The organism is Paraburkholderia sp. RL17-383-BIF-A (assembly GCF_046028015.1).
Classification (GTDB): domain Bacteria; phylum Pseudomonadota; class Gammaproteobacteria; order Burkholderiales; family Burkholderiaceae; genus Paraburkholderia.
This window is the reverse complement of record NZ_JARESR010000004.1, coordinates 1-56,725: the sequence shown is the minus strand read 5'-3', so window position 1 is coordinate 56,725 and position 56,725 is coordinate 1. Positions and strand designations below refer to the sequence as shown.

General features: G+C 63.6%; 50 protein-coding genes and 1 pseudogene. 25 read left to right on the top strand and 26 right to left on the bottom strand.

Annotated elements, in window-relative coordinates; all coding sequences use genetic code 11:
• Positions 1-17 precede the first annotated feature (17 nt).
• Positions 18-1,157: pseudogene (locus P0D71_RS05980) on the bottom strand (GTP-binding protein); the annotation flags it as partial.
• Between the two features lie 190 nt (positions 1,158-1,347).
• Positions 1,348-1,794 (bottom strand): lytic transglycosylase domain-containing protein, encoded by a 447-nt coding sequence (locus P0D71_RS05975; protein ID WP_091797757.1) that lies wholly within the window; start codon positions 1,792-1,794, stop codon positions 1,348-1,350.
• A 515-nt stretch (positions 1,795-2,309) separates the two neighbouring features.
• On the opposite strand from P0D71_RS05975, the gene gspD reads away from it, so the two are divergent.
• From gspD to gspF, 3 genes are read left to right on the top strand one after another with little or no spacing between them, the layout of a single operon-like run.
• Positions 2,310-4,691: a type II secretion system secretin GspD gene (gene gspD, locus P0D71_RS05970; protein WP_091797753.1), complete on the top strand. Its 2,382-nt coding sequence runs from the start codon at positions 2,310-2,312 to the stop codon at positions 4,689-4,691.
• A complete protein-coding gene (gspE, locus tag P0D71_RS05965; protein WP_091797750.1) occupies positions 4,688-6,244 on the top strand; it encodes a type II secretion system ATPase GspE in 1,557 nt (518 codons plus the stop codon). Before gspD ends, gspE begins: the two co-directional genes overlap by 4 nt.
• Positions 6,245-6,248: 4 nt before the next feature.
• Positions 6,249-7,466, top strand: coding sequence for a type II secretion system inner membrane protein GspF (gene gspF, locus P0D71_RS05960; RefSeq protein ID WP_091797747.1), 1,218 nt, complete (start codon positions 6,249-6,251; stop codon positions 7,464-7,466).
• A 97-nt stretch (positions 7,467-7,563) separates the two neighbouring features.
• On the opposite strand, the gene P0D71_RS05955 is transcribed toward gspF, so the two are convergent.
• On the bottom strand, positions 7,564-7,977 hold the full coding sequence (locus P0D71_RS05955) for a type II secretion system protein N (RefSeq protein ID WP_035518470.1): 414 nt from the start codon (positions 7,975-7,977) through the stop codon (positions 7,564-7,566).
• Between the two features lie 238 nt (positions 7,978-8,215).
• Between P0D71_RS05955 and gspG the strand changes: the two genes are divergently transcribed.
• From gspG to P0D71_RS05915, 8 genes are all read left to right on the top strand, one after another.
• On the top strand, positions 8,216-8,680 hold the full coding sequence (gene gspG, locus P0D71_RS05950; RefSeq protein ID WP_091797744.1) for a type II secretion system major pseudopilin GspG: 465 nt from the start codon (positions 8,216-8,218) through the stop codon (positions 8,678-8,680).
• A 78-nt stretch (positions 8,681-8,758) separates the two neighbouring features.
• Complete coding sequence (locus tag P0D71_RS05945; protein ID WP_408181774.1) at positions 8,759-9,340, top strand: GspH/FimT family pseudopilin; 582 nt, start codon at positions 8,759-8,761, stop codon at positions 9,338-9,340.
• A gap of 1 nt (position 9,341) precedes the next feature.
• Complete coding sequence (gene gspI, locus P0D71_RS05940) at positions 9,342-9,758, top strand: type II secretion system minor pseudopilin GspI (protein WP_091797741.1); 417 nt, start codon at positions 9,342-9,344, stop codon at positions 9,756-9,758.
• Positions 9,736-10,422: a PulJ/GspJ family protein gene (locus P0D71_RS05935; RefSeq protein WP_091797738.1), complete on the top strand. Its 687-nt coding sequence runs from the start codon at positions 9,736-9,738 to the stop codon at positions 10,420-10,422. The genes gspI and P0D71_RS05935 overlap by 23 nt, the downstream gene beginning before the upstream one ends.
• Positions 10,423-10,888: 466 nt before the next feature.
• Positions 10,889-12,172 (top strand): type II secretion system minor pseudopilin GspK, encoded by a 1,284-nt coding sequence (gene gspK, locus P0D71_RS05930; RefSeq protein ID WP_408479478.1) that lies wholly within the window; start codon positions 10,889-10,891, stop codon positions 12,170-12,172.
• Positions 12,173-12,200: 28 nt separating this feature from the next.
• A complete protein-coding gene (gene gspL / locus P0D71_RS05925) occupies positions 12,201-13,628 on the top strand; it encodes a type II secretion system protein GspL (protein WP_091797734.1) in 1,428 nt (475 codons plus the stop codon).
• Positions 13,625-14,128, top strand: coding sequence for a type II secretion system protein M (locus P0D71_RS05920; protein WP_408181784.1), 504 nt, complete (start codon positions 13,625-13,627; stop codon positions 14,126-14,128). The genes gspL and P0D71_RS05920 overlap by 4 nt, the downstream gene beginning before the upstream one ends.
• 34 nt (positions 14,129-14,162) lie before the next feature.
• The gene (locus tag P0D71_RS05915; RefSeq protein ID WP_408479477.1) at positions 14,163-14,942 is read left to right on the top strand and encodes a type II secretion system protein N; all 780 of its coding nucleotides are present in this window, start codon (positions 14,163-14,165) and stop codon (positions 14,940-14,942) included.
• 136 nt (positions 14,943-15,078) lie between these two features.
• On the opposite strand, the gene P0D71_RS05910 is transcribed toward P0D71_RS05915, so the two are convergent.
• Positions 15,079-16,644 (bottom strand): efflux transporter outer membrane subunit, encoded by a 1,566-nt coding sequence (locus P0D71_RS05910; RefSeq protein ID WP_408479476.1) that lies wholly within the window; start codon positions 16,642-16,644, stop codon positions 15,079-15,081.
• Positions 16,645-16,834: 190 nt separating this feature from the next.
• Positions 16,835-17,206 (bottom strand): hypothetical protein, encoded by a 372-nt coding sequence (locus P0D71_RS05905; protein ID WP_408479475.1) that lies wholly within the window; start codon positions 17,204-17,206, stop codon positions 16,835-16,837.
• Positions 17,207-17,456: 250 nt separating this feature from the next.
• Here P0D71_RS05905 and P0D71_RS05900 point away from each other — a divergent pair, with 250 nt between their 5' ends.
• Positions 17,457-17,999, top strand: coding sequence for a MarR family winged helix-turn-helix transcriptional regulator (locus P0D71_RS05900; protein WP_408181834.1), 543 nt, complete (start codon positions 17,457-17,459; stop codon positions 17,997-17,999).
• Between the two features lie 136 nt (positions 18,000-18,135).
• Positions 18,136-19,698 (top strand): DHA2 family efflux MFS transporter permease subunit, encoded by a 1,563-nt coding sequence (locus P0D71_RS05895; RefSeq protein ID WP_091797715.1) that lies wholly within the window; start codon positions 18,136-18,138, stop codon positions 19,696-19,698.
• A 108-nt stretch (positions 19,699-19,806) separates the two neighbouring features.
• Here P0D71_RS05895 and P0D71_RS05890 read toward each other — a convergent pair whose 3' ends face one another.
• The 4 genes from P0D71_RS05890 to ada all read right to left on the bottom strand — a co-directional run bounded on the left by P0D71_RS05890 (position 19,807) and on the right by ada (position 24,488).
• Positions 19,807-20,286 (bottom strand): hypothetical protein, encoded by a 480-nt coding sequence (locus P0D71_RS05890; RefSeq protein WP_408479474.1) that lies wholly within the window; start codon positions 20,284-20,286, stop codon positions 19,807-19,809.
• Between the two features lie 211 nt (positions 20,287-20,497).
• Positions 20,498-22,114, bottom strand: coding sequence for a glutamate--cysteine ligase (gshA, locus tag P0D71_RS05885; RefSeq protein ID WP_408479473.1), 1,617 nt, complete (start codon positions 22,112-22,114; stop codon positions 20,498-20,500).
• A 281-nt stretch (positions 22,115-22,395) separates the two neighbouring features.
• A complete protein-coding gene (locus P0D71_RS05880) occupies positions 22,396-23,313 on the bottom strand; it encodes a DNA-3-methyladenine glycosylase family protein (RefSeq protein WP_408479472.1) in 918 nt (305 codons plus the stop codon).
• On the bottom strand, positions 23,310-24,488 hold the full coding sequence (gene ada, locus P0D71_RS05875) for a bifunctional DNA-binding transcriptional regulator/O6-methylguanine-DNA methyltransferase Ada (RefSeq protein WP_408479471.1): 1,179 nt from the start codon (positions 24,486-24,488) through the stop codon (positions 23,310-23,312). Before ada ends, P0D71_RS05880 begins: the two co-directional genes overlap by 4 nt.
• A gap of 374 nt (positions 24,489-24,862) precedes the next feature.
• Between ada and P0D71_RS05870 the strand changes: the two genes are divergently transcribed.
• Entirely contained in the window at positions 24,863-25,288 is a 426-nt protein-coding gene (locus P0D71_RS05870; RefSeq protein ID WP_091797703.1) for a VOC family protein, read from the top strand.
• Between the two features lie 33 nt (positions 25,289-25,321).
• Here the strand turns inward: P0D71_RS05870 and P0D71_RS05865 are convergent, their stop codons facing one another.
• On the bottom strand, positions 25,322-25,876 hold the full coding sequence (locus tag P0D71_RS05865; protein ID WP_408181806.1) for a YaeQ family protein: 555 nt from the start codon (positions 25,874-25,876) through the stop codon (positions 25,322-25,324).
• A 143-nt stretch (positions 25,877-26,019) separates the two neighbouring features.
• The gene (locus P0D71_RS05860; protein WP_408479470.1) at positions 26,020-26,997 is read right to left on the bottom strand and encodes a LysR family transcriptional regulator; all 978 of its coding nucleotides are present in this window, start codon (positions 26,995-26,997) and stop codon (positions 26,020-26,022) included.
• Between the two features lie 190 nt (positions 26,998-27,187).
• On the opposite strand from P0D71_RS05860, the gene P0D71_RS05855 reads away from it, so the two are divergent.
• The 5 genes from P0D71_RS05855 to P0D71_RS05835 all read left to right on the top strand — a co-directional run bounded on the left by P0D71_RS05855 (position 27,188) and on the right by P0D71_RS05835 (position 34,265).
• Positions 27,188-28,639: an aldehyde dehydrogenase family protein gene (locus P0D71_RS05855; RefSeq protein ID WP_408479469.1), complete on the top strand. Its 1,452-nt coding sequence runs from the start codon at positions 27,188-27,190 to the stop codon at positions 28,637-28,639.
• A 126-nt stretch (positions 28,640-28,765) separates the two neighbouring features.
• Positions 28,766-29,770: an arabinose ABC transporter substrate-binding protein gene (locus P0D71_RS05850; protein ID WP_091797691.1), complete on the top strand. Its 1,005-nt coding sequence runs from the start codon at positions 28,766-28,768 to the stop codon at positions 29,768-29,770.
• An 87-nt stretch (positions 29,771-29,857) separates the two neighbouring features.
• Complete coding sequence (gene araG / locus P0D71_RS05845) at positions 29,858-31,417, top strand: L-arabinose ABC transporter ATP-binding protein AraG (RefSeq protein ID WP_408479468.1); 1,560 nt, start codon at positions 29,858-29,860, stop codon at positions 31,415-31,417.
• A 70-nt stretch (positions 31,418-31,487) separates the two neighbouring features.
• Positions 31,488-32,492: an L-arabinose ABC transporter permease AraH gene (gene araH / locus P0D71_RS05840; protein WP_408479467.1), complete on the top strand. Its 1,005-nt coding sequence runs from the start codon at positions 31,488-31,490 to the stop codon at positions 32,490-32,492.
• Between the two features lie 39 nt (positions 32,493-32,531).
• A complete protein-coding gene (locus P0D71_RS05835) occupies positions 32,532-34,265 on the top strand; it encodes an IlvD/Edd family dehydratase (RefSeq protein ID WP_408479466.1) in 1,734 nt (577 codons plus the stop codon).
• A 269-nt stretch (positions 34,266-34,534) separates the two neighbouring features.
• Here P0D71_RS05835 and sap1 read toward each other — a convergent pair whose 3' ends face one another.
• Both sap1 and speG read right to left on the bottom strand, forming a co-directional pair.
• A complete protein-coding gene (gene sap1, locus P0D71_RS05830) occupies positions 34,535-34,873 on the bottom strand; it encodes a surface attachment protein Sap1 (RefSeq protein WP_091797677.1) in 339 nt (112 codons plus the stop codon).
• A 453-nt stretch (positions 34,874-35,326) separates the two neighbouring features.
• Positions 35,327-35,869 carry a spermidine N1-acetyltransferase gene (gene speG / locus P0D71_RS05825; RefSeq protein ID WP_091800922.1) on the bottom strand — a complete coding sequence of 181 codons (543 nt, stop codon included), beginning with the start codon at positions 35,867-35,869 and terminating at the stop codon, positions 35,327-35,329.
• A gap of 38 nt (positions 35,870-35,907) precedes the next feature.
• Here speG and P0D71_RS05820 point away from each other — a divergent pair, with 38 nt between their 5' ends.
• On the top strand, positions 35,908-36,333 hold the full coding sequence (locus P0D71_RS05820) for a hypothetical protein (protein ID WP_408479465.1): 426 nt from the start codon (positions 35,908-35,910) through the stop codon (positions 36,331-36,333).
• A gap of 101 nt (positions 36,334-36,434) precedes the next feature.
• On the opposite strand, the gene P0D71_RS05815 is transcribed toward P0D71_RS05820, so the two are convergent.
• Both P0D71_RS05815 and P0D71_RS05810 read right to left on the bottom strand, forming a co-directional pair.
• Positions 36,435-36,860: an HIT family protein gene (locus P0D71_RS05815; RefSeq protein ID WP_408187317.1), complete on the bottom strand. Its 426-nt coding sequence runs from the start codon at positions 36,858-36,860 to the stop codon at positions 36,435-36,437.
• A gap of 68 nt (positions 36,861-36,928) precedes the next feature.
• Positions 36,929-37,864 (bottom strand): GlxA family transcriptional regulator, encoded by a 936-nt coding sequence (locus tag P0D71_RS05810; RefSeq protein ID WP_091797671.1) that lies wholly within the window; start codon positions 37,862-37,864, stop codon positions 36,929-36,931.
• 178 nt (positions 37,865-38,042) lie between these two features.
• Here P0D71_RS05810 and P0D71_RS05805 point away from each other — a divergent pair, with 178 nt between their 5' ends.
• Positions 38,043-38,855, top strand: a complete 813-nt coding sequence (locus P0D71_RS05805; RefSeq protein ID WP_408479464.1) for an SDR family NAD(P)-dependent oxidoreductase — start codon at positions 38,043-38,045, stop codon at positions 38,853-38,855.
• A gap of 77 nt (positions 38,856-38,932) precedes the next feature.
• On the opposite strand, the gene P0D71_RS05800 is transcribed toward P0D71_RS05805, so the two are convergent.
• Positions 38,933-39,460, bottom strand: coding sequence for an Lrp/AsnC family transcriptional regulator (locus P0D71_RS05800; RefSeq protein WP_408479463.1), 528 nt, complete (start codon positions 39,458-39,460; stop codon positions 38,933-38,935).
• A gap of 152 nt (positions 39,461-39,612) precedes the next feature.
• Between P0D71_RS05800 and mdeB the strand changes: the two genes are divergently transcribed.
• Positions 39,613-42,354, top strand: coding sequence for an alpha-ketoglutarate dehydrogenase (mdeB, locus tag P0D71_RS05795; RefSeq protein ID WP_408479462.1), 2,742 nt, complete (start codon positions 39,613-39,615; stop codon positions 42,352-42,354).
• A 19-nt stretch (positions 42,355-42,373) separates the two neighbouring features.
• Here the strand turns inward: mdeB and P0D71_RS05790 are convergent, their stop codons facing one another.
• The 7 genes from P0D71_RS05790 to P0D71_RS05760 all read right to left on the bottom strand — a co-directional run bounded on the left by P0D71_RS05790 (position 42,374) and on the right by P0D71_RS05760 (position 51,224).
• Entirely contained in the window at positions 42,374-43,486 is a 1,113-nt protein-coding gene (locus P0D71_RS05790) for a diguanylate cyclase (protein WP_408187320.1), read from the bottom strand.
• Positions 43,487-43,546: 60 nt separating this feature from the next.
• Positions 43,547-44,563, bottom strand: coding sequence for a chemotaxis response regulator protein-glutamate methylesterase (locus P0D71_RS05785; RefSeq protein ID WP_091797656.1), 1,017 nt, complete (start codon positions 44,561-44,563; stop codon positions 43,547-43,549).
• A gap of 17 nt (positions 44,564-44,580) precedes the next feature.
• On the bottom strand, positions 44,581-46,986 hold the full coding sequence (locus tag P0D71_RS05780; RefSeq protein ID WP_408479461.1) for a hybrid sensor histidine kinase/response regulator: 2,406 nt from the start codon (positions 46,984-46,986) through the stop codon (positions 44,581-44,583).
• Positions 46,983-47,663: a chemotaxis protein CheW gene (locus tag P0D71_RS05775; protein WP_091797650.1), complete on the bottom strand. Its 681-nt coding sequence runs from the start codon at positions 47,661-47,663 to the stop codon at positions 46,983-46,985. The genes P0D71_RS05780 and P0D71_RS05775 overlap by 4 nt, the downstream gene beginning before the upstream one ends.
• Complete coding sequence (locus P0D71_RS05770) at positions 47,656-49,074, bottom strand: CheR family methyltransferase (RefSeq protein WP_408479460.1); 1,419 nt, start codon at positions 49,072-49,074, stop codon at positions 47,656-47,658. Before P0D71_RS05770 ends, P0D71_RS05775 begins: the two co-directional genes overlap by 8 nt.
• A complete protein-coding gene (locus P0D71_RS05765) occupies positions 49,071-49,535 on the bottom strand; it encodes a chemotaxis protein CheW (RefSeq protein ID WP_408343930.1) in 465 nt (154 codons plus the stop codon). The genes P0D71_RS05770 and P0D71_RS05765 overlap by 4 nt, the downstream gene beginning before the upstream one ends.
• A gap of 63 nt (positions 49,536-49,598) precedes the next feature.
• Entirely contained in the window at positions 49,599-51,224 is a 1,626-nt protein-coding gene (locus P0D71_RS05760; RefSeq protein WP_408479459.1) for a methyl-accepting chemotaxis protein, read from the bottom strand.
• Positions 51,225-51,511: 287 nt separating this feature from the next.
• Between P0D71_RS05760 and P0D71_RS05755 the strand changes: the two genes are divergently transcribed.
• Positions 51,512-51,838 carry an ecotin precursor gene (locus P0D71_RS05755; RefSeq protein ID WP_091797641.1) on the top strand — a complete coding sequence of 109 codons (327 nt, stop codon included), beginning with the start codon at positions 51,512-51,514 and terminating at the stop codon, positions 51,836-51,838.
• A gap of 82 nt (positions 51,839-51,920) precedes the next feature.
• Here the strand turns inward: P0D71_RS05755 and P0D71_RS05750 are convergent, their stop codons facing one another.
• The 3 genes from P0D71_RS05750 to mnmE all read right to left on the bottom strand — a co-directional run bounded on the left by P0D71_RS05750 (position 51,921) and on the right by mnmE (position 55,111).
• Positions 51,921-52,082, bottom strand: coding sequence for a hypothetical protein (locus P0D71_RS05750; protein WP_177205047.1), 162 nt, complete (start codon positions 52,080-52,082; stop codon positions 51,921-51,923).
• A gap of 245 nt (positions 52,083-52,327) precedes the next feature.
• Complete coding sequence (locus tag P0D71_RS05745) at positions 52,328-53,542, bottom strand: tyrosine-type recombinase/integrase (RefSeq protein WP_408479458.1); 1,215 nt, start codon at positions 53,540-53,542, stop codon at positions 52,328-52,330.
• 174 nt (positions 53,543-53,716) lie between these two features.
• A complete protein-coding gene (gene mnmE / locus P0D71_RS05740) occupies positions 53,717-55,111 on the bottom strand; it encodes a tRNA uridine-5-carboxymethylaminomethyl(34) synthesis GTPase MnmE (RefSeq protein WP_408479457.1) in 1,395 nt (464 codons plus the stop codon).
• 368 nt (positions 55,112-55,479) lie between these two features.
• Here mnmE and P0D71_RS05735 point away from each other — a divergent pair, with 368 nt between their 5' ends.
• Together P0D71_RS05735 and P0D71_RS05730 are read left to right on the top strand one after the other, a co-directional pair.
• On the top strand, positions 55,480-55,896 hold the full coding sequence (locus P0D71_RS05735) for a helix-turn-helix domain-containing protein (protein ID WP_408479456.1): 417 nt from the start codon (positions 55,480-55,482) through the stop codon (positions 55,894-55,896).
• A gap of 401 nt (positions 55,897-56,297) precedes the next feature.
• Positions 56,298-56,705: a transcriptional regulator gene (locus P0D71_RS05730; RefSeq protein ID WP_091797629.1), complete on the top strand. Its 408-nt coding sequence runs from the start codon at positions 56,298-56,300 to the stop codon at positions 56,703-56,705.
• Positions 56,706-56,725: the final 20 nt, after the last annotated feature.

The following is a 56,725-nucleotide window of genomic DNA, read 5'->3' as shown; positions in this document are numbered from 1 at the left end:
GTCAGCAAACACGCGTCGAACTTCGCTTTCCAGCCAGCCGGATCGATGCCGACGCCGATCATGACCAGCTCCTGGCGACGGTCACCAATGCTCAGATCGTCCGGTTCGCCATACCAGTCCGCGGCGATTTCGGCAGCCAGCTCGTCGTCGCCGTCAGGCCATTCGCTGCGATCCTGAGCGGCCCACCACATGCCCGCTGGACCGTGCCGGCAAGCGCCGCCCGCCTGCGAAAGCGAGCCGGCGATATCGTTACGCGTAGCCAGCCAGAAGAAGCCTTTACTGCGCAGAACGCCCTTCCACTCCTGATGCAGCAGCGCCCACAGTCGTTCCGGGTGAAACGGCCGACGCGCGCGGTAAATGAAATTGCCGATGCCGAATTCGTCTGCCTCACCGTGATGCGCATGGCCGTGCTCATGCTCATGATTCAGCGACGTCAACCAGCCCGGCGCGCTCGACGCCTCGTCGAAATCGAAGCGGCCGGTGTTCAGCACTTGCGCGAGGGGCACGTCGCCGAAACGGGCAACGACCTGTACCGCGCGCGGGTTGATCCGGCCGAGAATGCGCTGCAGGCGCGTGAGTTCGTCCGCGCTGACCAGATCCGCCTTGTTTACCACCAACACGTCGCAGAATTCGATCTGCTCGATCAACAGCTCGACGAGTGTGCGGTCGTCCTCTTCGCTCGCAGCGATGCCACGCTCGGCGAGCGCGTCGGCCGAACCGTAGTCGCGCAGGAAGTTGAATGCATCGACCACGGTCACCATCGTGTCGAGCCGCGCGACGTCGGAGAGCGACGCGCCTTCGTCATCGACGAAGGTGAACGTTTCGGCGATCGGCATGGGTTCGGCCACGCCGGTCGATTCGATCAGGATCGCGTCGAAACGCTGTTCGGCCGCGAGGCGCTTGATCTCGACCCGCAGATCGTCGCGCAGCGTGCAGCAGATGCAGCCGTTCGACAACTCGACCAGTTGTTCCTCGACGTGAGACAGCGCGGCGGCATCGCGCACGAGCGTCGCATCGATATTGACGGCGGCCAGATCGTTGACGATCACGGCCACGCGCAAACCGGCGCGATTCGCGAGAATGTGATTCAGGAGCGTGGTCTTGCCGGCGCCCAGAAAACCGGAGAGCACGGTGACGGGCAATAGCGGCTGGTTCATCGCAGTACGGAAAAGCTAGAGGATTGGAAGGCGTGCCGGGCTCGGGGTCGCATGACGGCTCGACCTGAACGATGTTCGAGCCTCGACGGCAGCACGAAGCCGCATTGTGCATCAAAACGGGCGACGGCCGGGTAATAGGCCGGATTAGGCCGGATGGAGTCAGATCAGCCGGCCGGCTCACGAGACCGACTCAGCGCGTAGCCGGCATCAGATTCCACTTGCGCAGGATCGCGACGATCTGCTGCGAGTACTTGTCCCGCAATGCCGGCGTTTCCGAGTGGTATGCGCCGACAGCCTGCCATGTGTTGCCGTACTTGTTCATCTGGCGGCGCAGATGCCATGCCGCGATATAGACGTTCTTGCAAGGCTCCATCAACGTGCCTTGCGAGATACCGTACTGGGCGAGTGTGGGCAGATGAATCGAATTGATCTGCATGACGCCGTAATCGGTCGAGCCATTGGCGTTTTTATGCTGTGCGTCGGGCCTATTATGTGACTCTTGCCACGCGATTGCGCGCAGAATCAGAGGATTGACCTTTTGATACCTGGCCGCTTCGTCAAAGCAATCGGCGCGCGCCGACCCTGCTGCTATCAGCACGGCAAGTCCTGCAGCGACAGTGACGAGGGAGCGTTTCATCGGTCAAGACCACTAAATAAAGTGCAAGCGTAAGGGTGGGTTAGGGATCGCGTCGGCCATACTTCAGCCGCTGACAGCAGCCGAGCCGCGCCAGCCGGGCATTCACGGGACATCGGGGAAAACCCGCGCCAGCAACACGCAACAAGGGACTCGAACGGCTCGTATCATACCGGCAGGCGGACCTCCGTCAAGTTGGCTAACCGACATAAGCACGCAGAAAACGAAGCATTTTCGCGCTCATCACAGACCATCCTGTTAGCTTTCAATTGTTTGACAAAATAGGGCAATCTTTAGAGGAATCGCACAGCGCGGTCTGTTTTGTGACAAATCCGACATGAAAAACTGGTACTGTTCATTTTTTTCGGACATCGGGCGGCGGGTTGCGAGGGCGATGAACGCCCGCGAGGCCGGCCGGCAGATCGATAGGGCGGTGGCCTGCTCCCATGTCCGCACTGCATGACCGTCAACGGCTACGGCCGTCGGCATCAATACCCTATTCCATGAGAAGAAATCGTATGGCTTTGCGTCGCGTCGCAACGGCGCTGCTGGTGGCTGGTTTGATCACCGCGCAGACAGCACAGGCACAGGTGACACTCAACTTCGTCAACGCCGACATCGACCAGGTGGCCAAGGCGATCGGCGCGGCAACCGGCAAAACGATCATCGTCGACCCGCGTGTGAAGGGTCAGCTGAATCTCGTTTCGGAAAATGCGGTGCCTGAGGATCAGGCACTGAAGACCTTGCAGTCCGCGTTGCGGATGCAGGGCTTCGCGCTGGTGCAAGACCACGGCGTGCTGAAAGTGGTGCCCGAGGCGGACGCCAAGCTGCAAGGCGTGCCGACCTATGTGGGCAACGCGCCTGTTGCGCGCGGCGACCAGGTGGTCACGCAGGTATTCGTGCTGAAGAACGAATCGGCCAACAATCTGCTGCCGGTGCTGCGCCCGCTGATCTCGCCGAACAATACCGTGGCGGCCTACCCCGCCAACAACACGATTGTAGTGACCGACTACGCCGACAACGTGCGGCGCATCGCCCAGATCATTGCGGGTGTGGATACGGCGGCGGGCCAGTCGGTTTCGGTGGTGCAACTGAAGAACGCCAATGCGATCGACATTGCCACGCAGCTCTCCAAGATGCTCGACCCGGGCGCGATCGGCAGCACTGACGCGACGCTGAAGGTCTCGATCACCGCCGACCCGCGCACCAACTCGCTGCTGATCCGCGCGTCGAACGGTGCGCGTCTCGCGGCAGCGAAGCAACTGGCGAAGGAACTCGACACGCCGACCACGATGCCCGGCAACATTCACGTCGTGCCGCTGCGCAACGCGGACGCGACGCGGCTCGCCAAGACCTTGCGCGGCATGTTCGGCAAAGGCGGCGACACGGGCTCGTCGGCGAACTCGAACGATGCGAACTCGTTCAACCAGAACGGCGGCGGTGGGCTGGGCGGCAACAATTCGACGGGCACGTCGGGTACGCCGCCACTGCCCTCGGGCGGTCTCGGCAGCAGCTCGATGGCCTCGCCCATGGGCGGCAGCGGGGGCGGCGGCTACGGCGCGGGCGGCGGTTCCAATTCCGGCGGGCTGCTGGGTAACGAGAAGGAAAAGGGCGACGACAATCAGCCCGGCGGCATGATCCAGGCGGACGCCGCGACCAACTCGCTGATCATCACAGCAGCCGAGCCGGTGTACCGCAACTTGCGGGCGGTGATCGACCAGCTCGACGCACGGCGCGCTCAGGTTTATCTTGAAGCGTTGATCGTCGAGTTGAACTCGAACACGAGCGGCAATCTCGGCATTCAGTGGCAGGTCGCGAACAATTCGATCTTTGCCGGCACCAATCTGCAGACCGGCAGCAGCAATAGCATCATCAATCTGACGGCGGCGGCCGCGGCGACCGGCGCCACAGGTGGTCTAGCCGGGGCGCTCGCCGGCCAAAGTCTCCAGCAAGGCCTGAACGTCGGCTGGATACACAACATTTTCGGTGTGCAGGGACTCGGTGCGTTGCTGCAGGCGCTCTCGCAGACCGCCGATGCGAACGTGCTGTCCACGCCTAACCTCATCACGCTCGACAACGAGGAAGCCAAGATCGTCGTCGGCACCAACGTGCCGATCCAGACGGGTTCGTATTCGAACCTCACGAGTTCGACGGCGACTTCGGCGTTCAATACCTACGATCGCGTGGACGTTGGGCTGACGCTGCACGTCAAGCCGCAGATCACCGACGGCGGCATTCTCAGACTGCAGCTCTACACGGAAGACTCGGCGATCGTGACCGGCACGAACAACGCCGCGACCAACCCGGCCGGCCCCGAATTCACCAAGCGTTCGATCCAGTCGACGGTGCTCGCGGATAACGGCGAGATCATCGTGCTGGGCGGCTTGATGCAGGACAACTACCAGGTCAGCAACAGCAAGGTGCCGCTGCTCGGCGATATTCCGTGGATCGGCCAGCTGTTCCGTTCGGAGCAGAAAACCCGCAACAAGACCAACCTGATGGTGTTCCTGCGCCCCGTGATCATCAACGATCGCGGGACGGCTCAGGCCGTGACGTCGAATCGCTACGACTACATTCAGGGCGTTCAGGGCGCGTACAAGCAGGACAACAACCTGATGAAGGACAATGACGATCCTGTGGTGCCGCCCATGCCGATCGGTCCGAGTCAGGGCGGTTCGCCCGAGATGAACCTGTTCGATATCGACAAGATGCGCCGGCAGAAGCTCACGCCGCCGCCGGCCAACGGAGGCGCTGTTACGAATGGCGCCGCTGTCACCAACGGCGCGGCGGCCACGAATGGCGCCGCCGCGCAGAACAGTCCGGCCACCGTTGGGCCCGCCGTGCAGAGCAGTCCCGTCACCGTGACGCCCTCTACCGAGTCGCCGGGAGTGCGGCCGTGAGCACGCCGTCCACGCCGCCGTCAGCGGCCGCTACGCCGGCAGCAACGCGGGCTGGCGCAGCGGCGCTTCCGCCTGCGGGCGCGACAGAGCATGCCGGGCGCGAGGCGCCGTCCGCGATCGCCGCTCGGCTCGTGCCCTATGGGTTTGCGCGTGCCGGTCAGATTCTGGTTGCGCATCAGCATGCGGACAGTCTCGAAGTCTGGATCAGCGAACGCACGAGCGACGCCGCGCTTTCCGAAGTCGCGCGTAACTTCGGCGCGGTGTCGATCGTGCGCGTGCCCGCCGACGAACTCGCGCAGGCGATCAACCAGGCGTATGCGCGCCAGGACGGCAGCGCCGCGCAGGTGGTCGGCGAAGTGGAAGGCGAAGTCGATCTCTCGCGCCTCATGCAGGACATTCCCGAGGTGGAAGATCTGCTGGAGTCGGAAGACGACGCGCCGATCATCCGCATGATCAACGCGCTGCTCACGCAAGCGGCGCGCGAGCAGGCTTCGGATATTCATATCGAGCCGTTCGAGACTTCTTCCGTGGTGCGCTTTCGTGTCGACGGTACGTTGCGCGATGTGGTGCGCCCGAAGAAAGCGTTGCACGGCGCGCTGATCTCGCGGATCAAGATCATGGCGCAGCTCGACATCGCCGAAAAGCGCTTGCCGCAGGACGGCCGGATCACGCTGCGCGTAGGCGGCCGCCCGGTCGACGTGCGCGTCTCGACGCTGCCGACCGGCCACGGCGAACGCGCGGTGCTGCGTCTGCTGGAGAAAGACGCGTCGCGTCTGAATCTCGAAGCACTCGGCATGGCGCCCGACACGCTCGTCAAGTTCGACAAGCTGATCGGCAGACCGCACGGCATCGTGCTGGTTACGGGTCCGACGGGCTCGGGTAAAACGACCACGCTCTATGCGGCGATGTCGCGGCTCGAAACGGCGACCACCAACATCATGACGGTCGAAGACCCGATCGAATACGACCTCTCCGGCATCGGCCAGACGCAGGTCAACGAACGGATCGGAATGACTTTCGCGCGGGCGCTGCGCTCGATTCTGCGGCAGGATCCGGACGTCATCATGATCGGTGAAATCCGTGACCTGGAGACCGCGCAGATCGCGGTGCAGGCGTCGCTGACGGGCCACCTCGTGCTCGCCACGCTGCACACCAACGACGCGGCCTCCGCCGTGACACGTTTGACCGACATGGGCGTCGAGCCGTATCTGCTGGCGTCGTCGCTGCTCGGCGTGCTGGCGCAGCGGCTCGTGCGGCGCTTGTGCCCGGTGTGCCGCGAAGAGCGCGTGGAAGAAGACGGCAGCGTGCGCTGGCATCCGGTGGGTTGCGACCGGTGCGGCCACTCCGGTTATGCGGGACGTCGCGGCGTCTACGAACTGCTGCTGATCGACGACAACATTCGTACGCTGGTTCACCGCAACGCGGCGGATGCCGAGATTCTCGCGGCCGGCCGCGAGCAAGGCATGCGTACGCTGCGCGAGGATGCGGACCGCTGGCTCGCCTCCGGGCTGACATCGCTCGAAGAAGTGATCCGCGTCACGGGCGGAGCATAAGCGCATGCCGGCATTTCGTTTCGAAGCGATCGATGCGGCGGGCAAGGCGCAAAAAGGCGTACTCGACGCGGACAGCGCGCGCGGCGCGCGGACCAATCTGCGCTCGCAGGGACTGACGCCGCTCGTCGTCGAACCGGCCGCCACACGCACGCGTGGCGAGCGCAGTCAGCGGCTGTCGCTGGGGCGGCGTTTGTCGCAACGCGAGCAGGCAATCTTGACGCGCCAGCTCGCCAGTCTGCTGATTGCCGGCCTGCCGCTCGACGAAGCGCTCGCCGTGCTCACCGAGCAATCGGAACGCGACTACATTCGCGAACTGATGGCGTCGATCCGCGCGGAAGTGCTCGGCGGCCATTCGCTCGCCAATGCGCTGACGCAGCATCCGAAAGATTTCCCCGAGATTTACCGCGCGCTGGTCGCGGCCGGCGAACATACCGGCAAACTGGGTCTCGTGCTGTCGCGCCTCGCGGACTACATCGAGCAGCGCAACGCGCTGAAGCAGAAGATCGTGCTCGCGTTCACGTACCCGACCATCGTCACGATTATCGCTTTCGGCATCGTCACGTTTCTGTTGAGCTACGTGGTGCCGCAGGTGGTGAACGTGTTCGCCAGCACCAAGCAGCAACTGCCCTTCCTCACCATCATGATGATGGCGCTATCGGGGTTCGTGCGGAACTGGTGGTGGGCGATGCTGATCGGCGTGGCCGTGCTGTCGTATCTGGTGCGCTCCATTCTCAAGCAGCCCGGCCCGCGCCTCGCTTTCGACCGCTGGCTGCTGACCGCCCCGCTGCTCGGCAAACTCGTGCGCGGCTACAACACCGTGCGCTTTGCCAGCACGCTCGGCATTCTCACGGCGGCCGGCGTGCCGATTCTGCGGGCGCTGCAAGCAGCAGCCGAAACGCTCAGCAACAACGCCATGCGCGAGAACATCGACGATGCGATCGTGCGTGTTCGCGAGGGCACGTCGTTATCGCGCGCGCTCGGCAATACGAAGACCTTTCCGCCCGTGCTGGTTCACCTGATCCGCTCGGGCGAAGCGACCGGCGACGTGACCACGATGCTCGACCGCGCGGCTGATGGCGAAGCGCGCGAACTCGAGCGCCGCACGATGTTCCTGACGAGTCTGCTGGAGCCGTTGCTGATTCTGGCGATGGGTGGCGTGGTGCTGGTGATCGTGCTGGCGGTGATGCTGCCGATCATCGAGTTGAACAACCTGGTGCAGTAAGGCCGGGAGAGCGGCTGGATTGCGCGATGAGCGTGCCGGTTATCGGCGCGGTGACCGCGCAATCGGTGCAGCGTGGCGGTTTGTTCGGTGCGTGACTTTAGCGCACGTAGATCGTGGGACCTGCGGGGTTGGCCGGCAGGAACACTTCGGAGTGCGCGCCATTGCGGTCGATGATGATCGAGCGGGCACGGACTTCGGAGAGTTTGGCGCCTTGCATCAGCGCGCTGCCGAGCGACACCGCATGCGGCGGTTCGCCGCCGACGCTGACGATAGCCGCGGCGCCTTCCCGCAAGGCGAGGATGCCGAACAGTCGCACGTCCTGGTTGGCGCTGCGCGTGAGCTGGCCGCCGAACAGCGTGGCGGCCTGGTCGGTCGAGACCTGCGCATGCGCGGCCGCTGCGGGCAACGGCGCACCGGACATCGTGCTGAGCGTGATGACCCAATAGGTCAGCGTCGCGCAGAACACGGCGAACAGCGCGAGCGACAGAAGGCGGATTTGGATGGCGTTCATGCGCATCATTGTACGGACTATTGTGAAAATTGCGTTGGGTTGAAAGCGCCCTCTAACCAGGCGCTTTGCACGAGGCTCCGCGAGCGCGTGAGCGAACTTGCGGCGGCCCGGCGGTTTCTTACGACCCTTCAACTCCATGACATTAAAATGACCGGCCGGACGTGTTCAATGGCACCCTGTTCGCTGAACGATGAATTCCGCCCAGTCGAAAATTTCACCTGAAAAGAGGTAGCAAGCTATGCAACTGTCGACCACTCGCCGTCATGAAATCGCGGGTCCGCGCAGCCGACGTCAGCGCGGTTTTACGCTGATCGAAATCATGGTCGTGATCGCGATTCTGGGCATTCTGGCCGCGTTGATCGTGCCGAAAATCATGAGCCGTCCCGACGAGGCGCGGCGTGTGGCCGCCAAGCAGGACATCGGCACGGTCATGCAGGCGCTCAAGCTCTATCGTCTCGACAACGGCCGTTATCCGACGCAGGAGCAAGGTCTGCGCGCGCTGATCGAAAAGCCGAGCACGGACCCCGTGCCGAACAACTGGAAGGACGGCGGCTATCTCGAACGTCTGCCGAACGATCCGTGGGGCAATGCCTATCAATATCTGAATCCGGGTGTGCACGGCGAGATCGACGTGTTCAGCTATGGTGCGGACGGCAAGGCTGGCGGCGAAGGCAACGATGCCGACGTCGGCTCGTGGCAGTAGGCAGTTAAGGAGATGATTCTTACGCGCTCTTCGATGTGTTGTCGTTTGATTGTGAACTGATCGTTCGTGGCCGGCACTATGCGATTGTCCGCTTGCAAGTCCCGTGTGGACACTCCGTGTACGGCTTCGTTGCCGCGCGCGGCGTGTGCCGGCGCGCGCCTTCATCGCGTGTCGTGCTCACGTGACGCGCGCGCGCGCGCCGGCCGGCAACGCGCGGCGGGTTTCACGCTGCTGGAAATGCTGGTGGTGCTGGTGATTGCGGGCCTGCTGGTGTCCTTGACCGCGTTGACGATCACGCGCAATCCACGCACCGATCTGAACGAGGAAGCGCAGCGTCTCGCGCTGCTGTTCGAATCGGCCGGCGACGAAGCGCAGGTGCGCGCGCGGCCGATTGCCTGGCAACCGGTTGAAGGCGGCTTCCGTTTCGACCTGCGCACCGAAGACGGCTGGCGTCCGTTGCGTGACGATCTGCTTGGGCCGCGTCGCTGGGAAGGCGGCGTAACGGGCGTGAGCATCGACTATCCGGGTTCGGATACGCAGCCGAGCCGAATAGTGTTCGGTACCGAGGCGATCGACGTGCCCGTGCGGATCACGCTGTTTTCGGCGGCCGGGAGCGCGACGATCGTCGGCACCGGCAATGGCCGCTACGAGGTGCACTGAGATGCGTCGTTGCAGGAGCAGGGTGGCGCGCGAAAAGATCCATGTCGCGCAGCGCGGTTTTACGATGATCGAAGTGCTGGTCGCGCTGGCGATCATCGCGGTGGCGTTGGCGGCGTCGTTGCGCGCGGTGGGGAGTCTCGCGAGCGGCGAGGCCGATCTGCACCGCCGCTTGCTGGCGGGCTGGAGTGCTGACAATACGCTGGCGCAATTGCATCTGGCGCATGCGTGGCCGAACGTAGGCTCGACGAGCTTCGATTGTTCGCAAGGCAACTTGCAGTTGATCTGTACCGAGCATGTGACGGCAACGCCGAATCCGGTGTTTCGTCGTGTGGAAGTGATGGTGACGATGCCGGGCGGCTCCGGCAATCTGGCTCAGATGGTGACGGTGGTCGCGAATGAAAACAACCGTTCGCTCTGAGCGCCGCCGCCTGTCACGCGCGAGGGGCGCGCGCGGCTTCACGCTGATCGAATTGCTGGTGGCGATTGCGATCCTGGCGGTGATTGCCGTGCTGTCGTGGCGCGGGCTCGACCAGATCATTCGCGGCCGGCAGACCATTACGAACGCGATGGAAGACGAGCGCGTCTTCGCGCAATTGTTCGACCAGATGCGGATCGACGCGCGCCAGGCCGCGTCGGATGACGAGGCTGGGCAGCCGGCCGTGTCGGTGTCGGGCAGCGTGTTGCAGATCGTACGGCAGATGAATTTGCCCGGGGCGGCGCCGCGCTTGCAGGTGGTGCGGTATCGGGTGTCTGGTGGGCGTGTGATTCGGTATGCCTCGCCGCCCTTGGGCAATATGGGCGAGTTGCGGCGGGCGCTGCGCGGTAGCGAAGGTGACGGATGGAGTGGTGTGCCCTTGATGGGCGGTGTCGGTTCGATTTCCGCGCAGGTTTATGTGCCGAAAGTGGGTTGGACTACGCAGATGGGCGATGTGCAGAGTGCCATTACGGAGGCGGACAATAATCTGAAAGTGCCCCAGTTGGGGAGTGCGCCGCTGCCGCGGTCGGTGACGGGGTTGCAGGTCAGTGTCGGAGCGACGTCTTTGGCTCGGCCGGTGACTCGGGTTTTTCTCGTCGGAGAGTGAGATGAAGGGTTTTGTTTTTTCTCCGCGGGACGTGTTGCGCTGTGCTCTTTGGGGTGTTGGCCTTTCCTTGATTTCACGGTGGTCTATTGGCGTTGCCCCTGTGCGGGGCGGCACTCACTTTCTTTGCCGCCGCAAAGAAAGTAAGCAAAGAAAGCGGCTTCACACCGCTAACGTACAAGCGGAGCCCTCGCGCAGCCACGGTAGTGGCGCGATTGACGAACGATCCCTCGCACAGCAAACGACAGTGACCAAGCCGTCATCCGTTCCGGCGGCGCTGCGCGCGCCGAGCGGTTCATCACAAAACCAACGGCCCTTTGCAACTCGTCGCCGTATCTCAAACCATCTTCGGTCCGCTTCCGCTTCCGCTCCCAGCCGAGGCGAAGCCGACGGCACCCGCGAGGGCGAGCTTAACCGATGGTGTTCCCTGCCTGCCGTTCCGGCGAGCACGCAGTGTGAGGCGGGAGGTATGACTGCCTTGTCACGGGCGGGGAGTGTGCGGGATGACGGATTCCAGATGGGCCGCTACCGTGACTGTGCGGGGGACCCGCTTAGCATTGGCGGTGTAAAGCGGCTTTCTTTGCCTACTTTCTTTGCCGCGGCAAAGAAAGTAGGTGCCGCCCCGCACAGGGGCAACGCCAATAGACCACTAAGAAAGCAAGGAAAGGCCAACAACAAAAACCAAACCCAACCAACCCAGAAAGGCGTAGCAATCATCAGCGCCCTACTGGTAGTAGCCCTATCCGCCATATTGGTCTCCGGCATGCTCTGGCGCCAACAAGTCCAAATCCGCCGAATAGAAAACCAGCGCCTCCTATCCCAGGCCCAATGGGTAGCCCGCGGCGCGCTGGACTGGACGCGCCTGATCCTCCGCTCGGAGGGCGACACCTCAGCCGGCATCACCTACCTGGGCGGCCTATGGGGCGTCCCCATCGCCAAAACCCGGCTATCCGATTTCCTCGGCCAGATCGGCGAAGTGCGCGCGCAACAAGGCGCGGATACCTATTTATCTGGCTCAATCGAAGACGCCCAGGCCAAATTCAACCTCCGGAATCTGGTCGAGAGCCCCGCCCCCGGCGTCATGCAACTGGACATGAACCAGATCGGCGCCTATCAGCGCCTGCTGGCGTCGCTCGGCCTGAACAGCCAGTTGGCCAAAACCACCGCGGTCCAGGTCCGCGCAAGCCTTGCGCAATCGGCCACCCGCTTTCAAACGGTCACGTCCGTGAACGGCACGACAGCGACCCCGCAGGTTCAAGGCGGCGCCACCGGCGGCAGCTTCACCGACAAACCCGGTATCGAAGACAGCAACGACAGCTCGGCCAACGCGCCGCTGCAAATGACCAGCGTCGACTCGCTACTCGATATTCCAGGCTATACGCCCGAGATGGTCGCGCGCTTGCGCCCTTTCGTTACCGTGTTGCCGACCGTTTCGGCCGTCAACGTGAACACGGCCTCCGCCGAAGTGATCGCGGCGGTCGTACAGGGAATGAGCGTGTCGACGGCGCAAGCCTTCGTCGCGCGTCGGCAGACGGTGTTTTTCCGTAACGCCGGCGACGTACAGCTCGCGTTGCGCGGCGCCGGCGTGCAATCGGTTTCGATCGATCCGAACGAACTCGACGTCAACTCGAATTACTTCCTGATCCACGGCCGCGTGCAGCACGAACGCGCCGAGGTGGACCGCACGACACTCGTCTATCGCGACGCATTGACTCACACTACGCGTATCGTGCGAGTAGAAGACCAACTATGAATAACGCCTTTCCCAGAGAGAGTGGCCTTTGAGCACGCTGATCGTTCTATTGCCGCCGCGTGATCCGGCGGTGCCGTCGCAGGAATGGCAACTGCCGGAGTTGCCGTTCGTGCTGCTCGACAAGTCGGGGCGCACCCAGCGTGCCGGCCGTTCGGCGCTCGCGCTGCTGCCGCGCGCCACCACGACGGTGCTGATGGTCGCCGCGCGCGACCTGCTGATGATGCCCGCCACGCTGCCGCCGCTGCGCGGCCCGCGGCTGCGTCAGGCGTTGCCGAATATCGTCGAGGATCAACTGATCCAGGACCCGCAGACCTGTCACATCGCCGTCGATCCGAAACCGCTCGCGGGCGGCCGGCAGTTGCTGGCGATCATCGACCGCGGCTGGTTCCGGTTTGTCTGCGAATCGTTCGCCAACGCCGGTCACCGCAGCTTGCGCGCGGTGCCGGTCACACGCTGCCTGCCGCAGGCCGCCGCGCTCGATCTCAATGCGCCCGCCGAAGTCGCGGAAATGGTGAACGCCGGTGAGCCCGCCATGGCAGGCTCCGCCAGCGTGGCGACTTCGCTGCCGGGCGTCGCGCCGGTGGTGGCGCCCGGCGTGGCGTCCGTGGTGCCGATGGTGGCTGCCGTGCTCGGCGCCGTGGTGCAGACCGCGCCCGCCCTGCTGCTCGAAGGCGCGGTGGAAAGCGCCGCGAGCAACAGTGTGCCGCGTGTCGAACTGGCGATCGCGCGGGGCGTGCAAGGTGAAGGGCTGGCCGTGCCGGCCAACGCCGTGAACGCGACACTCGGCGCGCTCGCCGGCGCGGCACCGGTCTCGTTGTACATGCTCACCGAATTGCCGGGCAATGAGCCGAGCCTCGCCACGAACAGCCCGGCGCGGCTGGCTGCGTATATCCACGGGGCGAGCCCGTTGCCGTTCGAGCAACTCGCGCGGCGAGCGCTGGAGTGCCGCTTCGACCTGTGCCAGTTCGAGTTCGCTTCGCAGCCGTGGCGGCTCGACCGCGCAACGCTGCGGCGTTTGCGCCTGCCGGTGTTGCTCGCGGTCGGCGCGCTGGTGATCGCGATTGTCGGCGCGAACGTGCAGTGGCTGATGCTGGCGCGTCAACGCGACGCGATCAACACGCAAATGACCGAACTGCTGCTCACTACCTTCCCCAAAACGACTGTCGTGCTCGATGCGCCCGACCAGATGGCGCGTCAGTTGCAGCAGTTGCGTATCGCCGCGGGTGAGCTGTCGCCGGACGACTTCCTGGTGCTGGCCGACGGCCTCGCGCGTTCGCTGGCGCCGGTGCCGGTCAACGGCATTGCCGCGCTCGACTATCACGACCGCCGGCTCGACGTGACCTTCAAGCCGGAGGTCAAGCTCGATCCCGACTTTGCGAAGCGCCTCGGCCGTAACGGCCTGAGCGGCGCGATCGACAGCAATACCGGCAAGTGGACCATCAGGAACGGACAATGAAAGCTGAACTCGCACAAACCTGGGCCGGATTCTGGGAGCAGCGCACCGAGCGCGAAAAAAACCTGCTGGTGTGGGGCGGTGGCTTGCTCGCCATTGTGATCGCGTGGTCGGTGCTGTGGGCGCCCGCGCAGGAAGGGCGCACGCATCTGCGTGAATCGTTGCCCACCTTGCAGCGGCAATTGGCGCAGATGACCGCGCAAGCGAACGAAGCACGGCAGTTGTCGGCGGCGGCTCAGGGCGTCGCGCCCACCGGCGCCGCGCTGAAGGACGCCCTCACCGCTTCGCTCAACGATCATGGCCTCGCGGCGACACAGATTCAGGTGATCGGCAACGCGGTCCAGATCCAGTTGAAGAACGCGTCGTTCCCGGCGTGGACGAACTGGGTCGACGACGTGCGCAAGCAGTTCAAGGTGCAGGTTTCGGAGGCGCACGCCACGGCGCTCAAGGAAGACGGTCAGGTGGATCTGACGGCGTCGCTGCAGCCGTCCACCGCGAAATGAATATGCCCGTACCCGTGCCGTCACAGGATCTCGCATGACCTACTGGATGCGGCGCCTGCGCGTCGCGCTTCCCTGGCTGGTGATCGCGGTGCTGTCCGCCGCCGTCGTGATGCTGGCGATGCTGCCGGCCGCCTGGATCACGCCGCAGTTCGCCAAACAGACGCGCGGCCACGTGAATCTCGTCAATCCGGCCGGTTCGCTGTGGCACGGCTCGGCCACGCTGATGCTGGCCGCGGGCTCCGACATGAGCGCGGCGACCCTGTTGCCTGGGCGGATCGAATGGCACACCGCGTTCTGGCCGCTCTTTACCGGCCGGGTGCGCATGACCATGCGGCACAGCGAAGCGATGCCGGAGCCGATCACGGTCGACGCCACACCGCGCACCGCGACCGTCACGCCGGGCACGATCGCCGTGCCGGCTTCACTGCTGAGCGGCCTCGGCGCGCCCTTCAATACACTCGATCTGCAGGGCAATGTGCAACTGTCGTGGTCCGATTGGCGCAGCTTCAACCGCGAAGCGTTCGGGCAGCTGACCGTCACGCTGACCGACGTCAGTTCGCGTGTTTCGCTGGTCAAGCCGCTTGGCTCGTACCGGGTGCTGTTTCAGGCACAAGGCGAATCGTCCACGCTCGATCTGACGACCACCAAGGGCCCGTTGATGCTGACCGGCAACGGCACGGTCTCGGCTGCGGCCACGTCGTTTCATGGGACGGCCAGCGCCGCGCCGGAGGCACGCGACAATCTCGCGGGATTGCTGAATCTGCTGGGGCGGCCGAACGGCCCGGACACGGTGACGTTGACGTTCGTGCACTGAGGCGCGCTGAGCGGCGCGGCGGCGCAGCCTGGTCGAAGGGCGGCATCGATGTCGCTGCATGGGGCGCCGGTGCCGCGCGAGGCGTGCGATACCTCGTGGGCTGCTGAGCCTGTCGGGACCTGCGGGCGTCGGCGCGCTACTCGTTGTGCATCTGCGCCGGCGCTGCCGACCCGCTTTGCGCGACCGGCGTGGCCGATGATGCAGGCGCCGGCGCCGCCACATCGCCGGTTTCGCGATTCATTTGCGACACGTCCCAGCCGCCGCCCAGCGCCTTCACCAGACCCACGGACGACACCATCCGCTGCCCGGCGATGCTCTCCAGTTTCTGCTCGGCCGTGAAGGCGGTGGTTTGCGCCGTCAGCACGTTGACGTAGCCGACCGTACCCGCCTTGTACTCGTTCGTGACGATGGCGAGCGCCTGACGCGCCGAGTCCACCGCTTGCTGCTGCACGACGATTTCCTGTTCGAGGATGCGCTGCGACGCGAGATTGTCCTCGACGTCCTGGAACGCGGCCAGCACCGTTTGACGGTAGCTCGCGACATCGCCGTCGTACGCGGCGCGAGCGGCGTCGGTCTTGGCCTGGCGCAAACCGGCGTCGAACAGCGTCGCGGCGAGTTGCGGGCCGAGCGTCCAGAAGCGCGACGGCGCGGTCAGCAATTGCGAGAACACCGAGTTTTCAAAGCCGCCGGAGGCCGACAACGTCAGCGAGGGGAAGAACGCGGCGATGGCGACGCCGATCTGTTCGTTTGCCGCCGCAGCCTTGCGTTCCGCTGAGGCGATGTCCGGCCGCCGTTCGAGCAGCGCGGACGGCATCTGCGCCGGCACGGCAGGGGGCGTGGCGGTGAGCGGCATCGGCGGAATCGAGAAGGTGGACGCCGGTTCGCCGACCAGGACGGCAATCGCGTGTTCGTCCTGGGCGCGCTGGACGCCGTTGTCGATCGCGGCCGCCTGTGCCGACTGCAATTGCGTTTGCGCCTGAATCACGTCGGAGCGCGCGGCGACCCCGGCCGCGTACTGGTTCTGCGTGAGTTGCAGCGAGCGCTGGTAAGCCGCGACGGTGTCGTCGAGCAATTTTTGAGTCGAGTCGAGCGAGCGCAGCGAGAAATACGTCTGCGCGAGCGTGGCCTGGGCAGACAGCCGCGCGTTGGCCAGGTCCGCCGCAGCGCCTTGCTGGCCGGCTTTCTGCGAGTTGACCGAGCGCGTGACCGACCCCCACAGATCCGGCTCCCAGCTTGCGTCGAGCTGCACGTTGAAACTATTGCCGATGCCGGAGCGGCTTGTCGCGGTTGTCGAGTTGCCGCCGGACGATGACCCATTGCCCGAACGCGTAGCGCCCGCCGACGCGCTGATGGTCGGGAAATACGCTGCACGCGCCTCGCCAACCAGCGCGCGCGCCTGCCGGTAGGCGGCGGCGTATTGAGCCACGGTCTGGTTCGCGGTGTTCAGCCGGTCTTCGAGTGCGTTGAGTTGCGGGTCCTGGTAAATGGTCCACCAGTCGCCGCGATCGTGCTGATCGGCCGGTTCGGCGACTTTCCAGCCTGGAGCCGCTTCCTTGTACGACGCTGGAATGTCGGCGGCGGGCCGGCGGTAATCGGGGCCGACCACACAAGCGGACAGCAGGCCGGCGAGCGCCGCAGCCACGGCAATAGTCAGGGCGCGAGGCGCAAGCGTCCGCGCGCGCGAGATTCGATCAGACTGCATGCAATGAATTCCTTCTGGACGCCGCGGTGCGGCCTATCGCGGCACCGCCCGCCGGGCGAGATCTTGGTCTGCCGGAATGTTAGCGTATGAGCCCGCTGGGTCGCGGGAAACTGAAAGGGTAATGCGAGGAGGGAGGCAGGTGTGTTACTGAGGGTGTCGCGATGGTTACGCGCCGTTACCGGCCTGGCCGTTAAACCCGCGATTCTGTCGACTTGACTTGCCGGAGCAGCTTGCCGGCCGCGGCCCGGCACGGCGCGTCGCCGCGCGCCTGGCAGGCGCCGCCCGGACCCGCGTGCTTTTCTGCAGCGGTGGCCGCCACGGCACTGTTCGACGTGAGACGCGACGCCGCCGCCGGTTCGACCTTCGCCCCTGTGACGCCCTTCTGTCCCCGCCGATGTTCGACCCATGCCAGCACCGCCACGCCTACCGATCCCCCGGGCAGCACGAACAGCAGAGCGAGTAACGCGAGTTTCCACCAGCGGTGCGGCCCTTGAAACGTGTTCAGTGCGGAATCGGTCAGGGAGCGGCTCAGGCCGCCAAGCGTGTTTTTGAGGTACAGCATCGGGAAAATCCTTTTCGCACGTCGCTCGCGGCGTGCCGTCAATCGGTCAGAACATGGTCTCGGGTGGCGCGGGTCGCGCGTAACTCGTTGCCTGTAATAATATTGACTATGCAATTAAATTTCAAGATACTTTGATGCGCAAGCATCGGTCGTGTTGTTTTTCCGCCGTTCGCGCTACGCGAAATCCAGTTTGACTTGTCTGCTTAGGCAGCTAAAATCCGTTTTGCTCGATGATGTTCCCGGATACACGATGACTGACGGTCCCTACAAGGCAGACGAGATTCACCTCGAATCGAGTCTTGGTTACTACCTGACGAAAGCTCGAAACGTGCTGGTCGAGCGGACCGACCGTGCGGTCAAACCGTTGGGGCTGACCACGCAGCAGATCGGCGTCATCCTCATGCTGTCGTCGCGGCGCGCGAGCACGCCGTTCGAGCTGTCGCGCGCCATGTCTTACGACAGCGGATCGATGACCCGTCTGCTCGATCGCCTTGAAAAGAAAGGTTTTATCGTGCGCACGCGTAGTGAAACTGATCGCCGGATGGTGGAGCTGGAGTTGACGCCGCAAGGCCATGAAGCCGCGCGGCAACTGCCAGGCTTGGGCGCGGCGGTGCTGAACGAGCAATTGCGTGGATTTTCCGCCGCCGACCATGCCACCCTGATCGACCTGCTCGGCCGTTTCATTGCGAACGGCATCGACGCGGGGAGCAGTGTGGGATGCGGCTTGGGGCCCCACCAGGAATCGCAGGACGAATCACCCGAAGAGTCGCCGCCGGAACACGGCGAACGCTAACCAAGACACGCTTTTCACGAGCGTCACTGTATGAAGATGTCTGTCTGGGCAGAGAATGATCCGGCATGTAAGCGCACTGTATGCACCGCGCAATAAAGATGCCGTGACAATCTTTCCCAGCTGAGGAGAAGATTTTATGGACGCTACGGCTTCCGCCGCTGCCCTACCCGCCGCCGAACCCGCCCCGCTCAAAGGCGGCGCTTTGGCCCTGCTTACAGTCGGCCTCGCGCTCGGCACGTTCATGGAGGTGCTCGACACGTCGATTGCGAACGTGGCGGTGCCGACTATTTCCGGCAGCCTCGGCGTGGCGACCAGTCAGGGCACCTGGGTGATCTCGTCGTATTCCGTCGCCTCGGCGATCGCAGTGCCGCTCACAGGCTGGCTTGCGCGCCGGGTCGGCGAAGTGAAGCTTTTCACGCTGTCCGTGCTGCTTTTCACGATTGCCTCGGCGCTGTGCGGCTTCGCGCAAAATTTCGAATCGCTGATCGCATTCCGGCTGGTGCAGGGGCTCGTCTCCGGACCGATGGTTCCGCTTTCGCAGACCATTCTGATGCGCTCGTATCCGCCGGAAAAGCGCGGACTCGCGCTGGGTCTCTGGGCGATGACGGTGATTTGCGCGCCCATCTTCGGGCCCGTGATGGGCGGCTATATCACCGACAACTACACGTGGCCGTGGATCTTCTACATCAACGTGCCGATCGGGTTGTTCTCGGCGGTGTGCGCGTTTCTGTTGTTGCGCGGCCGTGAAACGAAGACCACGAAACAGCGCATCGACGCGGTCGGCCTCGCGCTGCTCGTGATCGGCGTGTCGTGCCTGCAGATGATGCTCGACCTCGGCAAAGATCGCGACTGGTTCAATTCGACATTTATCGTCGCTCTGGCGGTGGTCGCGGTGGTGTCTCTTGCCTTCATGCTGGTCTGGGAGATGACGGAGAAAGAACCCGTCGTGGATCTTTCGCTGTTCCGGGATCGCAACTTCGCGCTCGGCGTGCTGATCATCTCGTTCGGGTTCATGGCCTTCTTCGGCTCGGTGGTGATTTTCCCACTCTGGCTGCAGACCGTGATGGGTTATACCGCCGGGCTGGCGGGTCTGGCGACCGCGCCGGTCGGTCTGCTCGCGCTGTTTTTGTCGCCGATGATCGGCAAGAACATGCACCGGTTGAACCTGCGCGTGGTGGCGAGTTTTGCGTTCATCGTGTTCGCGTTCGTCTCGTTCTGGAATTCCACGTTCACGCTCGACGTCCCGTTCAATCACGTGATCTGGCCACGCCTCGTGCAAGGGATCGGCGTTGCCTGCTTCTTCGTGCCGATGACCACCATCACGCTTTCCAGCGTGCCGGATGAGCGGCTCGCGAGTGCATCCGGCCTGTCCAATTTTTTCCGGACCTTGTCGGGCGCGATTGGCACGGCGATCAGTACGACGTACTGGGAGAACGACACGATCTACCATCACGCCATGCTGACCGATTCCGTCAACGTGTATGCCGCGAACACCAATGCTTATACCAATGCACTGGCCGGCATTGGCCTGTCTGGTGACAGCATCACCGCGCAGTTGAATCAGGTGGTGACCGCGCAGGCTTACATGATGGCCACCAATGATTTTTTCCGTATTTCGTGCGCGGCTTTTCTCGTGCTCGCGGTGCTGGTCTGGATCACCAAGCCGCGCAAGGGCGTTGGGCCTTCAATGGGACATTGAGGCTGGGACATTGGGCTGGGACATTGAATCTCGACGATGATCCGTTGAGCGGACGCGCGCCGAAGCGAGACTTTTCTTGGGCCACTCTGCGCGCGCTTTTAGCACTTTCTATTGCGTGACGGCTTCGCCGTTCGTTGCCGGGTTCGATTGGCCCTGCAAAGCATCCGGATGCAGCGTTGAAGGCTCCAGGGGTTTGGCGCCATCTGCGACTCCTCGCACGTATTGCTTGAAGTCGGCGCCGGCTTCCCACGGGTTCGGCTTGCAACCCATCGAGCCATCGCAGTGCGCGGCAAAGCCGATCGTCGCAGTGCCGTCTGGGTTCGCCGCGCGCGTGATCTGATACGCCAACGCGCGCTTGCCGCCATCGGGTCCGGCGGTCTGAATCAACGTGTCGGTGGAGGACTCGATCTTGTACTTCGAATGGCTCGCCACCCACGCTTGCGCGCGCTGCCACCAGACATCGCATTGCGCTTTGTTCGAACACGTCAACGGCGTTGTCGCGATCTGCATGACGTCCGGATCGACCTGCCCCTGCGTCGAACATCCCGCCGCCGCTACGCACAGCATGGCCAACAGACTTTTTTTCATCGCGTTGCATCCTCCCTCTGTGGTGCGCGTCATGTCAGTTTGGACCACCGGGTCGGTACGGTGTTTCATCTGGATCAGAGAATCGTCACAACGCGCGGAGAAATTGCCGATGGCTTTCTACGCGGCATGGCGCATTGCGTAGACGTTACCTGCGCAGAAAAAAAGCGGTCATTGCTGACCGCTTTTTTGTCACCTCACCAGCACGCGTTGTTCAGACGCTGAACCGGTTCAACGTGTACGCCCGATAAGCCGCGACGAACGCGTCGAACGAACCGACTTCTTCCTGTTCGAGTTTGGCCTGCTCAGCCAGCGACTTCGCAGCGAGATCGGTGAATGCCCTGGTTTGCTCCGCATCCAGCGGACGCGAGCGGAAATACGCGGCGTGTGCTTCGCTTTGCGCGAGGCCGAAGGCGAGGAAGCTCTGCTGCTTCTCGCGCATGGTTTGCAGCACGCGCGCCGAGGGCGTTAGCGAGACATCCGCCAGCTTCGCGCGTTGAACCGCGACGGCGCGCGCATGCGCGGCGCCGCCATGCAACGCGTCGAGCGTGGCCGCCGCGGCGTCGATCTTGATGAGGAGTTCGTTCGCCCAATCCGTCATCGCGATCGGGCGGCCGTCGCGAGTCAACTCGAGGCCGGGCTTGCGACCTTCCATCGTCACGCGGCCGAAATTCTGGTTGGCTTCGGCATAGGCGTCAGGCGGCAACAGCGCGCTGTCGTCGAGTGCGCAGACCAGCAGGTACGCATCGAGAAAGCGCGACGTCTCCAGCGAAATGCCGGTCGGCTCGAACGGATCGATGTCCATGCAACGGACTTCCACGTACTGCACGCCGCGTGCGGCCAGCGCGTGCAGCGGACGTTCGCCCGGATACGTGATGCGCTTTGGACGGATTGTCGAGTAAAACTCGTTTTCGATCTGCAGCACGTTCGTGTTGATCTGCACCCATTCGCCATCGCGCTGTGTACCGATCGCTTCGTACGCCGGATACGGCTGGCTCACAGCCTTCGCAAGCGCGTCGAGGTAGCCCGGCAGCGTGTCGTAATCCGCGTGCAGCGCGGCTTGCGCCGTGGTGTTCGAATAGCCGAGGTCGCTCATGCGCAGGCTGGTCGCGTACGGACGATAGAGCGTGTCGGCGTCGAGCGTGTCGAGCGTATGTTGGCGATCGCGCAGGAAACGGCGATCCAGTGCCGGCGAAGCGCCGAACAGATACATCAGCAGCCAGTTGGTGCGGCGGAAATTGCGGATCAGCGCGAGATAGCGGTCGGACTGGAAGTCGACGGCGTTCGCGGTGGATTGCTGATCGGCATGCAGCAGCCGCCACACTTCTTCGTTCAGCGAATAGTTGTAGTGGATGCCCGCAATGCACTGCATCGTGCGGCCGTAACGCAGCGCGAGACCGATCCGGTACACGTACTTCAGTTTGCCGATATTCGAACTGCCGTAGTGCGCGATCGGAATGCCTTCGTCGGTGTCGGGCAGCAGACCCGGCATGGAGTTGTTCCACAAGATCTCGTCGCCGAGTTCCGCGTAGACAAAACGATGCAGCGTGTCGAGCTTCTCCAGCGTGATCGCGACGTCGCGCTCAGCCGGCGTGATCAGTTCGAGCAGCGCTTCGGAATAGTCTGTAGTGAGCGAAGGATGCGTGAGCGCCGAACCGAGCGCCGGTGGATGCGGCGTCAAGGCGAGCTTGCCCTCGTGCGTCACGCGCAGGCTTTCCTTTTCGATGCCGCGCAGGCCGCTTGTCAGCGCGTCGCGCTGCGGGCCTGAGGTCAGCACGGACAGGCGGTGCGAGAGCGCGTCGGTCGTGCGGGAAGGTGTCGTGTTTGGCATTGATGCGAGTCGGGCGTTGTCGGCCGCCATGTGCCGCAGCACTGCGCGGTGGACAACGTTCGGCGGAATTTTCAGTAGCGGGCACTTTAACATCTCGCCACAACGGCTGCTTGAGGCCGCTCCGGCAGGGCATCCGGGCGCGCCGGGCAACCTCTTTTCCGGGCCAATCCGCCTGCCTTTTCGGCCAGTTCGTCGGCCGTGCGCCACACTACTTTACCCGCCACGCGCGTTGCGCGCGATCCGCTTTTCTCCGCGCTTTTCTTCCCGCCTGACGCCAGGCTTCAGCCACCACGCGCAGCGCCGGCGCGGTCCGCCACTTCATTCCATAAATGCATCGCCGCGTACGCGCGCCACGGCCGCCACATGTCGGTGCGCGAGCGTTGCTGCGTGGGCCGCACGAGCGACGGATCGCGCGCGCAGATCGCCTGCATCAGCACGAGGTCCCATGCGGGCCATGCGTCGGCGTCACGCCATGCGCGCATCGCGACATACTCGACGGTCCACGGGCCGATGCCGGGCAGCGCAAGCAGCGCGGCGCGCAGGGCGTCGGCGTCGGCTGTCTTGCTGTCGAGCGGCACGTCGCCGGTCGCGACCGCGTGCGCGAAACCTTGCAACGCCGCCACGCGTTTCCCCGGCATGCCGATCTGCGCGAGGTCCACGGCGGCCAGCGCGGCGGGCGTCGGAAAGCGCCAGGCGGTGTTCTCGTGCGGATGACCCTCGATGCGCTCGCCGGCACGCTGCACCAGTCTTCCGATGATGGTGGTCGCCGCCTTCACGCTGACCTGCTGTCCGACGATCGCACGCACCACCAGTTCGAAGCCCGACCATGCGCCCGGCACACGCAGTCCGGGCACGGCTTCGACGAGCGGCGCGAGCCAAGGGTCGGCGGCGAGCCCGGCGCCGATCTTTTTCGGATCGGCATGCAGATCGAACATCTTCGCAATCGGCGCGGCGAGCGCGTCGGCGTGACGGCTCACGGGCCCTTCGATGCTGGCGACGAGGCAACGCTTGCGCGGATGCAGGCGCACACTGAGCGTGCCGCTGTCGTCGGCCCAATCGATCGCGCGACGGTACGCGCCGTCTTCCACCGCTTCGACGCCCGGCGTCGCGCGTCCGCCGAAGAAACGCAGCAGGCGCGGCCAATCGAAGGGTGGTTTGAACGGCAATTCGAGGGTAGCGACTTCGTCAAGCGTGCTCACGCGGCGTGATCCAGTTTGGTGGTGGTTTCGTTGTCGATTTCGGCGTCTGCAAGTACGCGCTCGTCATGCCTTGTCTGGCCGCGCGAAAAATCACCGGCATGCTGGGCCTCGTTGTCGAGCAGCGCAGCCTTGCGCGGCAAACCCCAGCGATATCCCGCCAGCGCTCCGCCCTTTGCCACCACGCGATGACAAGGAATCGCCAGTGCCACCGGGTTCGTCGCGCAGGCGCTGGCGACGGCGCGCACGGCACGCGGCGCGCCGACCGTTTCGGCGATCTCCGAATAGCTGCGCGTCTCGCCGTATGGAATGCGCCGCAAGGCATCCCAGACACGCTGCCGGAATGCCGTCGCGGCGATGTCGAGCGGCAGATCGAAGTCCTGGCGCGTACCCCGCAAATAGGCGTCGATCTGCGCGATGAACGGCGCAAGGTGCTCGCTATCTTCCAACAGATCGGCGTTGGCGAGTTCGCTGCGAAGGTCGTTGGCGAGCATGGCGGCGTCGTCGCCGAAACCGATCTTGCAGATGCCCTTCTCCGTGGCCGCCACGAGCACGAAGCCGAGCGCCGTGGAAGCGCTGGCATAGCGCACGGTGAGTCCGGCGCCCTTGCGGCGATACGCGGACGGCGCCATGCCGAGTTCGGCCGAGGCGCTGTCGTACATCCGCGAGGGCGAGCCGAAGCCCGCGTCGAGCGTGGCGCGAGTGACGTCCGAGCCGCGCCGGAGCGCGTCGCGCAACGCGGCGCCCCGTTGGGCGGCCTGATATTGCCGCGGCGACACGCCGACCACGCGTTTGAACAGGCGCTGAAGGTGAAACGGGCTGACGTGCACGGCGGCGCTCAACTGCGCGAGCGTGAGGCGTTGCTGCGGATCGGCGTTCAGCGCGGCACAGGCGCGGTTCACGATTTCCAGCTCGCGCGGCAGACCGCCGGGCTGGCAGCGTTTGCAATCGCGAAATCCTGCGTTGCGCGCGGCGGCGGCATCGACGAAGAACGCGACGTTCTCGCGGCGCGGCTGGCGCGACGCGCACGACGGGCGGCAGAACACGCCGGTGGTTTTGACGGCGTAGAAGAACGCGCCGTCGGCCAGCGGCTCACGGCGTGTGACGGCTTCCCAGCGCTCGTCGTCGGAAGTCCAGCTGGCGGCGCTGGAGGGGGTGTCGGTAGGCGTGCGGTTCATGTTGGTCCCGGATCAGCGGTGTCGATGTTCACCAATGTAGGCCGCATGCCGACACAGTACGCCCCGGTTCTTGCTCTGTTATTGCGCTTCTTGTAGCGCCCAAAGCCACGCCAGGCGCTCCTTTTGCCGCAAACTGCGACAAATTCGCACGATATCGGGTTTTCCCTTAAAAAGTTATTGCGTCGCACCAACCCCATGTGTATATTAGTACTTGTCTCCTCCATGTCTCCTCCTGATATGGATTCAGCCCGCTCCACATAGAGCGGGCTTTTTTTCGCCCATACCTGTCTGATCCGGCCCTCACTCGCGGCGCCGCCCTTTCTCCTACACTGGCTATTCACCCGTTCTTCGAACCGGCTAAAGGGGCGTTCGACATGAAAATCCATATTCGCGAGATCGATCACGTCGTCATTCGGGCGACGAACGTCGAGGCCATGGCGCGATTTTATTGCGACGTGCTGGGTTGCACCGTGGAGAAGGAGCAGCGCGATCTGGGCCTGACACAATTGCGTGCGGGGCGCTCGTTGATCGACCTGTTGCAGGTCGGCGCCAAGCTCGACCATGCCGAAAACGGCGTGCCAGGAGCCGGGCGGAATATGGACCACCTGTGTTTGCGCATCGAGCCGTTCGACGCCGAAGCGCTCAAGGCGCATCTGACCGGACACGGCGCGCGGCTGGGCGAACTGGGGCAGCGCTACGGCGCGGACGGCTTTGGACAGTCGCTGTATCTGTTCGACCCGGAGGGCAACATGGTCGAACTCAAGGGTCCGCCGGACGCGGCCCGCGTGACGTCGCTTTAAGTGCCACGCGCCTCGGCCGCGTTTGTCTTAGCGTCAGGCGTTGGCGGGCGCCTTCAACACCGTCCATTCGATTTTCACCGCATCGGCTTCGGCGCTGCCGAGCCATGCTTCGCCGTCCTGCACCGTGCATTGCAGCCGCATGGTCCGTTCGGCTAGCGAGCCGAGCGCCGTGGCGACGCCTTCGCCGAGCGTCCACACCGTCACGTTGCGCATACGTTCCACCTTGTTGCGCACGCCCTGCCACCAGATGTCCGACGCGCGGCCACCGTAGGCGATCACGATCACCTGATTCGAGCGGCCGCTTGCCTTGGCGATACGCCGTTCGTCCGGCTGACCCACTTCGATCCAGGTCTCGATCGCGCCCGTGAGATCTTTTTCCCACAGATCTGGTTCGTCCACGTCCGACAGACCTTTGCAGAATTCGAGGCGTTCCTGCGCGAACAGCGCGAACGCGGCGACGCGGACCATCATCCGTTCGTCGGTTTCCGAGGGATGGCGGGCGATCGTCAGCGAATGGTCGGCGTAATAATGCCGGTCCATGTTGGCGATCTGCAGTTCCGCCTTGTAAATCGTCGATTTGAGAGCCATGCCGTTGCTAAACCAGGCGCTCGCTCCACCGGAGCGAACTGAAAAAGAATCGTCGACGGCGCGTTGCCGTTTTCCGTGTTTGTGGTACATCTTTCGGTCCCTCCCGCGCCGTCAGCCGGCTGCTATTACCACGGGAGAAGCATTTATCGCGCCACTGCCGGCTCGAAAGCGGTGCCGTACACCTCGCCCGCGGCTTCCCGCAGGGCTTCCAGCACGACCGAGGCTGCCGGTGAAAGCAGGTGCGACTGGCGCGTGATGATACCGAATGTATCCATCCTGCACGGTAAATCGATCGGCACTCGTTTCAAAACGCCGTACTGTTGGTATTGACGCGCCACTTCGTCGGGCAGAACCGCCAACATGTCGCTTTGGAGCAGCAGGCTCGAAATTGCCAGAAAATTGTTCGTATTGACCACGTTTTGCGGCGAATTCAGCCCGATTTGAGAAAACATCAGATCGAAACGATGGCGCAAGACGCTGCCTGGCGGATGCAAAACCCAGCTCGCGTTGACGATTCCACGTAGCGTCAAACCTGTCTCATTTTCGAGATGATGGCCGGGCCGCGCGACCACGCAAAGCGGTTCATCGGCGAGCGGTTCATAGCGGACTTCGGCGTTGAACTGGTTTTGCCGCTCCAGAACGCGGCCGATCATGATGTCCAGTTCGCCTTCCGCCAGCCGCGGCAGCATCACGTCCGAGGTTTCCACCTCTACCCAGATCTGCAATTGCGGATAGCGTTCTTTCACCTCGGCAATCGCGCGCGGCACCATGGTTGCCGCGGCCGCCGCGATCACGCCGATCCGCACCTGGCCCGCCAGGCCCGCGCGCAACGCCGATATTTCGTCGTGTGCGTGGCTCAGATTCGACAGCACCATGCGCGCATGGCGGATCATGACCTCGCCGTACAGCGTGGCGTGCATGCCGTGCGGCGTGCGGTCGAACAGGCTCACCTCCAGCATGTCCTCCAGCTCTTTGAGCAGACGCGAGGCGGCGGGCTGGGTCATGCCGAGCACGTCGGCGGCCCGGCGGACGTTGCCCTCCTCGTCCATCGCCGCGAGCAGCAGTAACTGCCGCGTCTTGAGCCGCGCCCGCACGAACCAGTTCGAGTAGCTACGCGTCATGGTCTCTCTCCAACCTGTTTTCTGATAAGCGGCTCGAAGCCGACCGCTGCGCGGTTTGTGCGGGGCGGTGCTCCATCATGCCATATCGAAATTGATATCGGGACGGCTTGAAAAGGGATTGGAAAGTTATTGGGACGGCTCATACCATTCGTGGACTTTCCGAGCTTCCTCACGTGGTGCCTTTCCCTCGATGAACCGCGATCCCGTCCCACTCGCTGCAAGTCCGTTGCGCCACTACATCAATGGCGGATGGGAGACCGGCGCGACCACGGGCGTCTCGCTCAACCCGTCGGACCTGGACGAACCGGTCGGCGAATATGTGCGGGCCGATGTGCGGCAAACGGATACGGCCATCGAAGCGGCGCACCTGGCTTTCCGCGAGTGGTCGCTGGCGTCGGCTCAACGCCGCGCGGACGTGCTCGATGCGATCGGCAGCGAGGTGCTCGCGCGCCGCGACGAACTTGCCCAACTGCTGGCACGTGAAGTCGGCAAGACGCTGCCCGAGGCCATGATCGAGACGACGCGGGCCGGCCAGATCTTCAAGCTGTTGGCGGCCGAAGCCTTGCGTGCCGTCACCGAGTCCGGCGCGAGCACGAGCGCGCGCGCCGGACTCGAAGTGGACGTGACGCACGAACCGCTCGGCGTGATCGGCATCATCGCGCCGTGGAGCGCACCGCTCGCGATCGCCGCGGCGAAGATCGGCGCCGCGCTCGCGCACGGCAATTGCGTCGTTTTCAAGCCGGCCGAATCGACGCCGGCTTGCGCGGCGGCGCTGGCGTCGATCATCAGCCGCGCCGGTCTGCCGGCGGGCGTGTTCAACCTCGTGATGGGCAGCGGCCGGCAGGTCGGCGCGCGGATCGCCGCGCATCTGCTGACCTCGGCGATCAGCTTCACCGGCTCGGCGGAAACCGGCACGCGCGTGCTGCAAGCCGCCGCCGCCCGCCAGGCGCGTGTGCAACTCGAGATGGGCGGCAAGAATCCGTTCGTGGTGCTGGCCGATGCCGATCTCGACGGCGCCGTCGATGCCGCCTTGCACGGCGCCTATGGCTCGACCGGTCAATGTAGCACCGCAGCGGCGCGGCTGATCGTCGAGCGCGCGGTGTTCGACCCGTTCGTGGACGCCTTGCGGGCAAAACTCGCGAGCCTCACGATCGATCACGCCCTGAAGCACGGCACCGACATGGGACCCGTGGCGAACGCCGCGCAGTTGCAGCGCAATCTCGACTACGTGCGCATCGGTCTGCAGGAAGGCGCGCACCTGCTGCACGGCGGCCGCCACCTGGAACGCGCAACGCGCGGCTATTTCTTCGAACCCGCGTTATTCATCGGCGAATCCGAACACCGTATCGCGCAGGAGGAAATCTTCGGCCCGCTCGCCGTCGTGTTGCGCGCGGATGACTACGACCACGCGCTGCATCTCGCGAACGACACCACATATGGTCTATGCGCCGGCATCTGCACGCGCTCGCTCAGCCGCGCGCGGCATTTCCGCCGTCATGTGCATAGCGGTCTCGTCACGATCAATCTGCCGACCACGGCCGTCGAGCATCACGCGCCCGGCGGCGGCCGCAAGGCGTCGGCCTATGGCGCTACCGGCGCGGGTTTCTGGACGGCCGTGAAAACGGCCTACGTAGCGGACTGATGCTCATGAGATCCCTTCACGCCGTGGCGTCCCATCACGTTCATCCACGTCCCGGCTAACGCCGCCGTGCATCACCCGCTGCAAATAAACGAAATCAATGCAGCTTTTCAACCTCAGGAGACAGACATGACCAGCAAGCTTCGCCGTTTGACGCTATCCGCTGTAGCGGCCGCCGCCCTCGCCGCGCCCTTTGCCGCGCAGCTTTCCGCGCACGCGGATCAGCCGCTCAAGGTCGGCTTCCTCGTGAAGATGCCGGAACAGGCGTGGTTCATCAACGAACAGAAGGCCGCGAGCGCGCTCGGCCAGAAGGACGGCTTTTCGGTAGTCAACATCGGTACGCCGGACGGTGAAAAAGTGCTGGCCGCGATCGACAACCTCGGCGCGCAAGGCGCCAAAGGCTTCGTGATCTGCGCGCCCGACGTGCGCCTCGGACCGGCGATCCAGGCTCGGGCGAAGCGCTACAACATGAAGTTCGTCACCGTCGACGATCAACTGGTCGACTCCACCGGCAAGCCGCTGCCGAACGTGCCGCATCTGGGCATGTCCGCGTTCAAGATCGGCAATCAGGTCGGCACCGCGATCTCCGAAGAAATGAAGCGCCGCGGCTGGAAGCCGGAAGAAGTCGGCGCGCTGCGCATCACGAACTACGAATTGCCGACCGCGAAACTGCGTACCGATGGCGCGACACAATCGCTCCTCGCCGGCGGCTTCAAGAAGGAAAACATTTTCGACGCTCCGCAAAAGACAACCGACGACGAAGGCGGCTTCAACGCATCGTCGCCGGTCCTCGCGCAGCATCCGAACATCAAGAAGTGGGTGATCTTCGCGCTCAACGAGGAAAGCGTGCTGGGCGGCGTACGCGCGACCGAGCAGTTGCATATTCCGGCGGCGGACGTGATCGGCGTCGGCATCAACGGCGCGGGCGAGGCATTCGCCGAATTCCAGAAGAAAGAGCCGACGGGCTTCTACGGCACGATTGCCGTGAGTTCGACGATGCATGGCAAGGAAAGCACGGAGAACCTCGTCGAGTGGATCAAGGACGGCAAGCAGCCGCCCGCCGATACACAGACCACCGGCAAGCTGATGGTGCGCGGCAACTGGCAGGACGTGCGTAAAGAACTCGGCATTTAAGCGGTATTCGAGTCTGCACGCCGCGGGCCGTCCCTCGCTCAAGCGAGAGCGGTCCGCTCTGGTTGTTCTTCCGCTTGAGGTTTTTCGATGACGTCTTTACACACCGAGTCCCACGCCGGCGAACCGGCGCCCTCGCCTGCGCCCTTGCCTGCGCTCGCATCGGCCGAGCCGTATCTGCGACTCGACGGCATCACCGTGCGCTTCCCGGGCGTGCTTGCGCTCGACCAGGTGTCGCTCGAAGTGCGGCGCGGCGAAGTGCATGGCTTGATGGGGGAAAACGGCGCGGGCAAATCGACGTTGCTGAAGGTGTTGTCCGGCGTGAATCAACCCGCGGCGGGCACCTTGTCGCTCGATGGCGTTGAACAGCAGTTCGTCACGACGAAGGCGGCGATTGCCGCGGGCGTGGCGATCATCTATCAGGAACTGCATCTGGTCCCCGAACTGACGGTTGCGGAAAACCTGATGCTCGGCGCCCTGCCCAATCGTTTCGGTATGCTGGACGAAAAAGCGCTGGTGGCGCGCGCCATGCGCGAACTGGAGCGGCTCGGCGAAAAGATCGACCCATCGCAGCAGGTGAAGAATCTTTCGATCGGCCAGCGGCAAATGATCGAAATCGGCAAGGCGCTAATGCGCGACGCGCGCGTGATCGCGTTCGACGAACCGACCAGTTCTCTGTCGTCGCGCGAAACGACGCAACTATTCCGGATCATTCGTGCGCTGAAGGCCGAAGGCCGCGCGATCATCTACGTCACGCACCGGATGGATGAAGTGTACGAACTGTGCGACCGCGTGACGGTGTTTCGCGACGGCCGCCGCATCGATACGTTCGACGCGGGTGAAGGACTCGATCGTGATCGCCTGATCAGCTGCATGGTGGGCCGCTCGATCGCCGATGTGTACGGCTATCGCTCGCGCGAACTCGGCGACGTGCAACTCGATGTCAAGAACCTGATGGGACGCGGTCTGCGCGAACCGGCTTCTTTCACGGCGCGCAAAGGTGAAATTGTCGGCTTCTTCGGGCTCGTCGGCGCGGGGCGTTCCGAGTTGATGAAGCTCATCTATGGCGCGGTCAAACCGGCGGGCGGCGAGATCACGCTCAAAGGCAAGCGCGTGCGCTTTGCCACACCGCGCGACGCGGTGCGCGCAGGCGTGGCGCTGTGTCCCGAAGATCGCAAGCAGGAAGGCATCGTTTCGATCGCCTCGGTCTCGGACAACCTCAATATCAGTTGCCGCCGCCATTTCAGCCGCTTCAGCGTGCTCAACGGCCGCAAGGAGGCGCAGACCGCGAGGGAGTTCATCGGCAAGCTCGCGATCAAGACGCGTAATGGCGACACGCCGATCGGCACGCTCTCGGGCGGCAATCAACAGAAGGTGATTTTGTCGCGCTGGCTTGCCGAAGACATCGACGTGTTTCTGATGGACGAACCCACGCGCGGCATCGACGTCGGCGCGCGCAGCGAGATTTACGGGCTGCTGTATGGGCTCGCCGAGGCGGGCCGCACGGTGATCGTCGTGTCGAGCGACCTCGCCGAAGTGATCGGCGTGGCGGATCGTGTGATCGTGATGAAGGAAGGCCGTATTGTCGGCGATCTGCCCAAGGCGCAGGCCACGCCGGATGCGCTGATCAAGCTCGCCCTGCCCCGCTGACGCCGTCTTGCATCCTCGACACAACGAAGGCAACTGAATCGAATTGCGCTATTGAAACGGAATACACGCCATGCACACACCTTCAACCGATTCATCGACCCCAGCCGTCGCCTCAGCGGGATTGAGCGCGCGCGCCGCGCGCACCTGGGACATGATCAACAAGTCCGGCATCGTCATGGTGTTCGTGATTCTGTTCGCGGTCCTGTCGTTTACCGTGCCCGACTTTCTGAGCTCGCGGAATATTCAGGGCTTGCTGCTTTCCGTCACGCTGATCGGTTCGATCTCCGTCACGATGATGTTTGTGCTCGCGCTCGGCGAAGTGGATCTCTCGGTGGCGTCGATCGTCGCGTTCGCGGGCGTGGTGGCGTCCACGCTGATCACCGCGACGCATAGCGTGATGCTCGGCGTCGCGGCCGGCGTGCTCGCGGGAGGTGCGGTCGGACTCGTGAACGGCGTGCTGGTGGCGCGCTACAAGATCAACTCGCTGATCGTCACACTCGCCATGATGGAGGTCGTGCGCGGCCTCGCGTATATCACCTCAAACGGCGACGCCGTGATGATCTCCGAAGAACGTTTCTTCGACCTCGGCGGCGGCTCGTTCCTCGGTATTTCGTATCCGATCTGGAGCAACATTGTCGGCTTCGTGCTGTTCGGTTTTCTGCTGAAGAAAACCGTGTTCGGCAAGAACGTGCTGGCCGTCGGCGGCAATAGCGAGGCGGCCTTGCTGGCGGGCTTGCCGGTCACGCGCATCAAGATCACAGTGTTCGTATTGCAAGGCCTCGTGACCGGCTTCGCGGGCGTGATGCTGGCGTCGCGCATGAGTCTGGGCGACCCGAAAACTTCAGTCGGCCTCGAGCTCGGCGTGATTTCGGCATGCGTGCTTGGCGGCGTCTCTCTCACTGGCGGCGTCGCGACGATTTCCGGTGTGCTGGTCGGCGTGCTCATCATGGGTTCCGTGCAGGACGCCATGAGCCTCCTGAACGTGCCGACCTTTTATCAATACCTGATTCGCGGCGGGATTCTGCTGCTCGCGGTGCTGTTCGACCAGTTCCGGCGCAGCAAGCGCGTGCACTGATGCGCGCCCCGCTCTACATGTTTGCCAACAGGAGATTTCATGGCTGATTCGAACCAGACTAAAAAGCCGCTGCGCAGCCAGGCGTGGTTCGGCCTCAAGGACCGCGACGGCTTTCTGCATCGCTCGTGGATGAAAAACCAGGGCATTCCGCACGACGAATTCGACGGACGTCCGGTCATCGGCATCTGTAATACGTGGTCCGAACTGACGCCTTGCAATGCGCATTTCCGCGAGCTGGCGGAGTACGTAAAAAAGGGCGTGCATGAAGCCGGCGGCCTGCCGCTCGAGTTTCCGGTGATGTCGCTCGGTGAGACCAACTTGCGGCCCACCGCAATGCTGTTTCGCAACCTCGCTTCCATGGATGTCGAGGAGTCGATTCGCGGCAATCCGATGGACGGCGTGATCCTCCTGGTCGGCTGCGACAAGACCACGCCGGCGCTGTTGATGGGCGCGGCCTCGTGCAATCTGCCGGCACTGGCGGTCTCCGGCGGACCGATGTTGAACGGCCGCTTTCGCGGCAAGAACATCGGCTCAGGCACGGGCGTATGGCAGATGTCCGAGGAAGTACGCGCCGGTACGATGACGCAGGAAGAATTCACCGAGGCCGAGTCGTGCATGAACCGCTCGCGCGGCCACTGCATGACGATGGGCACGGCGTCGACCATGGCCTCGATGGTCGAATCGCTCGGCATGGGACTGCCGCACAACGCGGCGATTCCCGCCGTCGATGCGCGCCGTCAGGTGCTCGCGCATCTCGCGGGCCGGCGCATTGTCGACATGGTTCGCGAGGATCTGACGATGGACAAGATCCTCACGCGCCAGGCCTTTGAAAACGCGATCCGCACGAACGCCGCGATCGGCGGCTCGACCAATGCAGTCGTTCACCTTATCGCGCTCGCGAAGCGCATTGGCGTGGCGTTGTCGCTGGAGGATTGGGAGCTCGGTTCGAACGTGCCGTGTCTCGTGAATCTGCAACCGTCTGGCGAGTATCTGATGGAGGACTTTTACTACGCGGGTGGCTTGCCGGCCGTGCTGAAGCAACTCGGCGAACAGGGACTGCTGCATAAAGAAGCGCTGACGGTGAACGGCAAGACGCTCTGGGACAACGTGCGCAACGCGCCGAATCACGACGAGAAGGTCATCACGACGTTCGCCGAGCCGTTCAAGCCGAAGGCCGGCATCGCGGTGCTCAAGGGCAACCTGGCGCCGAACGGCGCCGTGATCAAGCCGTCGGCGGCGACCGCAGCGTTGCTCAAACATCGTGGCCGCGCGGTCGTGTTCGAGAACATCGAGGAACTGCACGCGAAGGTCGACGACGATTCGCTCGATATCGACGAGCATTGCATCATGGTGCTCAAGGGCGCGGGGCCGAAGGGTTATCCAGGCTTTGCGGAAGTCGGCAACATGCCGCTGCCGAAAAAGGTGCTGCAAAAAGGCATTACGGACATGGTGCGCATTTCGGATGGCCGCATGAGCGGCACGGCTTACGGCGCGGTGGTGCTGCACGTGTCGCCCGAAGCGGCCGCGGGCGGCCCGCTCGCGTTCGTGCAAACCGGCGACATGATCGAGCTGGACGTCGAAGCACGCCGCCTGCATCTGGACGTCACCGACGAAGAACTCGCGCGCCGGCGCGCCGCATGGCAGGCGCCGGAAGCGCCCAAACGCGGCTACTACAAACTCTACGTCGAACACGTGCTGCAAGCCGACCAGGGCGCGGATCTGGACTTCCTGGTGGGATCGAGCGGTGCGCCGGTGCCGCGCGACTCGCACTGATATCGACACGGCTCCTCGCACGACGAGCCAACGGTTGTTCCTGCGCTTTGCGAGAAGGCGTACTGCCGATGCGGATCGACATAATCCGCATCGGCTTTTTTCTGTCCGTTTCCCAAGCGAAGTGGACGCGCACAAATAAAATCGGCCAGGCATTTGATGCCCAGCCGATTTTTAACTCACAGGTTCACCGTCTCCGGCTTTTTAAAAGTCAGAGAATCGACGCACGCAAAATCACATTCCGGCATTCCGCCGGAATGACGGCGCTTAGCTTATTGCTTGATGAATCGATCGTTTGCCCAAAGTCCTTGCGTGTCGCTATTACCCGAATTCACGAATTCGACGTCGTGACCAACCACGCGCACGACGCGGAAACTCGAATTTTCCGGTGTGGAGACACACTGATATCCAGAGAAAAATTCCTGCATCTTTTGCTGTTCACCGGCTTGCGCATGCTGGTCGGCGGCGTCGAGTTTATCCTTCGACAGGCAGCCATATGCGTTGGCCTTGAACTGGATGGTTTGCTGCGGCTTGATCATGACGTCTTGCGCCTGAACAGTCGCGGCAGCCAATCCCGCAATGGCGAAAACAAGGGCGATTCGCATTTTCATATTTTCCTCCGGTGCGGGTGGATACTCAGGTTAGCTATGTATTTAACTTTAACGTTGAACCCGCACCTTGCACTTTAGGAGAACGCGAGAGAACGACAAGCACATCTTGTGTGCGGTCGCAACAGTGGCGAATTGTCGCACCATGCTTTGCGGCTGCTTAATCGCTGGGCAACGGTTTAAGTGGGTGTGATTGCCGTGGATAACCAGGAGACGGGCAGGGTGCGCCGCTTTAACTAGTAACGCTTTGCGCCGCGTATTCGCGTAAACGAGCAGCCTCAATTAAGCGATTTACTACATTAAATTTCGCGAGTTGGTGCGTTGCACACAAAGTCATTCAACTGACCAAATTAAAATCACGAAATAACGGTGTATTTGCAGAAGATAAAGAGTGCCAGGTACGACAAGCTGTGTCGGCAGAGTTCGCTGGGATGGCAGCGCTGTGCCGGTCGCACTTCATCGAACCTGCTGGTTCATCTTGAAGAACTCGTCCTGAAACATGCACATGCGCAGGGCGTTGTGATAGCTGCCGTTGCCGAAAAATTCCTCGATCAACTCGGCCTCGTGCCTGAACCCGCACTTCTCGTAAACGTGGATGGCCGACGTATTCGACTTGTCGACGATCAGATAAACCTTGCGCAAGTTCAGCACTGAAAACGCATAGTCGGTAGCGAGTTGGGTTGCCAGAGTCGCATAGCCGCGGCCTTGCGCATGGGGCGCGATGATGATCTGAAACTCGCCACGCCGGTGGATATAGTCGAGCTCGATCAACTCGACGACTCCGACCGTTTGCCCTTCGTTGTCGATCGCCACGAAGCGGCGCTCGCGCAGGTCGTGCACGTGCTGGTCGTAAAGCTGCGTCAGTTCCGAGAAGGTTTCGTACGGCTCCTCGAACCAGTAACGCATGATTTTCGCGTTGTTGTTCACTTCGTGGACGAAGCGAAGATCGGTACGTTCGAGCGGGCGCAACGTGAGTTCGCTGCTACGTTCGGTAGTCATTGGATTCCCCTTGAGAACTTGTTGGTCTGAGTGCGCGCGTGCCATATCGGATCGAGCGCCTTTCAGTTAGTCAGGTCTTGATGCGGGGAGTTCTTGCAACCTCTGGCACTCCTGTGCCACCTTTTTGCAACGCGCGAGGCGGCATGCGGGTTTGGCGAGGTGAGGGCGTCGCATTGCCGCAGGCTCGCAAATGGGCGCGCTCGCGCAATTGTGAGCGGCGCGGCACGGTATGGGTACGCGCGGTGCTCTACAATGAAATCATGCTCCCGCGATCGGAGGCCACCGTGATCGAGCACTTGATATTGGGCGTCTTTCTGGTCATTCCGCTGCTCATCGTCGCGTTTCTTTTCTCCGACGAATTGTGGCAGGAACACCGGCATCTGCACGAGATGCGACCCGCGCACCTGAAACCGCGCCGCATCGACTGGCGGCATCCGCTGCGCCGTTCGCGGCATCGGCTTTAACGCGCCGCGTTGGCTCGCCAATTGAGCCGCCTGCGATTGAATACCGCGAATTTTCGCAGCCGTTTCGGCGCGCGGGAGCGCGCGCGTCACTCAATCACCCCTTAGTCGGCACGCCAATGCGCGCGAATGCGTTTAGCAAGCGCTTCGAGCGTTTCCGCATCGGCGACGTCGCGCGCGTGCATGCGCAGCGGCTGGCCTTCCCAGCGCGGAATCACGTGAAAATGCACATGCGCCACCGTTTGTCCCGCGGCGGCGCCGTTGAATTGCCCAATGAACACACCATCCGGCCGCAAGGCCGCGCGCACCGCGATCGCGAGCTTCTGCGTCATGCGTATGCATGCCACCGTCGAAGCATCCGACAACTCGAAAATCTCCGCCACGGCTTCCTTGGGCACCACCAGCAGATGGCCGTCGGCTTGCGGCATCAGGTCCATGAAGGCGAGGGCGGCATCGGTTTCGGCCACTTTGATGCAGGGTAGTTCGCCGCGCAGAATCCTCGCGAAGGGATTGCTGTTGTCGTAGGTCATCGCGTTCCTCTCATGGTGGAAGGTCATATCGGTGTTGCTGCGGTTGGCGATATTGTCCATCACCTGTGTTACATCACGCGCGCCGCACGCTTGATGGCCTGCGGCGGCTGGCCGTACGCCCGTAGAAACGCACGCCGCATCCGTTCGGTATCGACAAAGCCGGTTTCCGCCGCCACCGCCTCCATGGAATGGCGGCCCGCTTCCAGCATGGCGCGCGCGGCTTCGACGCGCAATGACTCGATAGCTTTGGCTGGCGATTGGCGGGTTTCGTCGCGAAACGCGCGGCTGAACTGACGAGGGCTCAGGTGCGCGACGTCGGCGAGTTGTTCGACCGTCAATGGCTCGCGCAGATGACTTTTGGCGTACGAGAGCGCGTTCTGGATGCGATCGGATTTCGGCTCGAGGTCCAGCATGGCCGAGAACTGTGACTGGCCGCCGGTGCGGCGGTGATAAACCACGAGTTTCTTGGCGATGGCGCGGGAAACCTCGACGCCGAGATCGTTTTCAACGAGCGCCAGACATAAATCGATGCATGCGGTCATGCCGGCCGACGTCCACACCGAGCCGTCGACGATAAAGATGCGGTCCTCATCCACGCGCGCTTGTGGAAAGCGCTGCTGCAGATTGCGGGCGTGAATCCAGTGGGTCGTGGCGTGGCGGCCGTCCAGAATCCCGGCCTCGGCCAGTACGAACGCGCCGGTGCAAATGCTGGCGGTACGCCGGGAGGCGACCAGCGCGTCGTTCAGGAACGCCAGCAATCCCGGCGACGACGGCGCGATCTGCATCGCGCCGGTGACCACCACGGTGTCGTAAGCCGGATCGCCGAACGGCCGGGTGGCGATCTCGACGCCGGCCGAACTGCGCACCATGCCGCCATGCTCGGAAATGATCTCCACGTCGTACTCAGGCTGGCCGGCCTCCAGGTTCGCCAGTTCAAACACTGCGACCGCCACCATGTCGAGGATCTGAAAGCCGGGAAAAACCACCACACCGACGTGTCTCATTGCAATGTCCTAAAACGAGGTAAATACGACATTTGAGACAAAAGAGTACGCGCCTACACTTGCCTCGTCAACACCGCAATGCAACGCGAAACAGCGCAGCGGCGGAGGTTTCCAGGTTTTTCCCATTCATCGGACAGGGCAGAGGCGCAACGCGCCGCGCCCGCAAGGAGAGATACACATGGCAACGCAAACAGGCAAAGGCACGGCATTGGTGACGGGCGCATCGTCGGGTATCGGCGCGGTGTATGCGGACCGCCTCGCGCGGCGCGGCTACGACCTGATTCTCGTGGCGCGCGACGCAGCGCGGCTGAACGCTCTGGCCGAGCGTCTGACGACACAGACCGGCCGCCGTATCGACACGATCACGGCGGACCTCACCGTCAAAGCCGACGTGCGCCGCATTGAAGAACGGCTGCGCGCAGACACAGGGATCACGATGCTGGTCAACAACGCGGGTGTCGGCGCAACCGCCTCGCTGATCGACTCGGACGTGGATGCGCTCGAAACGATGATCGATCTGAACGTGACGGCGCTCACTCGTCTGACGGCGGCCGTCGTGCCTGGCTTCGTGGCGCGGGGTAACGGCATCGTGATCAATATTTCGTCGATCGTCGCGCTCTCGCCGGAAACGTTGAACGGCACGTATAGCGGCACCAAGGCTTATGTGCTCAACCTGACGCAGTCGCTGCACCACGAAGTGGGCGACAAGGGCGTGCAGTTGCAAGCGGTGCTGCCGGGTGCGACCAGCACGGCATTCTGGGACCGTGCGGGTCTGCCGGTCGAGCATCTGCCGTCGCAGATCGTGATGAGCGCCGAGGACATGGTGGACGCCGCGCTCGCCGGCCTCGACCAAGGCGAACTGGTGACGATCCCGTCATTGCCCGACGCCGCCGACTGGGAGCGCTTCAACAACGCGCGCCAGCACTTGCAGCCGAACCTGTCGCACAAACTGCCGGCCGCTCGTTATAAGCGTGTTGCGGCAACGGCATAAAGCGCCGATAAGCGCCGATAAGCGCACTAGCGGCAAGTCAGTAAAAGGGCAGACAAAGGCACGCCCGTGGCGCGCCCTTAACGCCAGTCAGTCGACACGTCGTCGGGATCGACCAGCGTCAATCCCGACGATGGCAGCGGCAGCGCCGTCTTGTAGCGCACCTGCTTGAGCGCGAAGCTCGAGCGGATATTGGAGATGCCCGGAATCTTCGTCAGATGATCGACGATAAAACGCTCCAGCGTCTGCATATCCGGCATGACCACGCGCAGCAGATAGTCGGCGTCGCCCGTCATCAGATAGCACTCCATCACTTCGGGCCGCTCCGAAATCGCCTGTTCGAAGCGCTGCAACGCGTCTTCCACCTGCTTTTCCAGACTCACCTGAATGAACACGTTGATGCGCAGCCCGAGCGGCTCCGGGTTCAGCAGGGTGACCTGCTGCTTGAACAGACCCAGCTTCTCGAGCGCCCGCACGCGGTTGAAGCACGGCGTGGCCGACAGGTTCACCGAACGCGCCAGATCCGAATTGGTGATGCGCGCGTTTTGCTGCAACTGGCTCAGGATGCCGATGTCGATGCGGTCGAGCCGTCTGGGTGGCGTGGGCATAGATGAAATATTCCGTGTCGTGAGGAAATTCCGGAACAAATAGCCTATCGCAGCGCGCCAACACAAGCAAATGAGACGCTCATTTTGTGGGCACGTGGTTACCATTGACTCATTCGATCTTGATCTGAACGCGGCGATGCGGGAGTGGTGCCATGACGGATTTGTCCAGCGGTAGCAAGCAAGTGCGGTTTTTGAACACAGAGCATGCGCACACCAGGGAGCAGGCCGATCTTGATCCGCAGGAAACCGCCGAATGGCTGGCGGCGCTCGACGGCGTGGTCGCGCATGTCGGCCGCGAGCGCGCGCAGTTTCTGTTCGACAAGCTCGCGAGCCATGCGCTGACGCTTGGCGTGGAATCGGCGCGCACGAACGTGACGCCGTATCAGAACACCATCCCGTTCGAGCAACAACCGCGCTATCCCGGCAATCTCGAACTCGAAGAGCGGCTCGCCGCCGCGCTGCGCTGGAATGCGCTCGCGATGGTGGTGCGCGCGAACAAGGCTTACGGCGAACTCGGCGGGCATATTGCGAGTTATGCGTCGGCGGCGGATCTGTTCGAGGTCGGATTCAACCATTTCTTTCGCGCCGCCGCGCCGGGCGGCGAGGCCGGCACGGGCGACCTGATCTACTTCCAGCCGCATTCGTCGCCGGGTGTCTACGCGCGGGCTTTTCTCGAAGGTTTCCTCTCCGAGGAGAACCTGCAGCACTACCGGCGCGAGATCGGCGGCCCGGGCTTGTGCTCGTATCCGCACCCGTGGCTGATGCCGGACTTCTGGCAGTTCCCCACCGGCTCCATGGGCATCGGGCCGATCAATGCGATTTATCAAGCGCGTTTCATGCGGTATCTCGCCAATCGCGGCCTCGTGCAAACGGAAGGCCGCAAGGTGTGGGGCTTTTTCGGCGACGGCGAGATGGACGAGCCGGAGTCGACCGCCGCTCTGTCGCTGGCCGCGCGCGAGGGGCTCGACAACCTCGTGTTCGTGATCAACTGCAATCTGCAGCGCCTCGACGGTCCGGTGCGCAGCAACGGCCGCATCATCGACGAACTGGAAGCGCAATTCATTGGCGCAGGCTGGAATGTGATCAAGGTGATCTGGGGCTCGGATTGGGACGCGCTGTTCTCGTGCGACCGCACCGGCGCATTGCTGCGCGCCTTCGCGCATACCGTCGACGGCCAGTTCCAGACCTTCTCCGCGAACGACGGCGCGTACAACCGCGAACGCTTCTTCGGTCAGAACCCGGAGCTTGCCGCGCTCGCCGCGCAACTGAGCGACGACGACATCGACCGCCTGCGCCGCGGCGGCCACGACGTGCGCAAACTGCACGCGGCCTACGCGAAGGCGCTGGCGCATCAGGGCCAGCCGACGGTCATTCTCGCGAAGACGATGAAGGGTTTCGGCATGGGCACCTCGGGCCAGGGCCGCATGACCACGCATCAGCAGAAGAAACTCGACTTCGACGACCTCAAGGCGTTTCGCGACCGCTTTCGCCTGCCGCTCACGGACGAGGACGTCGAACAGGTGCAGTTTTACAAACCAGCGGAAGACAGTCCGGAAATGCAATACCTGCATGCGCGCCGGGCTGCCTTGGGAGGCTATCTGCCCAGAAGGCGGCGAGTCGCATCGAAGGGACTGATCGTCCCGCCGGTGTCCTCCTGGGGGCAATTCGCGCTGGACTCCAATGGTCGCGACATGTCCACCACCATGGCGCTGGTTCGCATGTTGACCGCGCTGCTCAAGGACGTGGAAGTCGGCCCGCGCGTGGTGCCGATCGTCGCCGACGAGGCACGCACATTCGGCATGGCGAACATGTTTCGCCAGGTCGGCATCTATTCGCCGCTCGGGCAGTTGTACGAGCCGGAAGATCTCGGCTCGATGCTGTACTACCGCGAGGACACGAAAGGCCAGATTCTCGAAGAGGGCATTTCGGAAGCGGGCGCGGTGTCGTCATGGATCGCGGCGGCGACCTCGTACAGCGTGCACGATGTACCGATGCTGCCGTTCTACATCTACTACTCGATGTTCGGTTTCCAGCGGATCGGCGACCTGATCTGGGCGGCGGCGGACCAGCGTGCGCGCGGTTTCCTGATCGGCGCGACGTCGGGCAAGACGACGCTCGGCGGCGAAGGCTTGCAGCATCAGGACGGCACGAGCCATCTGGCGGCATCGACGATTCCGAATTGCCGCGCGTACGACCCCGCGTTCGCCTACGAGGTTGCCGCGATCGTCGACGAGGGCATGCATGAGATGCTCGACGTGCAACGTGACGTGTTTTATTACGTCACGGTGATGAACGAGAACTACGCGCAGCCTTCGGTGCCGGGCGGCAATTTGCAGGCGCTGCGCGAAGGGATTCTCAAAGGTATTTATCCGCTTGCCGCGCCAGCGCAGGAGGGCACGCAAGCCACGGTGCAATTGCTCGGCGCCGGTGCGATTCTCGGTGAAGTGATCGCGGCTCAGCAGATGTTGAAGGACGATTGGCAGATCGACGCCGCCGTGTGGAGCGTGACGAGCTTCACCGAGTTGCAGCGCGACGGCATGGCGGCGGAACGGCTCGCACGTCTTGGTGAAGCGACCGGCGCGCCCTATGTCACGCAAGCGCTTGAAGCGTCGCAAGGCCCGATCATTGCCGCGACCGACTACGTTCGCGCCGTGCCGGAGCTGATCCGCGCGTATGTGCCGCGCCGCTACGTGACGCTCGGCACCGACGGCTTCGGCCGCAGCGACACGCGCCAGGCGTTGCGCGAGTTCTTCGAAGTGGACCGCAAGTCGATCGTGATCGCCGCACTGAAAGCCCTGGCGGACGAGGGCACGATCGACGCGAGCCGGCTTGCCGAAGCGCGTCGCAAGTATCTCGGCGACGCAGCGGCCGGCGCGGCGTCCTGGCAATGCTAGGAACGCGCCTCGCGGACGATCAGTCGCTCACCGCGACCTGGTTCTTGCCGTCCCGTTTCGCGCGATAGAGGCCGATGTCGGCGGCTTCGATCAGCTTCGTCACCGGCTCGGCGAGCGACGGCACGAGCGTCGCCGCGCCGATGCTGATCGTCACCACGCCGGCTGCGGAGCCCGAATGCGGAATCGCCAGATCTTCGATTGCGATGCGGATTTTTTCCGCAAGCAGACGCAAACCACCGGCCGACGTGCCCGGCACCACCACGGCGAACTCTTCACCACCGAAGCGCGCCGCAAGATCGGGCGAGCGTCCGAGGCATGATTCGACGGTGTGCGCGACACGTTTGAGCACTTCGTCGCCGGCGACGTGGCCATAGGTGTCGTTGTACGCCTTGAAGTTATCCACATCGATCATCAGGAAGCCGAGGCCGGTCTTGTCGCGTGTGCCGCGACGCCATTCGGCCGCCAGATATTGATCGAGGTAGCGCCGATTCGACAGACCCGTCAGGCCGTCCGAATGCGTGAGGCGCTGCAATTCCAGATTGGTCGCGAGCAATTGTTGCTGCGATTGACGCAGCGCCTGATAGGCCTCGTCGCGTTGTAGCAGATTCAGATACGAGCGCGAGTGATAGCGGATGCGCGCAATCAGCTCGATGCGATCCGGCAGTTTCACCAGATAGTCGTTGGCCCCTGCCGCAAAGGCGGCGCTCTTGACGAGCGGCTCTTCCTTGGTCGACAACACGATGATCGGAATGTCGCGGGTCGCCGGATTCTGCCGGTATTGGCGCACGAGCGTGAGTCCGTCCGTGCCCGGCATCACCAGGTCCTGAAGGATCACCGTCGCGCGCGTTTCGGCGGCGCAGCGCAGCGCGTCGTCAGGCGAGGCGCAGTAGTGGAAGTCCACGCTCGCTTCGTCCGCCAGCGCCTGACGCACCGCCTCGGCGATGATCGCCTGGTCGTCGACCAGCAACACCATGATCGGACACTCGGCCGCGGGCGGATTGCCGAGAATGCGCGCGAGCGCATCGTCGACGGCGAGATTGGCCGCGTCCACCGCGTCCAGCGTCTGCGCGTTCGCGTCGACTTGCGCGAGATCCCGCGCGGCGGCGTTCTGATGCGGTTCAGGAGTGTCCATGTCGTTCAGCCAGAAAAGATGTCAGTGAATCAAAGCGGGTCATAGGCGGCGAGTACGCGGCTAGCGGGAGCTGACCGCCGTCGCGAGGGCGGCGGCGATGCGCGGCAAGGGCAGGATCGCGGCGGCGGCGTCGAGCGCCGCGGCCGCTTTCGGCATGCCGTACACGGCGCTGGTCGCCTCGTCCTGCGCGATCGTGTGATAGCCCTTGGTGCGCATCGCCTTGAGTCCGATCGCGCCGTCGCGGCCCATGCCGGTCAGCAGCACGCCGATGGCGCGCGCCGGCCAGCGGGCCACCACGCTGTGAAAAAACACGTCGACGGAAGGGCGATACGGCGTCTCTTCCGGGACGCGCGTGTAGCCGAGCACGTTGGGCAGTTTCAGATGCAGATGATCGTCGGTGGCGGCGAGCAGCACGACGCCCGCTTGCGGCCGGTCGCCTTCACTGGCGATTCGCACCGGCAGCGCCGATTGCTGATTCAGCCAGTCCGCCATGCCGGCGGCGAAGGCCGCGTCGACGTGCTGCACGATCACGACGGCCGCCGCAAAATCCTTGGGCAGGCCGGCGAGCAGCGTGGCCAGCGCAGCGGGTCCGCCCGCCGACGCGCCGATCGCCACCAGCGGCGTGTCACGGTTCGTCGCGCAGGCGGGCGTTGTCGCGGCGGCTGCGCCGGGTGCGTTGCGTTCCTTGACGAGCGCCGCGATACGGTCGATTTTCGCGATCAGCGTGGCGATGCTCTTGTGCGCATCGGGACCGCTCAGCGACGGCGTATCGACCGCGTCGAGCGCGCCCGCGCCCATCGCTTCATAGACGCGCCATGCGTTCGCGCCCACGTCGACGGTGACGATCAGGATCGCGCAGGGTGCGCGCGCCATGATGCGGCGCGTGGCCTCGATGCCGTCGACGTTCGGCATCACCAGATCCATCAGCACGATGTCGGGCCGCTGCGCCGTGCAGAAATCGACCGCCTGCTGGCCGTCCTGCGCGATCCACAGCACCTCGTAGTCGTGGCGTGCCGCGAGTGCGCGACGCAGCGCCTCGACGGCGAGCGGCATGTCGTTGACGATTCCGATTTTCATCCGTTTTGCCCGTAGGTTTAACCGTAAGCTTCGCCGATCAGATCACGCACCGCATCGAGCAGTGCTTCGTCATGAAAACTGCCTTTCGCCAGATAGTAGTCCGCGCCCGCATCCAGCCCGGCGCGGCGGTCCTCTTCGCGATCCTTGTACGAGACGATCATCACCGGCAGTGACTGCAACTGCGGATCGCGCTTGATCAGCGTGACCAGTTCGATGCCGTCCATACGCGGCATGTCGATGTCGGTGATCACGAGGTCGAAGCGCTCGCCGCGTACCGCGTTCCAACCGTCCATGCCGTCGACGGCGATCGTCACGTCGTAACCGCGCATGGCGAGCAGCTTGCGTTCGAGCTCGCGCACGGTGAGCGAATCGTCGACCACCAGCACGCGGCGGCTGGTACGCTGAGCCGCGTGTGCGACGCCGTGTTGCGTGTGCCGGAGATCGCCGCCCGCCACGAGCCGTTCGACGGAGCGCAGCCAGTCGTCGACATCGGCGATCAGGACCGGATCGCCGTTCTCCATCAGCGCGCCGGCGGTGATGTTGCGGATCTTGCCGAGGCGCGGATCGAGCGGCTGCACCACCAGCATCCGCTCGCCGAGAAAGCGGTCGACCACCACGCCGTAGGTTTGCGGGCCGTCGCCGATCACGATCATGCTGACGGCGTCGCTTTCATCCGCGGGCGGCGCGGTGTCGAGAATCTGATGCGCGGTGACGACGCCGATACGCCGGCCGGAAAAAGCGATGTGCTGATGCCCTTCGAGCAATTCGATCTCGGCGCGGCTCACGTGCAGCGTGCGGTTCACATGCGCGAGCGGCACCGCGTACGGCTCGCCCGCGACTTCGATCAGCAGACTGCGGATCACCGAAAGCGTCAACGGCAACTGCAATTGCACGCGCGTGCCGAGACCGGCCTCATGCGTGATCCGCACCGTGCCGCGCACACGTTTGACGACGTCGTGCACCGCGTCGAGTCCGACGCCGCGGCCCGAGACGTCGGTCACCTGATCGCGCAGCGAGAACCCCGGCAGGAACAGGAATTCGAGCAACTCGGCTTCGGACAGGCGCGTGGCCGTTTCCTCGCTCGCGAGCTTCTTGCGTACGATCGACGCACGCAGCGCGTCGAGATCGATGCCCGCGCCGTCGTCGGAAACGGTGATGAGCAGCGCGCCGGCCGTGTGACGCGCGTCGAGCGTGAGCGTGCCTTCCTCCGGCTTGCCGCGCGCGAGGCGCACGGCGGGCGCTTCGATGCCGTGGTCGAGCGCGTTGCGCAGCATATGGCCGAGCGGCGCTTCGAGCAGATCGAGAATGTCGCGGTCCACCTGCGTGGATTCGCCGACCAACTGCCAGCGCACCTTCTTGCCGAGCGAACGCGCGACGTCGCGCACCATCCGCGCGAGGCCGCTCGTGCCGTCGCCGAATGGCCGCATGCGGCATTGCAATGCGGCGTCGTAGAGCTGTTGCGACAGATGCGTCGAGCGACGGTCGAAGCTCTCCAGATCGGCGAGACGCTCGGCCAGCAGATGCTGCGATTCCGCGGTGAGGCGGCGCACTTCTTCGAGCGCGGCCTGGGCGCGCGGATCGAGCTTCAGATCGGCAAGCGTTTCGTGCAGTTGATCCAGCGCGCGGGTGCTGTCGCGCTGGACGCGTTTGACGCGCAGCATGGATTGCGCGAAGGGTTTCAGCCAGCGCGATTCGACTAGCGATTCGCCGGACAACGACAGCAGGCGGTCGAGGTTGTCGGCGCGCACGCGCAGCATGCGGCCGGATTCGGCCGTTATGTTGCTGGCGCTGTTCGCGCTGTTCGCGCTGTTCGAGGCGGACGGTTTTGCGGATGCGGCGTCTGGCGCATTCTGCTGCGTGGCCTCGGCGCGCAACGCGTCGGCTATCAGGTTGAACGCGGCGTCGGGGTCCGGGCGTGGGTCCGCGCTTGAGCTGACAGCAGGCGTGGGCGATGCCGCGGCTGCGCTCGGGGCGGGTTCGGATACCACTGCGGCTGGCGGAGTCACATCGCGCCGTATTACGGCCCCGTGCGGCAACACGTCAACCATACGCGCCTGCAACGAGGCCACGCACGCACCCACCGCATCGCGCGCCGATTCGTCCTCGTCATTGCCGATACGCGCGACGATATCCACGCCGCGCAACAACTCGTCGATCCAGGCCGGGTCGAGCAACGCGCGCCCTTCCTGCGCGGCAACGAAGCAATCCTCCATGGCGTGCGCGAGTTCGACGCCGACCTGCACGCCGACAATGCGCGCCGCACCCTTCAACGAATGCGCGGCGCGCATGCAGGCCTCGAGCGCGGCGGCATCGCGCGGCGCGCGATCGAGCGCGAGCAGTCCGTCGTTCAGTACGCGTGCCTGCGTCCGCGCTTCTTCGCGGAACAGATCGATTAGCGACGGGCGGCGCGGCTCGTCGGTCATCCGAGACTCCGGTTCAAAGTGTCGAAGAGCGCGTCGGCGTCTAGCAGGCCAACGCTCATGCCGCGCCACGGTGCGACGGCGCGCGTATGCGCGGCGGCCGCTTGTGAGAGCGTGGCGGGCGGCGGGCAAAAACTGGCCGCCGCGATGCGGTGCACGCCGTCGACCTGGTCGACGGGGAACACCGCGTGTTCTTCCGCGCGCGAAACCACCAGCAAACGCGGCAGATCGTGGCGAGCACGGTCGTCGCGCGCGGCGGTATCCGTTTCGAAACCGAGCAGGTGCGCGAGCGACAGGCACACCAGCAACTCGCCTCGCACATTCACCACGCCGAGCACCGCGCGATGCTGCCGATGCGGCAACGTGTGAATCGGCCGCGTCTGCACGATGCGTTTGAAGATCGGCGTGGGCAGCGCCAGCCATTCGTCGCCGATGCGAAACACGAGGAACGATTCGCTTGCGCCTTGCACATCGTGCTGCGCTTGCGCAGGCGCGCGAGCGTCATGCAGCGAGAGATCCACCTCGGGAATCGGCCGTTCCAGCAGTTTGGCTGCAGCGGCTTCGAACACCGGGCAATTCAGGCAGCGCACATGCTCGACGAGACGCTCGCACGACGAATCGCCGCGCACGCCGATGCGATTCCAGCAGTCGTCGAAGCTCACCGTCTGCGCGTCAGCCACGTTGCGCTCCCTGTGCGCGCGCCGCGCGCTGCATCAACAGGCGCGCGCCGTCGCGGTCGCCCTCGAGTTCGAGCGACGTCGCGAGATGCGCGAGCGCTTCCGCGTGCTGCGGATCGAGATACAGCGCCTTGCGATAGTGTCCGCGTGCGAGGTTCGCGTCGCCGTTGGCATCGGCGAGAACGCCGAGCAGATAAAACGCGTCGGCGTGCGGAGCGTGGTGCTCCAGATAGGCGTTGATCGCCGTAGCGGCTTGCGCGAGGCGGCCGGCGTCGGCGAGTGCACGCGCAGCCTGCAACGTGTCGCTTGCCGCGTGGGTCGTCGCGGCGCCTGGCGCCGACAGGGGGTGGTGTACCGACGACGCGGCTATCGACATCTTGCGCATGGGTGACGCGATGCTGTCACGCGGCGCGAACTGCGTGGCGCCATGGAACGGCGTATGCGCGACCTGACCGGGCCACGCGAAAGGCTGCGCGGACAATACTTGCGGTCGAGCAATAGCGGGCATTTGTGAAGGCGTCATCGCGAGCGCGGCGGCGGTGGGGCGCGGCGCGGCGCGCCAGCCGTTCGACTGCGCTTCGTCGGGCGCGCCGCGATGAAATGCGAAGGCCAACGGGATCCTGGCGGACTGCATGCCGTAGCGCATCAGCAGCCCGGTTTCCGCAGGGCCGACGAACAGCGTGCCGTTTTCGGCCAGCACGCTATTGAGCGCCTGCAACGCTTTCTGCTGCGCGTCGCGGTCGAAGTAAATCAGGACATTGCGGCAGAACACGAAGTCGTAGACGCCAAGCGCCGACGCGTCGAGCTGCATCAGATTGGCGCGCGAGAAGCGCACCGCTTCCACGATGCGCGGCGCAAGACGCCAGCCGTCCTCGGTACGCGTGAAGTGCGCGTCGCGGAACGCAAACGCATTGCCGCGAAACGAATTGCGCCCGTACACGGCGCGCTGCGCGACGGCGAGCGAACGGTCGCTGATATCCATTGCGTCGATACGCAACTGCGTGGCGTCGATGCCCGCATCGAGCAGCGTCATCGCGATCGTGTACGGCTCCTCGCCGGTCGAGCAAGGCAAGCTCAGGATACGCAGCGGCAGTGCGCCGCCACGTTCGGCAACGCGCTCATGCGCGAGCCGCGCGAGCGCCTTGAACGCGTCGGCGTCGCGGTAGAACCAGGTCTCCGGCACGACGACCGTTTCGATCAGCGATTGCAGTATGGCCGGCGAAGTTTGCGCGGCTTCCCAATAGTCGGTGAGCGTGGCTTCGGCGTGACCCTCCGCGTACCACGCGGCGGCGCGCTGATCGACAGCACGCTCGATCGCGCTATGACCGAGCGACGCCGCGTCGAGCCCCATGGTCCGATGCAGCAGTTCGGCGAAGCGTCGATAAAGCGGCGCGTTGTCGTGATGCGCGTTCATGCGTGCGCCTCGGGAAACAGGAGCGCCTTGACGTGGTCGGGCAGCAGATGCTCGACGCGAATCCACTGCACGAGGCCGCCCGCATCGCTCGCGACCGGGCCGAGATAGCGCGCGTGCGGCATGTCGAGGCCGGCATGTTGAAATGCCGTCACGTCGAGGCGAATGGTGCGCGTCGCGCCTTCCAGCAGCAGCGCGAGCAGACGCGTCGTGCCCGCATGCGGATAGCGCACCAGCACCACGCGCGTGGACATGAGTTGTGCTGCGGGGCGGCCGAGCGCGAGCGCCGGCAGATCGATCAGCGGCAGCGGTGAGCCTTCGTGATCGAGTACGCCCGCCACCCACGAGGGCGCGCCGGGGATCGTCTTCGGCGGCGACTGCGGCGTGAGCGGCATCAGACGCTCCACCTGCGTTGCGTCGATCACGTACCGTTCGCTATCGAGCGTGAAGAGGACGAAGAGCATCGGCATGTGCGTGGGCGATGGATAGGCGTGCGGGGCCGGTTTCGAGCTGCGCGCCGTAGCGCGTCAGGCCGTCACCTTGAAGCGCGACACACCCGTGCGCAGACTATTGGCGACGTGCGTCAGATCGTCGATCGCCTGGGTCGACTGGCGCAGCGATTCCGCGGTCTGTTGCGCGGCCTCCGAGAGTTGCGTCAGTGCCTGGGTGATCTGCTCGGCCCCGGTGGCTTGCGTTTGCATGCCTTCGTTCACCATCGAGAAACGCGGCGCGAGTTGTTGCACCTGCTGGATGATCTCCGTGAGATGGCCGCCGACGTGCTGCACGTCGAGCATGCCGCGGCGCACTTCTTCGGAGAACTTGTCCATGCCCATTACGCCCGCGGCGACCGCCGACTGGATCTCCTTGACCATCTGTTCGATGTCGTAGGTCGCCACGGCGGTCTGGTCGGCGAGGCGGCGGATTTCCGTGGCGACGACCGCGAAACCGCGACCGTATTCGCCGGCCTTTTCCGCTTCGATCGCGGCGTTCAGCGAGAGCAGGTTGGTCTGGTCCGCGACCTTGGTGATGGTGGCGACGACCTGGTTGATGTTGCTGGCCTTCTCGTTGAGGATGGCCAGCTTCGCGTTGACGGAGCCGGCCGCTTCCATCACTCGGCGCATGGTTTCTTCCATGCGCGCGAGGCCGGCATGGCCGGTGCCCGCGAGCACCGCCGACTGGCCGGCCACTTCCGACACTTCGTTCATGGTGCGCAGCAGATCGCGCGAGGTCGCGAAGATTTCACGCGACGTGGCGCCGATTTCGGTCGTGGTGGCGGCGGTTTCGTTCGCGGTGGCTTGTTGTTCGCGCGAGGTCGCGGCGATTTCCGTCACCGACGTGGTGACCTGCACCGCCGACTTCTGCGCCTGGCCGACCAGCGCGGTGAGTTCGTCGGTCATGCGGTTAAAGCCCGCTTCGAGCGCGCCGATTTCGTCCGCGCGATTCAGTTGCAGGCGTTGGGTCAGGTCGCCCGTGCGCATGACGTCGACGACTTGCAGCACCTTGGCCATCGGCATGGTGACGGCGCGCAGCAGCCAGTAACCGGCCAGCGCGGCGACGGCGGCGGCGGTGAGCAGCATGACGAGCAGCACGATGCGCGTCGTCTCGACCGAACTGCGGATGCTGTCTGCGGCCTGGTCCGCGTAGCCTTTGTTGTTCTCGACGAGCTTGCGCACGGAGAGCCGGCCGGTTTCCCAGAGCGGTGTGAGTTGCGTATTAAAAATGCGCGCGGCGTTGTCTTTCGAAGACGGCAACGCGTCCAGCACCGACGCCTGGATCGGCAGGTACTGCGCCTGTTGCTGACGGAAGTCGTTGAAGAGGTCGCGATCGACGTCGCGGAAGATCGTCGCGCCGTAATCGCTGATGAGCTTCTGGAGCGTTTGCTGGGTCTCCTGCAAACGGGCTGTGTCGCGCTTCACGGTGTCCGGGTCCGCGTCGACATAGATGAGGCGCTGCGTGACGCTGTAGTTCTCGAACCACGCCGCACGCATTGCGGTCGCGTAGTAAAGGCCGGGCATCGAGTCCTGCTGCTGGCTCTTCGCATCGCGGTCAATGCCGCCGAGCTGCTGGAAGGTGACGATTGCCATTGCCAGCATCACGATCAGCACGATCCCGAAGCTGCACAGAATCCGTTGCCGGATGGTCCATTGTTTCACGCGAACGCCCCTTACTTTTGGCTTTGTCTCGACCGGTGTTGTCGACGTGGTCTGTCTTGAATCGACGGGTCGGAAAGCTTTACGGGTCGTCAGATTTACCCGACGGCTTATGTGGCGAATTTTACATTGATCGGGCGAATGCCAGGCGAACAAAGGAACTGGAGGCCGGTTCGCGACGAGCGCCGGCTAGTGCGTTACATGAGTAATGTCCCGTTACCACTTGCAGCATCTATTTCCGCGTGCGCCAGCCACAATCGGTTCCATGCCTGAACGGCGGGGAGTCAAACATGAAAAAGATCGCAGTGGCGTTGTTGATGGTGGGAAGTCTGAGCGTAGCCGGGCAAGCATCGGCGCACGGCAATGGTGGCGACGTGGTGGGTGCGTTGATCGGTGGCGCCGTGCTGGGGGCCGTAGTGACCTCCGCGCTGAATCCGGCGCCCGTGGTGGCTTACCAGCAGCCCGTATACGCGCAGCCGGCGTATCAGCCCGCGCCCGTGTACGCCCAGGCGCCGCCGGGATACTGCTATGACCAGTACCAGCGTGCCTACGTGGCGTGCGGTGCGCCGCCGCCGCCCGCGCAGTATGGATATCCGCAACCGCAACCGGGTTGGTGATTGCGCAGCGCGCGCATGCTGTGCGCGTCACAGTAAAAAAGGCCGTCGCTCTATGCGACGGCCTTTCATTTCATTGCGCTGTTTAGTGCTTGTGATGCAGCCACTCCGCGTAGTGCGTGTCGAGCCAACGCTCGAGTTTTTGCGGCTTTGTCTTCTGGTGGTAGCGCGACGCGGCCCAGATCGCCACGCCGACCAGCAGCATCACGGTAGGCCCCAGCAAATAAGCTATCAGTGATTCAGACATGGGAGCCTCCGTATCGGGTTGCGTGCAACCTTCAGTGTAGGCGATCAAGCGCGGGAAAAAAGGACCGCGTGATTCAATCGTGGCGCATGCTTGTTCGTGTGGGATTTCTCTCTTTCGAAACCTGGCGTGAAATTGAATTTCTCAATTACGGCAATGAGTTACGGATGACGTGAGTGGTGCTGTGTACCAAATGACGGCTTGTTGTGACAGCCGGCGGAACGGCACGAGGATTGTTGCACGGCCTTTCAGGGCGAGGCGGTCATGGCGTCGCGGACGCCCTTGATCTGCTCGTCGACGAAGTCTGCCCAACACTGCATGATTCGGCGCTGATCCGCGGCGTTTTCCGCATTCGTGCCTGGCTTCATGCGCTCGGGCACTTCGCCTGCATTCTGGTCGAGCGCGTCCGCGTGCTCCGTCATCTCGCGCAAGTGCGCCGTTGCAGTGCGCCGGAAGTCATGCAGGACGAAATGCTCCACGTCGAGACCAAGCGCCTTAACGGCCTGGTTCAACGTACTCTTGGCGATGGGCCGGTCGTCGCCCCTGACGCTCGGGAATACGAAGTTTCGGCTGGCTTTGGCGTGCTGCAGCTCGCGCAGCATGGAAACCGCCTGATGCGAAAGTGGCACGCGCTGATCGCAGTCTTTTTTCAGGCGCGCGGCGGGGATCGTCCATAACGCTTTGTCCAGATCGAATTCGGGCCACGTCGATTCGACCAGGTCCGATTTGCGCGCCATGGTCAGCACCAGCAGATGCAGCGCCAGCTTCAGGGGCCGGCGGATGCTCGACGCGTCGATCGAGCGAAACATGGCGCCGATTTCGTCGCCCGAGAGCACGCGGTTGCGGGTGTCGAAGGTGGCGATGGAGCGCGCCGGAACGACCTCGGCCGGGTTGCTGACCGCGAGTTGCCGCGCAATCAGATACTCATAGAGACGTTTGATCACATTGCGCGTATGCAGCGCCATTTTCGGCGAACCGCGGCTTTTGATTCTGTCGCATATCGCGACGATATCGGCGGCGGTGACGGCTTTGATCGGCATGTGGCCGATGGCGGGCAGGACGTCCTTGTCGAGCGCGCGCCGCGTGGTGCGGCGATACTCCTCCGACTTGCCCGCCATTTCCGTTGCCAGATAAAGCTCGGCGGCCTCGCGCAGGACGTCCGCCTTGCTTTCCGCGCCGCGGTCGCGCCGCGCCGTAGCGACCGGCGAAATGCCTTGAGCGACCATCTCCGCATACTTTTGAGCCTTCGCCCGCGCGACGCGCAGGGAGATCATCCGGTAATCGCCGATCGTGGCGAGCGGCTGGCGCTTGCCATTCAGCGAATAGCGGAAGCGCCAGACCTTGGTGCCGGTCGTCATGACTTCGATGACGAGACCGTTGCCGTCCGCGACGCAATAACGGGTGGCGCGCGGTTCGAGCGCGCGGATCTGGGCTTCGGTGAGGGGAACGGCTAGACGGGGCATGCTCGGATCGTTCAAACACGGACAGCGGCGATTTTAAACCTATGCCGGCTGTGTACCAAAGAATCTGCTGTTTTTGGGTCAACGAAGGGAGTTTTTGCATCCGCGATGGCACGCTCTCGGTGCTGCGGGAAGTCTTTCCAGGTTGGCTTTCTTAGGCGAAGAGGCGATTCCCGTTCACTTGCCGATACAGAATCTGCTAAAAATCACTCCGAGAAGATCGTCCGAACTGAATTCGCCGGTGATCGAATTCAACTGGTCTTGGGCGAGGCGCAGTTCTTCAGCGAACAGATCAAGCGCCTGCGAGTTTTGATCCGCATGCGCGGCGGCGGTCGCGAGATGCTCTTCGGCGGCGCGCAGTGCAATCAGATGCCGCTCGCGCGCCAGGTAAACGCTTTCCGCGCCCGCTTGCCAGCCGGCGATTCTCAGCAACTCTTCGCGCAACAGCGCCACGCCGTCGCCTTGTTTAGCCGAGAGCCGCACTTCGCTCAGTTCGAGTTCGGCGTCGAGCGTTTGCGCTGCTGGCGCGAGGCCCGTCAGGTCAGTTTTGTTCAATACGCGTACCACTGGCACCCCGACCGGAAAGCGTCCGGCGATCACCTCGTCTTCGGCTGTCATGCCGGTGCGTGCATCGAGCAGATGCAGCACGACATCCGCACGCTCGATCTCACTCCAGGTGCGCGCAATGCCGATTTTTTCGACTTCGTCCTCGGTATCGCGCAGGCCGGCCGTATCGATCACGTGCAGCGGAATACCTTCGATCTGAATGGTCTGCGCGACCTTGTCCCGCGTCGTGCCGGCGATCGGCGTGACGATGGCCAGCTCCGCGCCCGCCAGCGCATTCAGCAGCGACGATTTGCCGACGTTCGGCTGCCCGGCCAGCACCACTGAGAGGCCTTCGCGCAACAACGCGCCTTGCCGCGCTTCGCTCAGCACGTGGGCGAGGCGCTCGCGAATCCGTGTGAGCTTGCCGCGGGCGTCGGCGGCTTCGAGGAAGTCGATCTCTTCCTCGGGGAAGTCGAGCGTCGCTTCGACGAGCATGCGTAGCGTGATCACGTCTTCCACCAGCGCGTGAATGTCGCGCGAAAACGCGCCGTCGAGCGAGCGGCCCGCTGAGCGCGCGGCGGCCTCGGTGCTGGCCTCGATCAGGTCGGCGACCGCTTCGGCTTGCGCCAGATCCAGTTTGTCGTTGAGGAACGCGCGACGCGTGAATTCACCCGGTTCGGCGAGACGCAGACCGAACGCGCGGCCGGCGTCGATGCAACGTTGCAGCACGAGTTGCAGTACGACCGGACCGCCGTGTCCCTGCAGTTCGAGCACATGCTCGCCGGTGTAGGAATACGGCGCCGGGAAGTACAGCGCGATACCACGGTCGAGCGCGTTGCCGCTCGCGTCGAGGAACGGGACGTAGCTGGCGTGGCGGGCGGCGAGCGTCTGACCGGTGAGCGCTTGCATGAGCGGCTGGGCCGCCGCCTCGCCCGCTCGTCCGAACGAGATCCGCACCACGCCGATCCCTCCCCGGCCGGGCGCGGTGGCAATGGCGACGATCGGATCGGAATCGGTGGCGAGCATAGAAGCGTGGCAGAAAAACAGAGAGGAGGGCGGGGTGCCGGCGGTCAACGCGGCGCGAGGCATTGTAACGCGGCGGTGTGTGAAGGCTGACCGACGGCGCGGCGGAGCCGTCGTTTTGACGACTCGGAGCTGATTTCGGATTTATCTCACAAAAGCTAAATAGTGCCTCGATTTTTTGAGAATCACTAAGATTGAACGAGATGGCTATGTGCCCATCAGACTGTAAAAAAGGGCAAAGACGCACAATTTTTAAAATCGCGCCAGTCTCACGGCTGGCGCTGGCAGAAGCTAAAAAATATATTAATTTCGATAATTGCTAGCCTGATTGGTTGAGAACCCGTGGCTCGGGCGCTTGCACAATCCGATCCATGACGACCAAACCATTGAAAGCCGCGTTTGCCGAACGACTCAGCCGCTCGATGAAGCGGCGCAATATTTCCAACGGGGCCGAGCTCTGCAGAAAATTCAATCTCATCCACACCGGCGCAGATGTGACGGATCAGGCCATCTACAAATGGCTCGACGGAAAAACGATGCCGCGACCAGCCAACCTGCGCACGCTAGCCAAATTGCTGGACGTGGATAAGCATTGGCTGGCCTACGGACTGTCGAAGAGTACGAAGGCCAAGCCGCTCGCGCCCGGCGAGAACTATCCGCTTTCGGCCGAGACGATCGAATGGGAGCCGCAAAAGGGTGCGCTGGTTTTGACGATAAACCTCGAAGACCGTGCCGGATTCCAGGAGGTGACTGTCCGCCTTACTAGCCAGAATGGCGAGGAAAGTTAGTGAGGGTGGGGCCTGCAGGCCTTTCCTTTGATCGCTGATGCATTCGGCGCTCAACGGCTTCGTACCGACCGGCCTCGGTAGTACCAGATCGTGTCGACCTAACATCCGGACGATCCGGACGACTGCGCCGCCTGACGGACTGCCTGCCGGTCAACGCCACAAGCAAGTCGGATTTATCTCAATCAGGCTAGGATTGCTACCGCGTTTCTTGCGGAAAAATAGGACGCCGCCGGACCTAAAGGCCACGAGCGGCCGACCGCACAACGAAAAACAACAAAAAATGACAACTTCGGCGGACGCGTTGTTCGGCGGCGCCTGCAAGCTAAATGTATCTCAAATAAGCTATAACGAAGCCTGGCTGGTTGTCAACTGGTTGAACGTTGAATTGCACAATCCGGCCCATGCCGACCAACAAAGAAAAAGCCGCCTTCGCCAAACGGTTGAAGGACCTGCTAGAGCCGCTGAAAATTCGCGGCGGGACCAAACTCGCCGAGCAATTCAATCTCCGCTACCGGGGTGAACGTGAGGTTACGCCGCAGACCGCTCACAAGTGGTTATCCGGTACGACGATCCCGAAGCCGGACAAGTTGCGCACGTTGGCCGAATGGCTGAACGTCAAGGAGCATTGGCTTCACTACGGACCGCCACCGGGCACGAATGCGAGGCCGTTGGCGCGCGGTGAAAAATATCCGCCGACACCGGAGACGATCGAACTTGCTTCGAAGATTCAGTCGCTGACGCCGAAAGACCGCTTTCTGGTCGAAGAGATGATCGTGCGCTTTTACGGTGAGGATGCGGAAGGAGAGTAACGACCGCGTCGTCGTTTAAG

What these genes read in the sequence shown, in the direction of transcription:
- P0D71_RS05735 (WP_408479456.1), top strand. Translation starts at nt 55,480, where the DNA reads ATGACGACCAAACCATTGAAAGCCGCGTTTGCCGAACGACTCAGCCGC.
- araG (WP_408479468.1), top strand. Translation starts at nt 29,858, where the DNA reads ATGACGTCTTTACACACCGAGTCCCACGCCGGCGAACCGGCGCCCTCG.
- gspF (WP_091797747.1), top strand. Translation starts at nt 6,249, where the DNA reads ATGCCGGCATTTCGTTTCGAAGCGATCGATGCGGCGGGCAAGGCGCAA.
- P0D71_RS05810 (WP_091797671.1), bottom strand. Translation starts at nt 37,864, where the DNA reads ATGAGACACGTCGGTGTGGTGGTTTTTCCCGGCTTTCAGATCCTCGAC.
- P0D71_RS05865 (WP_408181806.1), bottom strand. Translation starts at nt 25,876, where the DNA reads ATGGCTCTCAAATCGACGATTTACAAGGCGGAACTGCAGATCGCCAAC.
- P0D71_RS05730 (WP_091797629.1), top strand. Translation starts at nt 56,298, where the DNA reads ATGCCGACCAACAAAGAAAAAGCCGCCTTCGCCAAACGGTTGAAGGAC.
- gspI (WP_091797741.1), top strand. Translation starts at nt 9,342, where the DNA reads ATGCGTCGTTGCAGGAGCAGGGTGGCGCGCGAAAAGATCCATGTCGCG.
- speG (WP_091800922.1), bottom strand. Translation starts at nt 35,869, where the DNA reads ATGACTACCGAACGTAGCAGCGAACTCACGTTGCGCCCGCTCGAACGT.
- P0D71_RS05815 (WP_408187317.1), bottom strand. Translation starts at nt 36,860, where the DNA reads ATGACCTACGACAACAGCAATCCCTTCGCGAGGATTCTGCGCGGCGAA.
- P0D71_RS05935 (WP_091797738.1), top strand. Translation starts at nt 9,736, where the DNA reads ATGAAAACAACCGTTCGCTCTGAGCGCCGCCGCCTGTCACGCGCGAGG.
- P0D71_RS05945 (WP_408181774.1), top strand. Translation starts at nt 8,759, where the DNA reads ATGCGATTGTCCGCTTGCAAGTCCCGTGTGGACACTCCGTGTACGGCT.
- P0D71_RS05910 (WP_408479476.1), bottom strand. Translation starts at nt 16,644, where the DNA reads ATGCAGTCTGATCGAATCTCGCGCGCGCGGACGCTTGCGCCTCGCGCC.
- gspD (WP_091797753.1), top strand. Translation starts at nt 2,310, where the DNA reads ATGGCTTTGCGTCGCGTCGCAACGGCGCTGCTGGTGGCTGGTTTGATC.
- araH (WP_408479467.1), top strand. Translation starts at nt 31,488, where the DNA reads ATGCACACACCTTCAACCGATTCATCGACCCCAGCCGTCGCCTCAGCG.
- P0D71_RS05755 (WP_091797641.1), top strand. Translation starts at nt 51,512, where the DNA reads ATGAAAAAGATCGCAGTGGCGTTGTTGATGGTGGGAAGTCTGAGCGTA.
- P0D71_RS05915 (WP_408479477.1), top strand. Translation starts at nt 14,163, where the DNA reads ATGACCTACTGGATGCGGCGCCTGCGCGTCGCGCTTCCCTGGCTGGTG.
- P0D71_RS05835 (WP_408479466.1), top strand. Translation starts at nt 32,532, where the DNA reads ATGGCTGATTCGAACCAGACTAAAAAGCCGCTGCGCAGCCAGGCGTGG.
- P0D71_RS05895 (WP_091797715.1), top strand. Translation starts at nt 18,136, where the DNA reads ATGGACGCTACGGCTTCCGCCGCTGCCCTACCCGCCGCCGAACCCGCC.
- P0D71_RS05955 (WP_035518470.1), bottom strand. Translation starts at nt 7,977, where the DNA reads ATGAACGCCATCCAAATCCGCCTTCTGTCGCTCGCGCTGTTCGCCGTG.
- P0D71_RS05890 (WP_408479474.1), bottom strand. Translation starts at nt 20,286, where the DNA reads ATGAAAAAAAGTCTGTTGGCCATGCTGTGCGTAGCGGCGGCGGGATGT.
- P0D71_RS05745 (WP_408479458.1), bottom strand. Translation starts at nt 53,542, where the DNA reads ATGCCCCGTCTAGCCGTTCCCCTCACCGAAGCCCAGATCCGCGCGCTC.
- P0D71_RS05780 (WP_408479461.1), bottom strand. Translation starts at nt 46,986, where the DNA reads ATGACCGACGAGCCGCGCCGCCCGTCGCTAATCGATCTGTTCCGCGAA.
- sap1 (WP_091797677.1), bottom strand. Translation starts at nt 34,873, where the DNA reads ATGAAAATGCGAATCGCCCTTGTTTTCGCCATTGCGGGATTGGCTGCC.
- P0D71_RS05765 (WP_408343930.1), bottom strand. Translation starts at nt 49,535, where the DNA reads ATGCTCTTCGTCCTCTTCACGCTCGATAGCGAACGGTACGTGATCGAC.
- P0D71_RS05850 (WP_091797691.1), top strand. Translation starts at nt 28,766, where the DNA reads ATGACCAGCAAGCTTCGCCGTTTGACGCTATCCGCTGTAGCGGCCGCC.
- P0D71_RS05785 (WP_091797656.1), bottom strand. Translation starts at nt 44,563, where the DNA reads ATGAAAATCGGAATCGTCAACGACATGCCGCTCGCCGTCGAGGCGCTG.
- P0D71_RS05800 (WP_408479463.1), bottom strand. Translation starts at nt 39,460, where the DNA reads ATGCCCACGCCACCCAGACGGCTCGACCGCATCGACATCGGCATCCTG.
- gspK (WP_408479478.1), top strand. Translation starts at nt 10,889, where the DNA reads ATGACTGCCTTGTCACGGGCGGGGAGTGTGCGGGATGACGGATTCCAG.
- P0D71_RS05920 (WP_408181784.1), top strand. Translation starts at nt 13,625, where the DNA reads ATGAAAGCTGAACTCGCACAAACCTGGGCCGGATTCTGGGAGCAGCGC.
- mnmE (WP_408479457.1), bottom strand. Translation starts at nt 55,111, where the DNA reads ATGCTCGCCACCGATTCCGATCCGATCGTCGCCATTGCCACCGCGCCC.
- P0D71_RS05750 (WP_177205047.1), bottom strand. Translation starts at nt 52,082, where the DNA reads ATGTCTGAATCACTGATAGCTTATTTGCTGGGGCCTACCGTGATGCTG.
- P0D71_RS05905 (WP_408479475.1), bottom strand. Translation starts at nt 17,206, where the DNA reads ATGCTGTACCTCAAAAACACGCTTGGCGGCCTGAGCCGCTCCCTGACC.
- P0D71_RS05900 (WP_408181834.1), top strand. Translation starts at nt 17,457, where the DNA reads ATGACTGACGGTCCCTACAAGGCAGACGAGATTCACCTCGAATCGAGT.
- P0D71_RS05770 (WP_408479460.1), bottom strand. Translation starts at nt 49,074, where the DNA reads ATGAACGCGCATCACGACAACGCGCCGCTTTATCGACGCTTCGCCGAA.
- gspG (WP_091797744.1), top strand. Translation starts at nt 8,216, where the DNA reads ATGCAACTGTCGACCACTCGCCGTCATGAAATCGCGGGTCCGCGCAGC.
- P0D71_RS05975 (WP_091797757.1), bottom strand. Translation starts at nt 1,794, where the DNA reads ATGAAACGCTCCCTCGTCACTGTCGCTGCAGGACTTGCCGTGCTGATA.
- ada (WP_408479471.1), bottom strand. Translation starts at nt 24,488, where the DNA reads ATGAACCGCACGCCTACCGACACCCCCTCCAGCGCCGCCAGCTGGACT.
- P0D71_RS05870 (WP_091797703.1), top strand. Translation starts at nt 24,863, where the DNA reads ATGAAAATCCATATTCGCGAGATCGATCACGTCGTCATTCGGGCGACG.
- mdeB (WP_408479462.1), top strand. Translation starts at nt 39,613, where the DNA reads ATGACGGATTTGTCCAGCGGTAGCAAGCAAGTGCGGTTTTTGAACACA.
- P0D71_RS05855 (WP_408479469.1), top strand. Translation starts at nt 27,188, where the DNA reads ATGAACCGCGATCCCGTCCCACTCGCTGCAAGTCCGTTGCGCCACTAC.
- P0D71_RS05805 (WP_408479464.1), top strand. Translation starts at nt 38,043, where the DNA reads ATGGCAACGCAAACAGGCAAAGGCACGGCATTGGTGACGGGCGCATCG.
- P0D71_RS05790 (WP_408187320.1), bottom strand. Translation starts at nt 43,486, where the DNA reads ATGGACACTCCTGAACCGCATCAGAACGCCGCCGCGCGGGATCTCGCG.
- P0D71_RS05860 (WP_408479470.1), bottom strand. Translation starts at nt 26,997, where the DNA reads ATGACGCGTAGCTACTCGAACTGGTTCGTGCGGGCGCGGCTCAAGACG.
- gshA (WP_408479473.1), bottom strand. Translation starts at nt 22,114, where the DNA reads ATGCCAAACACGACACCTTCCCGCACGACCGACGCGCTCTCGCACCGC.